General features: G+C 62.3%; 49 protein-coding genes and 1 tRNA gene. 32 read left to right on the forward strand and 18 right to left on the reverse strand.

Translation table 11 applies throughout. The features are described from left to right. Positions 1-3,471, forward strand: a 3,471-nt coding sequence (locus BLX42_RS04435) for an Ig-like domain-containing protein (protein ID WP_161871235.1), incomplete at its 5' end; no start/stop codon positions are given. 82 nt (positions 3,472-3,553) lie between these two features. Here BLX42_RS04435 and BLX42_RS04440 read toward each other — a convergent pair. Both BLX42_RS04440 and BLX42_RS04445 read right to left on the reverse strand, forming a co-directional pair. Next, positions 3,554-3,955, reverse strand: coding sequence for a YbaN family protein (locus BLX42_RS04440; protein WP_218176412.1), 402 nt, complete (start codon positions 3,953-3,955; stop codon positions 3,554-3,556). Further along, positions 3,927-4,514, reverse strand: coding sequence for a YecA family protein (locus BLX42_RS04445; RefSeq protein WP_039602166.1), 588 nt, complete (start codon positions 4,512-4,514; stop codon positions 3,927-3,929). The genes BLX42_RS04440 and BLX42_RS04445 overlap by 29 nt, the downstream gene beginning before the upstream one ends. A 245-nt stretch (positions 4,515-4,759) precedes the next feature. On the opposite strand from BLX42_RS04445, the gene recQ reads away from it, so the two are divergent. After that, a complete protein-coding gene (gene recQ / locus BLX42_RS04450; RefSeq protein ID WP_046785417.1) occupies positions 4,760-6,904 on the forward strand; it encodes a DNA helicase RecQ in 2,145 nt (714 codons plus the stop codon). A 141-nt stretch (positions 6,905-7,045) separates the two neighbouring features. Then, entirely contained in the window at positions 7,046-7,483 is a 438-nt protein-coding gene (locus BLX42_RS04455; protein WP_046785416.1) for a MarR family transcriptional regulator, read from the forward strand. A gap of 21 nt (positions 7,484-7,504) precedes the next feature. Here BLX42_RS04455 and BLX42_RS04460 read toward each other — a convergent pair whose 3' ends face one another. Continuing rightward, complete coding sequence (locus BLX42_RS04460; RefSeq protein WP_161871236.1) at positions 7,505-9,688, reverse strand: patatin-like phospholipase family protein; 2,184 nt, start codon at positions 9,686-9,688, stop codon at positions 7,505-7,507. Positions 9,689-9,754: 66 nt separating this feature from the next. On the opposite strand from BLX42_RS04460, the gene BLX42_RS04465 reads away from it, so the two are divergent. Then, the gene (locus BLX42_RS04465; RefSeq protein WP_125924520.1) at positions 9,755-10,036 is read left to right on the forward strand and encodes a SelT/SelW/SelH family protein; all 282 of its coding nucleotides are present in this window, start codon (positions 9,755-9,757) and stop codon (positions 10,034-10,036) included. Here the strand turns inward: BLX42_RS04465 and BLX42_RS04470 are convergent, their stop codons facing one another. Both BLX42_RS04470 and BLX42_RS04475 read right to left on the reverse strand, forming a co-directional pair. Beyond that, positions 10,037-10,927: a DMT family transporter gene (locus tag BLX42_RS04470; protein ID WP_115274145.1), complete on the reverse strand. Its 891-nt coding sequence runs from the start codon at positions 10,925-10,927 to the stop codon at positions 10,037-10,039. 110 nt (positions 10,928-11,037) lie between these two features. Continuing rightward, on the reverse strand, positions 11,038-11,811 hold the full coding sequence (locus tag BLX42_RS04475) for an AraC family transcriptional regulator (RefSeq protein ID WP_046785413.1): 774 nt from the start codon (positions 11,809-11,811) through the stop codon (positions 11,038-11,040). A 126-nt stretch (positions 11,812-11,937) separates the two neighbouring features. Between BLX42_RS04475 and BLX42_RS04480 the strand changes: the two genes are divergently transcribed. Beyond that, complete coding sequence (locus tag BLX42_RS04480; protein WP_161871237.1) at positions 11,938-12,750, forward strand: UDP-2,3-diacylglucosamine diphosphatase; 813 nt, start codon at positions 11,938-11,940, stop codon at positions 12,748-12,750. Positions 12,751-12,765: 15 nt separating this feature from the next. Here BLX42_RS04480 and BLX42_RS04485 read toward each other — a convergent pair whose 3' ends face one another. Beyond that, the gene (locus BLX42_RS04485; RefSeq protein WP_008091834.1) at positions 12,766-13,077 is read right to left on the reverse strand and encodes a DUF962 domain-containing protein; all 312 of its coding nucleotides are present in this window, start codon (positions 13,075-13,077) and stop codon (positions 12,766-12,768) included. Positions 13,078-13,232: 155 nt separating this feature from the next. Here BLX42_RS04485 and BLX42_RS04490 point away from each other — a divergent pair, with 155 nt between their 5' ends. Continuing rightward, a complete protein-coding gene (locus tag BLX42_RS04490; RefSeq protein WP_161871238.1) occupies positions 13,233-14,294 on the forward strand; it encodes an AraC family transcriptional regulator in 1,062 nt (353 codons plus the stop codon). Here BLX42_RS04490 and BLX42_RS04495 read toward each other — a convergent pair. After that, positions 14,251-15,705, reverse strand: a complete 1,455-nt coding sequence (locus BLX42_RS04495) for a TrkH family potassium uptake protein (RefSeq protein ID WP_115274146.1) — start codon at positions 15,703-15,705, stop codon at positions 14,251-14,253. The genes BLX42_RS04490 and BLX42_RS04495 overlap by 44 nt on opposite strands. Before the next feature lie 181 nt (positions 15,706-15,886). On the opposite strand from BLX42_RS04495, the gene BLX42_RS04500 reads away from it, so the two are divergent. Further along, positions 15,887-16,444: an NAD(P)H nitroreductase gene (locus BLX42_RS04500; protein WP_046785411.1), complete on the forward strand. Its 558-nt coding sequence runs from the start codon at positions 15,887-15,889 to the stop codon at positions 16,442-16,444. Between the two features lie 130 nt (positions 16,445-16,574). On the opposite strand, the gene BLX42_RS04505 is transcribed toward BLX42_RS04500, so the two are convergent. The 5 genes from BLX42_RS04505 to BLX42_RS04525 form a co-directional block, all read right to left on the reverse strand. Beyond that, positions 16,575-17,915, reverse strand: a complete 1,341-nt coding sequence (locus BLX42_RS04505) for a HAMP domain-containing sensor histidine kinase (protein WP_046785410.1) — start codon at positions 17,913-17,915, stop codon at positions 16,575-16,577. A 58-nt stretch (positions 17,916-17,973) separates the two neighbouring features. Beyond that, positions 17,974-18,390 carry a Spy/CpxP family protein refolding chaperone gene (locus BLX42_RS04510; RefSeq protein WP_161871239.1) on the reverse strand — a complete coding sequence of 139 codons (417 nt, stop codon included), beginning with the start codon at positions 18,388-18,390 and terminating at the stop codon, positions 17,974-17,976. Positions 18,391-18,531: 141 nt separating this feature from the next. Further along, entirely contained in the window at positions 18,532-19,209 is a 678-nt protein-coding gene (locus tag BLX42_RS04515; RefSeq protein ID WP_046785408.1) for a response regulator transcription factor, read from the reverse strand. Between the two features lie 78 nt (positions 19,210-19,287). Further along, positions 19,288-19,587, reverse strand: coding sequence for a YciI family protein (locus BLX42_RS04520; RefSeq protein WP_039604111.1), 300 nt, complete (start codon positions 19,585-19,587; stop codon positions 19,288-19,290). Between the two features lies 1 nt (position 19,588). Continuing rightward, on the reverse strand, positions 19,589-20,182 hold the full coding sequence (locus BLX42_RS04525) for a septation protein A (protein WP_161871240.1): 594 nt from the start codon (positions 20,180-20,182) through the stop codon (positions 19,589-19,591). 67 nt (positions 20,183-20,249) lie between these two features. Between BLX42_RS04525 and BLX42_RS04530 the strand changes: the two genes are divergently transcribed. The 6 genes from BLX42_RS04530 to BLX42_RS04555 all read left to right on the forward strand — a co-directional run bounded on the left by BLX42_RS04530 (position 20,250) and on the right by BLX42_RS04555 (position 26,718). Continuing rightward, positions 20,250-21,110, forward strand: coding sequence for a PHP domain-containing protein (locus tag BLX42_RS04530; protein ID WP_046785406.1), 861 nt, complete (start codon positions 20,250-20,252; stop codon positions 21,108-21,110). 13 nt (positions 21,111-21,123) lie between these two features. Beyond that, a complete protein-coding gene (locus tag BLX42_RS04535) occupies positions 21,124-21,753 on the forward strand; it encodes an L-threonylcarbamoyladenylate synthase (RefSeq protein ID WP_039604644.1) in 630 nt (209 codons plus the stop codon). A gap of 125 nt (positions 21,754-21,878) precedes the next feature. After that, entirely contained in the window at positions 21,879-22,604 is a 726-nt protein-coding gene (locus tag BLX42_RS04540) for a ScpA family protein (protein WP_161871245.1), read from the forward strand. Beyond that, complete coding sequence (gene scpB / locus BLX42_RS04545) at positions 22,591-23,370, forward strand: SMC-Scp complex subunit ScpB (RefSeq protein WP_119687585.1); 780 nt, start codon at positions 22,591-22,593, stop codon at positions 23,368-23,370. The genes BLX42_RS04540 and scpB overlap by 14 nt, the downstream gene beginning before the upstream one ends. 227 nt (positions 23,371-23,597) lie before the next feature. Further along, the gene (gene rluB, locus BLX42_RS04550) at positions 23,598-24,662 is read left to right on the forward strand and encodes a 23S rRNA pseudouridine(2605) synthase RluB (protein WP_046785403.1); all 1,065 of its coding nucleotides are present in this window, start codon (positions 23,598-23,600) and stop codon (positions 24,660-24,662) included. Positions 24,663-25,296: 634 nt separating this feature from the next. After that, complete coding sequence (locus BLX42_RS04555; protein ID WP_161871241.1) at positions 25,297-26,718, forward strand: amino acid permease; 1,422 nt, start codon at positions 25,297-25,299, stop codon at positions 26,716-26,718. Between the two features lie 100 nt (positions 26,719-26,818). Here the strand turns inward: BLX42_RS04555 and BLX42_RS04560 are convergent, their stop codons facing one another. After that, positions 26,819-27,703 carry a LysR substrate-binding domain-containing protein gene (locus tag BLX42_RS04560; RefSeq protein ID WP_046785402.1) on the reverse strand — a complete coding sequence of 295 codons (885 nt, stop codon included), beginning with the start codon at positions 27,701-27,703 and terminating at the stop codon, positions 26,819-26,821. 152 nt (positions 27,704-27,855) lie between these two features. Between BLX42_RS04560 and BLX42_RS04565 the strand changes: the two genes are divergently transcribed. After that, positions 27,856-30,873, forward strand: a complete 3,018-nt coding sequence (locus BLX42_RS04565) for an FAD-binding and (Fe-S)-binding domain-containing protein (RefSeq protein ID WP_119687583.1) — start codon at positions 27,856-27,858, stop codon at positions 30,871-30,873. An 86-nt stretch (positions 30,874-30,959) separates the two neighbouring features. Here BLX42_RS04565 and BLX42_RS04570 read toward each other — a convergent pair whose 3' ends face one another. The 4 genes from BLX42_RS04570 to phhA all read right to left on the reverse strand — a co-directional run bounded on the left by BLX42_RS04570 (position 30,960) and on the right by phhA (position 33,764). After that, a complete protein-coding gene (locus tag BLX42_RS04570; protein ID WP_046785400.1) occupies positions 30,960-32,147 on the reverse strand; it encodes an MFS transporter in 1,188 nt (395 codons plus the stop codon). Positions 32,148-32,242: 95 nt separating this feature from the next. Continuing rightward, the gene (locus tag BLX42_RS26795) at positions 32,243-32,368 is read right to left on the reverse strand and encodes a hypothetical protein (RefSeq protein WP_256345817.1); all 126 of its coding nucleotides are present in this window, start codon (positions 32,366-32,368) and stop codon (positions 32,243-32,245) included. 211 nt (positions 32,369-32,579) lie between these two features. Next, entirely contained in the window at positions 32,580-32,936 is a 357-nt protein-coding gene (locus BLX42_RS04575; RefSeq protein WP_039604830.1) for a 4a-hydroxytetrahydrobiopterin dehydratase, read from the reverse strand. Positions 32,937-32,975: 39 nt separating this feature from the next. Next, on the reverse strand, positions 32,976-33,764 hold the full coding sequence (gene phhA, locus BLX42_RS04580) for a phenylalanine 4-monooxygenase (RefSeq protein ID WP_046785399.1): 789 nt from the start codon (positions 33,762-33,764) through the stop codon (positions 32,976-32,978). Positions 33,765-34,020: 256 nt separating this feature from the next. Between phhA and BLX42_RS04585 the strand changes: the two genes are divergently transcribed. After that, entirely contained in the window at positions 34,021-35,580 is a 1,560-nt protein-coding gene (locus BLX42_RS04585) for a sigma-54-dependent phenylalanine hydroxylase transcriptional regulator PhhR (RefSeq protein WP_046785398.1), read from the forward strand. 81 nt (positions 35,581-35,661) lie between these two features. Here the strand turns inward: BLX42_RS04585 and BLX42_RS04590 are convergent, their stop codons facing one another. Beyond that, entirely contained in the window at positions 35,662-35,916 is a 255-nt protein-coding gene (locus tag BLX42_RS04590; protein ID WP_012315605.1) for a DUF2790 domain-containing protein, read from the reverse strand. A gap of 427 nt (positions 35,917-36,343) precedes the next feature. Between BLX42_RS04590 and acs the strand changes: the two genes are divergently transcribed. From acs to BLX42_RS04675, 17 genes are all read left to right on the forward strand, one after another. Beyond that, positions 36,344-38,305 carry an acetate--CoA ligase gene (gene acs / locus BLX42_RS04595; RefSeq protein ID WP_161871242.1) on the forward strand — a complete coding sequence of 654 codons (1,962 nt, stop codon included), beginning with the start codon at positions 36,344-36,346 and terminating at the stop codon, positions 38,303-38,305. Between the two features lie 506 nt (positions 38,306-38,811). Beyond that, positions 38,812-39,597, forward strand: coding sequence for an ABC transporter substrate-binding protein (locus BLX42_RS04600; RefSeq protein ID WP_115274155.1), 786 nt, complete (start codon positions 38,812-38,814; stop codon positions 39,595-39,597). Between the two features lie 88 nt (positions 39,598-39,685). Next, entirely contained in the window at positions 39,686-40,375 is a 690-nt protein-coding gene (locus BLX42_RS04605; protein WP_012315602.1) for an ABC transporter permease, read from the forward strand. After that, positions 40,372-41,070, forward strand: a complete 699-nt coding sequence (locus BLX42_RS04610) for an ABC transporter permease (RefSeq protein WP_046785396.1) — start codon at positions 40,372-40,374, stop codon at positions 41,068-41,070. The genes BLX42_RS04605 and BLX42_RS04610 overlap by 4 nt, the downstream gene beginning before the upstream one ends. A 22-nt stretch (positions 41,071-41,092) precedes the next feature. Continuing rightward, a complete protein-coding gene (locus BLX42_RS04615; protein WP_046785395.1) occupies positions 41,093-41,857 on the forward strand; it encodes an ABC transporter ATP-binding protein in 765 nt (254 codons plus the stop codon). A 100-nt stretch (positions 41,858-41,957) separates the two neighbouring features. Continuing rightward, positions 41,958-42,938 (forward strand): transcriptional regulator ArgR, encoded by a 981-nt coding sequence (gene argR / locus BLX42_RS04620; RefSeq protein ID WP_046785394.1) that lies wholly within the window; start codon positions 41,958-41,960, stop codon positions 42,936-42,938. 294 nt (positions 42,939-43,232) lie between these two features. After that, positions 43,233-44,453 (forward strand): aspartate aminotransferase family protein, encoded by a 1,221-nt coding sequence (locus BLX42_RS04625; RefSeq protein ID WP_119687581.1) that lies wholly within the window; start codon positions 43,233-43,235, stop codon positions 44,451-44,453. Between the two features lie 140 nt (positions 44,454-44,593). Beyond that, positions 44,594-45,613, forward strand: coding sequence for an arginine/ornithine succinyltransferase subunit alpha (gene aruF / locus BLX42_RS04630; protein ID WP_046785392.1), 1,020 nt, complete (start codon positions 44,594-44,596; stop codon positions 45,611-45,613). A 54-nt stretch (positions 45,614-45,667) separates the two neighbouring features. Next, the gene (astA, locus tag BLX42_RS04635) at positions 45,668-46,696 is read left to right on the forward strand and encodes an arginine N-succinyltransferase (protein ID WP_012315596.1); all 1,029 of its coding nucleotides are present in this window, start codon (positions 45,668-45,670) and stop codon (positions 46,694-46,696) included. After that, the gene (gene astD, locus BLX42_RS04640; protein ID WP_161871243.1) at positions 46,697-48,160 is read left to right on the forward strand and encodes a succinylglutamate-semialdehyde dehydrogenase; all 1,464 of its coding nucleotides are present in this window, start codon (positions 46,697-46,699) and stop codon (positions 48,158-48,160) included. A gap of 23 nt (positions 48,161-48,183) precedes the next feature. Beyond that, positions 48,184-49,533, forward strand: coding sequence for an N-succinylarginine dihydrolase (gene astB, locus BLX42_RS04645; RefSeq protein WP_119687579.1), 1,350 nt, complete (start codon positions 48,184-48,186; stop codon positions 49,531-49,533). A 14-nt stretch (positions 49,534-49,547) separates the two neighbouring features. Then, entirely contained in the window at positions 49,548-49,838 is a 291-nt protein-coding gene (locus tag BLX42_RS04650; RefSeq protein ID WP_161871244.1) for a topoisomerase II, read from the forward strand. Between the two features lie 10 nt (positions 49,839-49,848). Further along, entirely contained in the window at positions 49,849-50,856 is a 1,008-nt protein-coding gene (gene astE / locus BLX42_RS04655; RefSeq protein WP_046785389.1) for a succinylglutamate desuccinylase, read from the forward strand. A gap of 337 nt (positions 50,857-51,193) precedes the next feature. Next, a complete protein-coding gene (alaS, locus tag BLX42_RS04660; protein ID WP_147405221.1) occupies positions 51,194-53,818 on the forward strand; it encodes an alanine--tRNA ligase in 2,625 nt (874 codons plus the stop codon). 85 nt (positions 53,819-53,903) lie between these two features. Then, the gene (locus BLX42_RS04665; RefSeq protein WP_039603358.1) at positions 53,904-55,139 is read left to right on the forward strand and encodes an aspartate kinase; all 1,236 of its coding nucleotides are present in this window, start codon (positions 53,904-53,906) and stop codon (positions 55,137-55,139) included. A gap of 167 nt (positions 55,140-55,306) precedes the next feature. Beyond that, a complete protein-coding gene (gene csrA / locus BLX42_RS04670; protein ID WP_003254503.1) occupies positions 55,307-55,495 on the forward strand; it encodes a carbon storage regulator CsrA in 189 nt (62 codons plus the stop codon). A gap of 72 nt (positions 55,496-55,567) precedes the next feature. Then, positions 55,568-55,658: transfer RNA gene (locus BLX42_RS04675), tRNA-Ser, on the forward strand. Positions 55,659-55,823 lie beyond the last annotated feature (165 nt).

The following is a 55,823-nucleotide window of genomic DNA, read 5'->3' on the forward strand; positions in this document are numbered from 1 at the left end:
CAGGTCAACGGCCAGTACGGCTACCTGACCATCGATGCCCAGGGCAACGCCGAGTATCACTCCAACCCGAACGTCACCTCACCACGGGATGCCGTGGACACCTTCGTCTATACCATTCGCGACGCCGATGGCGACGAAAGCACCACGACCATAACGATCAATGTGCATAGTGCGCTGATGACCTGTGCGGACCACGACGTCACGGTCTACGAGAAAGCGCTGGACCTGCATAAGGACGGTGGCGACCTGGCCGCCGGCACCGTGATTGGCAGCGACCCAGCATCGCACCAGGAAACGGCCTCTGGCACCCTGGCCGGCTCGACCAGTGGCGGGGTCGGCGCACTGACCTACACCTTGGTCGGCAATGCTGTCGGCCAGTACGGTCAGATCCTGCTGAACGCTGATGGCTCTTACACCTACACCCTGACCTCACCGGCGAATTCGCCGACCCATGCCAACGACGGCGCCAATACCGTGACTGAAACCTTCACCTACCAGGTGCAGGATTCTCAGGGTAATTCGACCACCAGCACGATCGTCATCAGCATCGTCGACGATGTACCGACGGCTAACGCCGATTTCGTCAGTGTCGCCAAAGGTGATGTGGTCAGCGGCAATGTCATGTACAACGATGTGGTCGGTGCCGACACCCTGAGCGATGGCAAGTACGTGGTAGGCGTGCGCGCTGGCAACGATACCTCTAGCTCTGCGCTCGGCCAGCTCGACAGTCAGGTGCATGGCCAGTACGGCTATCTGATCATCGATGCCCAGGGCAATGCCGAGTACCACTCCAACCCCGATGCCGTCGCGCCGCGTGATGCGCTGGATACTTTCGTCTACACCGTTCGTGATGCCGACGGCGACGAAAGCACCACGACCATCACCATCAATGTGCACAACCCTTCACTGCAGCCATGTGGTGACGGGGGCGTCACGGTGTTCGAAAACGCGCTGGACCTGCACCGCGATGGTCACGACCTGGCTGTTGGAACCGCCACCGGCAGCGACCCAGAGTCGACCCGCGAGACCGCTTCCGGCAGCCTGGTCGGCCAGGTTGCAGGAGGCGTGGGGGCGTTGACCTACACCTTGGTCGGCGATGCCTTTGGCCAATACGGCCAGTTGCTCCTCAATGCTGACGGTTCATACACCTACACCCTGACCTCGCCGGCGAACTCGCCGACCCATGCCAACGACGGCGCCAATACCGTCACCGAATCCTTCACCTACCGGGTGCAGGACACGGTGGGCAACTGGACCACCAGCAGCGTCAGCATCACCATCGTCGATGACGTCCCGCAAGCCCATTGCGATTTCGTCAGCGTGGGCAAGGGCGACATCGTGCGCGGCAACGTGATGTACAACGATGTGGTGGGTGCCGATACCTCGAATGACGGCGCCTATGTGATTGGCGTGCGCGCCGGGCATGACACCTCCACCGCTGCCAACGGTCAGCTCGACAGCCATGTGTATGGGCAGTACGGCTACCTGACCCTTGATGCCCAGGGCAACGCCGAGTATCACTCCAACCCCAATGCCGTAGCGCCGCGGGATGCGCTCGACACCTTTGTTTACACCATTCGCGATGCCGACGGCGACGAAAGTACCGCTACCGTGACCATCAACGTGCATGACCAGTCGCTTCAGCCCTGTGGCGACGGTGGGGTCACGGTTTACGAAAAAGCGCTTGACCTGACCAAGGATGGCCAGGACCTGGCGGCCGGAAATGTCAACGGCAGTGAGCCTTGCTCGACTGCCGAAACGGCTGCAGGCAGCCTGGTCGGACAAGTCGGTGGCGGCGTCGGTGCATTGACCTACAGCCTGATAGGCAATGGCATAGGCGAGTACGGTCAGATCCACCTGAACGCAGACGGCTCCTACACCTACACCCTGACTTCACCAGCGAATTCGCCGACCCATGCCAACGATGGTGCCAATACCGTCGGGGAATCATTCACTTACAGGGTGGAGGATACGCAAGGTAACTGGACCACCAGCAGCGTCACCATCACCATCGTGGATGACGTGCCGCAGGCCCATTGCGATTTTGTAAGTGTCAGCAAAGGCGAGGAGGTGCGTGGCAATGTCCTGTCCAACGATGTGATCGGCGCTGACGTGCCGGGCGATTGCGGCTACGTGGTGGGCGTGCGCGCTGGCGATGACACCTGCACCTCGGCTATCGGTCAGCTCGGCAGCCAGGTGGCAGGCCAGTATGGCTATCTCATACTGGACGCCAGGGGGAATGCGATTTACCACTCCGACCCGAGCGTCGTGGCACCGCGGGATGCTACCGACACCTTCGTCTACACCATTCGTGATGCTGACGGTGACGAAAGCACCGCGACCATCACGATCAACGTGCACGACAATTCGATAGCCGAATGTGGCGCCGGGTACGCCAGGGGGCAGGAGCAACGGGTTGTCGATCGCAGCGCGTTCACGCTCGATGCCAGCAGCATGACCGCGGCGCTGGTGGTGCTCGGCTATCTGGGCGCGTCCGGCATGGTCAACGCCCAAGGCAATGCCGAAGAAGTGATCAATGTCACCCTGCGCAAAGGTGAAGCCTTGCAGCTGAATCACACGCCCGATGGCGGCGACCTGGCAATGCAGTGGAAGGATGCCGGTGGCAGCTATCAGTCCATCGCCTCGGGAGACAGCTTCACGGCCAGCCATGACGGGGTGTACAGCATTCACCTCAGCGACCCGTTGGGTGCAGGCAAAGGCGGCGAGAGCTACAAACTGAACATGGTCCTCGACTACGCCAATGCGCAGGACGCGGCCCCGCTCACGGGCGCAGGCAGTGAGCACTTCACTGCTGGAGTCATCGACATTGCTTCGCTTGAAGCCAATGCCGCCGCTGCCCAGGGGGCGAGCGCTACGGCTGACTATGCTCAAGCCGAGGGCGCGGTCACCGTCGACCTAAGCCTTGAAGGGGCGCAGGACACTGGAGGTGCGGGCGTTGAAACCTTGAGTGGCATTTACAACCTGGTCGGCTCGGACTATGACGATACCTTGATCGGCAACAGTGCCAACAACGTGCTCAACGGCGGTGCAGGCAATGATGTGCTCAAAGGGGGCGGCGGCAATGACATTTTGATCGGTGGCAATGGCAGCGACACTTTCGTCTGGCAGAAGAACGACAGCGGCCATGACACGCTCAACGATTTCACCCCAGGCAGCGACAAGCTCGACCTGTCGCAGCTGCTGACGGGTGAACACGCCACGGCGGCGTCCCTGGATGAATACCTGCACTTCAAGGTCAGTGGCGCCGGGGCGACAGTGGCATCGACCATTGAAGTCAGCAGCGTGGCGGGGGCGGCGCCGACGCAGACGATCGACCTGGCCGGCGTTGACCTTGCGCAGCACTACGGCGTGACGGCGGGGGCGGGCGGGGTGATATCGGCGGGGCCGGATACGGCGACCATCATCAACGGGATGATCGATGATCATTCGTTGAAGGTGGACACGGTGTGAGCTGCGCGGCCTGCAAGTTTGCTTGAAGCTTGTGGCGCTATCTCCGGATTGCCGGCGGTAGCGCCAGAGCTGGCTGCGCTGTTCAGCCTGGCCGGTGCAATGTCTTCTGTTTGAGAATGTACAGGCTCACAAGCACCGCACTGGTCAGCATGAAGGCCCGTGCCCAGAACAGGGGCACCAGGTAGCAGGACAGGCCGATGCTCGCCCACATCAGGCCGATGGCGTATACCTTGCCCTTCAAGGGGATACCTTCACCGCTCAGGTAGTCGCGGATCCACGGCCCTAGCGTGGGGTGGTTGACCAGCCAGTGATGAAAGCGTGGCGAGCTGCGGGCGAAGCAGGCCGCCGCCAGCAGCAGGAAAGGGGTGGTGGGCAACACCGGCAGGAAGATCCCCAGCACCCCCAGCGCGACGCTGAGCCAGCCGATGGCCAGCAGCAGGTAGCGCACAGCCGACTCAGTGGTGGCGCGGTTTGAGCAGCGCAGGCTTCTCGTCAGGTGCGTGCAGCAGCAGGAACAACGCGCTCAGCGCCTCTGGGATCTGCACGATCATGTCGTCCTGCAGGTTGGCGTTGCTGGCGATGTCGGCGAATTCCGGTTGTTCGTCGAACAGGCCCGAACCGACCATGATCGGCAGCAGCATCTCGCTGACTTCTTCTTCGGCGTTCTCGAACCAGGCCTCTTCACGCAGGAAAACGCCTTCCATGAAGCCGATGCACCAGCCGCGCAGGTCGGAGTCGTCCGGCTCGTCGGTCAGGTCCAGCTCGCACGGCAGATCGAATTCTTCGTCGCTGGCCAGCTGACGGGCGATATGGCCCTTCAGTGCCACCAAGGTAGCTTCGATCTCGGTGCGCTGGGCATCGCTGGCGTAATGGGGCTCTTCGGCGAACAGCGCGTCGATCCATTCACGTTCGGGGACGTCTTCCGAGCAGATCGACAGCGCGGTCAGGTAGCCGTGGGCGGCGACGTAGTCCAGCGCTTCTTCGTGCAGCTCATCGGCGTCGAGGAAGGCTTGCAGGCGGGTCAGTTGCTCGGCGAAGGACATTACAGGGCTACCTTGGGGAATAAACGATAGTGAATTCTAGCACCTTGCGGCGATGGCGGGGCAAAGGGAACGTCTGTCACCGGGCATCCTGCACAGCCTGGCACTGGGGTATACTTCGCGGTTTTTCACCCAAGGGGCGGGTTTCCCCGGCCTCTGGCAAAAGCCGCTTACGCATTTGGCGTGTGCGGAGCGGGTTTTTCGTCCAGCCTGTGTCCAGGATGGTACGGCGATTTGTGGAGTTGCACATGCTCGAACAGGCTCAGCGCGTTCTCAAGGATATCTTCGGCTACGACAGTTTCCGTGGGCGCCAGGCAGCAATCATCGAATGCGTGGCCAATGGCGGCGATGCCCTGGTGCTGATGCCCACCGGTGGCGGCAAGTCGCTGTGTTTCCAGGTACCTGGGCTGTTGCGCCCGGGCCTGACCGTGGTGGTGTCGCCGCTGATCGCGCTGATGGACGACCAGGTCGCCACCCTCGATGAACTCGGGGTCGCGGCGGCTGCCCTGAACTCCACCCTCAGTGCGGAACAGCAGCGTGACCTCGCCGGGCGCCTGCGTCGCGGTGAAGTGAAGATGCTTTACCTGGCGCCTGAGCGCCTGGTACAGCCGCGGATGCTGGATTTCCTTCGCGGCCTGGACGTTTCCCTGTTCGCCATCGACGAGGCCCACTGCGTTTCGCAATGGGGTCACGATTTCCGCCCGGAATACTTGCAACTGGGCCAGCTGGCCGAGCTGTTCCCGCACGTGCCGCGCATCGCCCTGACCGCTACCGCCGACATGCGCACCCGCGAGGAAATCGTCCAGCGCCTGCACCTGCAGGGCGCCGAACGCTTCCTGTCGAGCTTCGACCGGCCAAATATCTTCTACCGCATCGTGCCCAAGGAGTCGCCGCGCAAGCAGTTGATGGCCTTCCTCGGCGAGCGCCGCGGCAACGCCGGTATTGTCTACTGCCTGTCACGCAAGAAGGTCGATGAGACCGCTGCCTACCTGTGCGACCAAGGCTTCCCGGCGTTGCCGTACCACGCCGGCCTGGCTGCTGAAACCCGTTCGGCCAACCAGCACCGCTTCCTCAACGAGGAAGGGCTGATCATGGTCGCCACCATCGCCTTCGGCATGGGCATCGACAAGCCCAACGTACGCTTCGTCGCCCACCTCGACCTGCCCAAGTCGCTCGAGGCCTATTACCAGGAGACGGGGCGTGCCGGCCGGGATGGCCTGCCGTCCGATGCCTGGATGGCCTACGGCCTGCAGGACATGGTGATGCTCAAGCAGATGCTGCAGAACTCCGACGGGGACGAGCGCCACAAGCGCGTCGAGCAACACAAGCTCGACGCCATGCTGGCGCTGTGCGAGGAAACCCGTTGTCGCCGCCAGGCGTTGCTGGCCTATTTCGATGAAGTACTCGAACAGCCCTGCGGGCATTGCGACAACTGCGTCGACCAGGTCCAGACCTGGGATGCCACCGAGCCTGCGCGCCAGGCGCTGTCGGCGGTGTTCCGTACCGGCCAGCGTTATGGTGTCGGCCACCTGATCGATGTGCTGCTGGGCAAGGATACCGAGAAAGTGCGCAATTTCGGCCACGAAAAACTCTCGGTGTTCGGTGTTGGCAAGGCGATGGCCGAGGTTGAATGGCGTTCGCTGTTCCGCCAGTTGGTGGCCCGCGGGCTGGTCGACATCGACCTGGAAGGCTACGGCGGCCTGCGCCTGTCCGACAGCTGCAGGCCGCTGCTGCGCGGCGAAGTGACCTTGCAGTTGCGTCGCGACCTCAAGCCGCAGACAGTGGCGAAAACCTCTTCCGGCGGCGGCAGCCCGGCCAGCCAGCTGGTGCGCGCCGAAGAGCGCGAGCTGTGGGAAGCGCTGCGCACGTTGCGCCGCAAACTGGCCGAAGAGCACAGCGTGCCGCCTTATGTCATCTTCCCGGACTCCACGCTGCTGGAGATGCTGCGCAGCCAGCCGGCCAGCCTCAGCGACATGGCCCAGGTCAGCGGCGTGGGTGCGCGCAAGCTGGAGCGCTATGGCCAGGCTTTCCTCGAAGTGCTCAATGACGCCGGTGGCACCACCGAGGCGCCCAAGGTGGTACTCGACCTGCGCCACGAACTAGTCAGCCTTGCCCGTGCCGGCATGACCCCGGCACAGATCGCCGGCCAGCTCAATTGCAGCGAAAAGAACGTCTACAGCTTGCTGGCCGAGGCCATTGGGCGCCAGGAACTGAGCCTGGACCAGGCGCTGGACCTGCCTGAAGACTTGCTGATGGAGGTGCAGGATGCCTTCCTCGATGGCGAAGGCGAGCTGCCACCGGTCTCGGCCATTGCTCCGCTGTTCGGCGCACGCATACCCGAGGGTGTGCTGTACTGCGTGCGTGCTGCGCTGGCGGCGGAATTCGAGCTCTGACGATGGAAGACATTTCGGACATCCGCTGATCAATGTCATCCTTTTTGACGATTTTCAGGGCTTTGCGGGTAGGGCAGCCTTGCCTGATGGGCCGGGGCATGGTTAGCTGACTAATAATTAGTTCTAGTCAATGAGTTGTTTATGCCCCTGACCGACAACCAACACCGTTTCGGCATGCAGCTGGCCCAGATGTCCCGTGGCTGGCGTGCCGAACTGGATCGCCGCCTGGCCGGGCTCAACCTGTCCCAGGCGCGCTGGCTGGTGTTGCTGCACCTGGCTCGTTTCGAAGAAGCGCCGACCCAGCGCGAGCTGGCGCAAAGTGTAGGCGTGGAAGGCCCGACCCTGGCGCGTCTGCTAGACAGCCTGGAAAACCAGGGCCTGGTTCGACGCCAGGCGGTGCTCGAGGACCGGCGGGCGAAGAAGATCCAGTTGTGTCCACCGGCCAAGCCCCTGATCGAGCAGATCGAAACCATCGCCAATGCCCTGCGCCTGGAATTGTTCACCGGGGTGGATGAGGCTGACCTGGATGTGTGCATGCGGGTGCATGCGAAGATTCTGGCCAACCTGGAAAAATCCTGAGGCCCGGTTCGGGCTTCAGGCTCAGAACGTATTGCCCAGGTTCAAGTAGATTGCCTGCTCATCCGCGCTGTTGGCCCCATAGCTGAGGCTCAACGGCCCCAGTGGCGTGTCCAGCCCCAGGAAGATACTTGCGGCATTGATGTAGCCACTGTCGAACTCATTGTCGTTGTTCCACGCCCGTCCGCGCTCGAGTGACCCGCCTATGTACAGCGGGAAGTCCAGCGGCAGATAGGAACGCGGCGTGAGGCGGCGGTAATAGACCATGCGCAGCAGGCTCACGTTCTGCCCGGATACCGAGTCCTGGCGGAACCCGGACAGTTGCCGCGCCCCGCCAAGCACAAAGCTCGACGTCACGACTTCGGTGTCGTCGAGCGTGCGTCCATACCCACCACCGAGCACCAGCGTGTTCGGCCCGCTGCTCAAAGCCTTGTCCAGATTGAACATCCACTGGCGATAGTCCGCGTCCGAGTCCAGCGATTTGTCGTATTTGCGCAGGGTTAGGCCTATGTTCTCGCCACTGTGCGGGAAGTACACATTGTCGAGCGTGTCGAACGAGTATTTCAGCTCGTAGAAACCTTCGTTGAAACTGACCTTGGGCAGGTCCTGTTCACCAATGCGAACCTCGGCCTCGCCCCAGGCCTTGCCCGCACCCAGGCGCACTTCGCCATAGGTGCCGATCTGGCGGCCGACGTTGAGACCGAAACCGTAGCGCTCGAGGCGGTATTCGGCTACTGGGTCGCTGTCCAGGGTGGCTTCGATGTTCTGCGAGCCGAAGTCCAGATAGGGGGCGATGAAGTAGCGTGAGCCCACGTCAAGCGGCTGGTAGAACTCGCTGTAGAGCTCCTGCTTGTCACCGATCTGCGCGCGCGTCAGCCACTCGGCGCCCAACTGGTTGATACCATTGACCCGATAGCTGGCGCCCAGGTTGAAGGCGCTGTCGCCGCGCAGGTCGTCCGACAGGTTCAGGCCCAGGCGCAGGTAATCGGTGCCGCCGCGCTTGCCACGAGCGTTGATCACCAGGGTGTTGTCGTCGCCTTTATGGACCACGCGGTATTGCACGCGGTCGAAGTAGTCCAGGCCATACAGGGTGCCCATGTCGGTTTGCAGGCGGTCGAGCTCCAGCGGTTCGCCGATCGGCTGGCGGATGTAATAGCGGATCACGTCATCGCTGACCTTGGAATCGTTCTCCACCTTGATGGCGGTGATCACCGGGGTGCGCTGGCGCGGTGAGCGTGCCATGGCCAGTTCGGCATCGCCTTCAGGCTGGCGCAGGGTGGCCAGGCGAGGGTCGAGCAGGCGGGTTGCACGGTAGCCGGCGTCGATCATGTCGCGCGCGCGGCCGAAGTCGGTGACGCCGAACGCGGCCAGCTGTGGCTGGATGAGGATGTCATCCCTATGCAAACTGGCCAGTTGTTCTTCGGAATTGCGCCGTGTCATCAGGGTGATCGACTGGTTGAGTACATCCACCACCGTGGCCAGTTGCTTGCGGTCACGCAGCGGGGTGCCGATATCGACGACGATGGCCAGATCAACGCCCATGTCCCGGGCCACATCCACGGGTATGTTGTCGACCATGCCGCCGTCCACCAGCAGGCGCCCATCAAGCTCGACCGGGGCGAACACCGCCGGGATCGACATGCTGGCGCGGATCACCTGGGGCAGGTGGCCGCGGCGGAATACCACCTTCTCGCCGCTGGCGATGTCGGTTGCCACGGCGCGGAACGGTATTGGCAACTTGTCGAAATCGCGGGTATCGGCGGTGTGGGCCAGCTTGCTTTCCAGCAGCAGTGCGAGGTTCTGGCCCTGAATCACCCCAAGTGGCAGGCCAAGGCTGCCGTCGTCTCGAAAACTGAGCTTCTGCTTGACCAGAAAGTCGCGGTCATCCTGCTTGCGCCGGAAGGGCACGTCCTTGCGCGGTGGGGCATCGGACAACGCCTGCTGCCAGTCGAGCGTAGTGGCGAGTTTTTCCAGCTCCTCGACGCTGTAGCCGGACGCATACAGGCCGCCAACCACCGCGCCCATGCTGGTGCCGGCGATGGCGTCGATGCGCACGCCCTGTTCCTCCAGGGCCTTGAGCACGCCGATGTGGGCCAGGCCACGGGCGGCGCCCCCGGAGAGTACCAGGCCGACCTTGGGGCGTGCCGCTTCGGCGAGCACGGTGAAAGAGCTGAGCGTCAGCAAAAGGCAGAACAGCAGGCGGCGCATCGTGAGTCTCAAACAGGGGGTTAAAGACCGCTAGTATAAGCGGCCCCTACCTGGAGAAAGCGCACCATGGCCGACAACAAGCCGGAAATCGTCATCACATATTGCACGCAGTGCCAATGGCTGCTGCGCGCCGCCTGGCTGGCCCAGGAACTGCTCAGCACCTTCGCCGACGACCTGGCCCGGGTGGCGCTGGAGCCCGCTACCGGCGGCACCTTCCGCATCACCTGCAATGGCGTGCAGATCTGGGAACGCAAGGCTGACGGTGGTTTCCCAGAGGCCAAGGTGCTCAAGCAGCGCGTGCGTGACCAGATCGACCCGCAGCGCGACCTTGGGCACAACGATCGCTGATCAGGCGCCCTCGGCCACGGTGCGTGGCTTGGGCGGCTGCTCGGCGCCAAGGCGGCTGGAAAGCACAATGGCGAAGATGATCAGTGCACCGCCCAGCAGCATGCGCAGGGTTGGTGTTTCGGCGAACACCATCCAGGCAACAGCGATGCCGTAGACCGGTTCCATGCCGAAAACCACCGCGGCAGTGCGTGCCTTGATCACTGCCAGGCTGGCGACGAACAGGCTGTGGGCGACGCCCGTGCAGAAAACCCCTAGCAGGGCGATCCACAGCCAGTCCATCGGCTTCACCGCGCCCAGGCCATGCACGGCGAACGGCAACAGGCACAGGCCGACCACGAGGTTTTGCCACAGCGCTGCCTGTACGGCGGGCAAGCGCCCCGAGCCTGCCCGGTTGGTCAGCGACAGCAGCGAGAACAGCAAGCCGGAAAGCAGCGCCCACAGCAGTCCGCCCGTGGCTTCGCTGGCCAGGTCGAAAGACGGCGTCACCAGAACCAGGCCGATGCTCACCAGCAATACCAGCAGTGCTTCGTTGCGGCGGATGCGTTCACGGAACAGCACCCCTTCGAGCATCACGGTAAACGCCGGGAAACTGGCGAAGCCGAGGGTGGCGATAGCCACGCCACCGACTTTGACGGCGATGAAGAAGCTGACCCAGTGGCCGGCCAGCAGCACACCACCCAGCAAGAGGCGCTGTACGTCCTGGCTGCGCAGGCGCTGCCAGCCTGGGCCGGCGAGGCTGGCGAACAGCGCAAGGGCGAGCACGGCGAAGGCGGCACGGCCGAAGACGATTATGGCCGGGCTGGCGCTGGCGGCCAGTTTGCCAAACACGCCGGTCAGGCCGAAGAACAGTGCGCCGATGTGCAGGGCGCCCAGGGCTGTACGGTGGTTCATGGTGGTCCTTTGAAATGCGTTTGTTCAGTCGCGGACTTTTTGTGCGTTTACCCGAAGAGGCCGGGACAGGCACAGTGTAAAGCTCCCCACAAACGCGGTCTGTCGCCACCCTAGCGTTCTTTGTCGCCAGACGCTCGTCGCAACGCCCCGGGTGTGCAACCAAAGGCCCGCAGTATCGCCGCCGAAAACGCACTCTGCGAGCTGTACCCCACTCGCGCGGCGATCTCGCCCATCGGTAGCAATGTGCGGGTAACCAGCTCGCGCGCTTTGAGCAGGCGCCGCTGGCGAATGTAGTCCATCGGTGTCATGCCGCACTCGGCAGTAAATCGTGCATGCAACCGCGCAGTGGACAACCCGGCGATTCGCGCCAGGTCGGCCACCTGCAGCGGGTGGGCTGCGTGCTGCTCGATGTGACCGTCGAAGGCAGCATAAGGCAGGCGATGGCTGGGTGTGATGTTGGCTGCCGGCGCCGGGTTGAGGCAGGCCAGCAGCAACGCTGCCCCTTGGCGGGCGATCAGCGGATCGTCCACCGGGCTTGCCGCCAGCCAGTCCACCAGTTGCTGCTGGCGAGGGTCCAGGCCCAGCGCGGCAGAGCGGTCCAGCAGGCGCCGGCTGGCGTTGGCATGCTCGCCGAGTTGCTCGTCCAGCCAATCATCGCTCGGTACATCGAGGACCAGGCAGTGGCTGCCGGCATCGCTGCCACAGGTGTGATGGGCGCCGGCCGGCACAACGATCAGGCCTTGACGGTCGATCCGTGCCCCATGCCCTTGCACCTCGAAGTCCAGCCGGCCACGCAGGCCGAACACCAACTGTGGGTGGTCGTGGCTGTGGGCGATCACGTCGTCGCGGTAGTGGCGAAGGGAAAGAATCGGGCCGGCGGTCATGGTGGGTCCTCGCAGGGCAGAGCGCCATTGTGCCGTATTCCTGGCTGGCCAGCACCGATCACATCGCTGCCACCAGCCTGTCATGTGCGGATGCCAGTCTCCAGCAAACAGCGCCGGAGCCCGCCCATGACCCATGCCGAACTCTCTCGCCCGTCACGCAAGCAGCGCGTACGCACCTTGTGGATATATGACGTGCATCTGGGCACCCGCGACTGTCAGGCCGAACACCTGTCGCGCTTTCTCAAGGGCTACCAGGCCGACCGTATCTATCTGGTCGGCGACATCATCGATGGCTGGAAGCTGCGCGGCGGTATCTACTGGCCGCAGGCCCACACCAACGTGATCCGCCGTTTGTTGACCATGAGCAAACGTGGCACCGAGGTGATCTACGTGACGGGCAACCATGATGAGTTCCTGCGGCGCTACTCCAGGCTGGTTCTGGGCAACATCCAGTTGGTGGACGAGGCCGAGCATCTCACCGCTGATGGTCGTCGGCTGCTAGTGATCCATGGTGACCAGTTCGATGTGATTACCCGTTATCACCGCTGGCTGGCTTTTCTCGGTGACCGTGCCTACGAATTCACGCTGGTCCTCAACCGCTGGCTCAACCACTGGCGGGCCCGCTACGGTTATGGTTATTGGTCGCTTTCGGCCTACCTCAAGCACAAGGTCAAAGGCGCGGTGAACTTCATCAGCGATTTCGAGGATGCCATTGCCCATGAGTGCACCCGTCGCGGCTTTCACGGGGTGGTGTGCGGGCATATCCACCATGCCGAAATCCGCAAGGTCGGGGATGTGGATTACCTCAACTGTGGCGATTGGGTGGAATCCTGCACTGCGCTGATCGAGCATTGGGATGGCAGTATCGAGCTGTACCGGCTGGCCGACGCACAGCTACGGCAGGCAGAGGGCGTTGCGGGGTTGCGCGAACCTGCGTGACAGGCGCCCGAGAAACTAGAGGCTGATCCTGCCCAGCAGAATGTCGCGGAACATGGCGAAATCGCCAATCAGGCTGTACAGCGGATGCTTGAAGGTTGCCGGCCGGTTTTTCTCGAAAAAGAAGTGCCCGACCCAGGCAAACCCATAGCCGAACAGCGGCACTGCCAGTAGCAGCAGCCATTTGCCGCTGCCGATCGTGTACGCCAGCAGGGCGATCACCAGGCTGGTACCGACAAAGTGCAGGCGCCGGCAGGTGGGGTTGCTGTGCTCCCCCAGGTAATAGGGGTAGAACTCGGCAAAACTGCGAAACTGCGCTGTGCTGTTCATGAGCAGTGCTCCAGGATTGACACTTTTTGACAGGATACACGGCGTGGAGCCTGAATCGAGTCTAGAGTCATTGGCGGAGCCTACCAGTGACAATAGGCGCCAAATGAGTATCCTTGAGGTTAACCGCATGAAGCGGTCAGGATAAGAAGCCTGTCATGAGTGAGAGAACCACGTCAGCCAGCTGGGCATCAGGGATTGTGAAGGCGCTCGAGCTGGAAGGGCTCGACTGCCCGGCCATGTTCGAGCAACTCGGCCTGGATTTCGCTGCCCTCGACGACCCCGATGCGCGGTTCCCTCAGGATTCCATGACCCGCCTTTGGCAACTGGCTGTAGAACTGTCGGGCAATGAAGCGATCGGCCTGAACATGGCGCGGGTGGTCAGGCCGGCTTCGTTCCATGTGGTGGGCTACGCCTTGATGTCCAGCCGCACCCTGGCTGAAGGTTTCGAGCGCCTGGTGCGCTACCAGCGCATCATCGCCGAAAGCTCCGACCTGAGCTTCCGCCTGGGGCCTGAGGGGTATTCGCTGATTCTCACCGTGCACGGTGATCACCTGCCACCGACACGGCACAGTGCAGAGGCTTCGCTGGCCTGTGCGCTGGCGCTGTGCAAGTGGCTCAGCGGGCGGCCCATCCAGCCGCGGCGGGTGCTGATCCAGGGGCCTCAACCCAAGAACGTCGAGCCCTACAAGGTGGCTTTCCATTCCCCGCTGGTGTTCGGTGCGCCGTACGACGCGCTGGTGTTCGAGCGCGCCGACATGGAAGCTGCGCTACCGACCGCCAATGAGGCCATGGCCATTCTGCACGACCGGTTTGCCGGGGAATATCTGGCACGCTTCTCTGAAAGCCGGGTGACCCACCGGGTGCGCCAGGTGCTTTGCCGCATCCTGCCTCAGGGCGAACCCAAGCGGGAAACCCTGGCCCAGGCGCTGCACCTGTCCCAGCGCACCCTGCAGCGCCGCTTGCAGGAAGAGGGCACCAGCTTCCAGGCACTGTTGGACGATACCCGTCGCGAGCTGGCAGAGCAGTACCTCGCCCAGCCCGGCATGACCTTGCTGGAAACCGCCTACCTGTTGGGGTTCGCTGACCCGAGCAACTTCTACCGGGCCTTCCGCCGCTGGTTCGACGTCACCCCCAGCGAGTATCGCGCCCGTCTGGGCGCGGACCCCGAAGTGGTCAGTGACGCCAGAACGCCGGCATGCACAGCACCAGCACCGTGATGATCTCCAGGCGGCCGAGCAGCATGCCGCCGGCAAGAATCCACTTGGCAGCGTCTGGCAGCATGGCGTAGTTGCCTGCCGGGCCGATCACATCACCCAGGCCCGGGCCAACGCCCGAAACGGTTGCGGCGGCGCCGGTCAGTGCGGTCATCCAGTCCACGCCCAGCAGCGACAGTAGCAACGCCATGACGCAGATGGTGATCGCGAAGAAGAACGAGAAGGTCAGGATCGAGCGCACGATCTCTTCGTCCAGGCGATGGCCGTTGTATTTCTGTTTGATCACGGCGCGTGGGTGAATCAACTGGTTGAGGCTGGCCTTGAGCAGGATGTAGGCCACCTGGAAGCGGAAGATCTTGATACCGCCGGCGGTCGAACCAGAGCAGCCACCGACGAAGCCCAGATAGAAGAACAGCATCAGCGAAAAATTGCCCCACAGGCTGTAGTCGCCCAGGGCGAAACCGGTGGTGGTGATCACCGAGGTCACGTTGAACGCCACGTGGCGCAAGGCATCGAGCCAGTGCAGGTTGGTAGTGGCCCAGTACCAGGTACCCAGCACCAGCCAGGTGACCACCAGCAAGCCAAGCAGCCCCTGGACCTGCTGGTCGCGAATCAGCGCCTTGCGGTTGCCGCGCAGGGTGGCCACGTACAAGGCGAAGGGCAGGCTGCCAAGGATCATCACTACCACCGCGACCCAGTGCACGGCAGGGATGTCCCATTTGGCGAGGGACTGGTCGGAGGTCGAGAACCCCCCGGTGGAAATGGCCGACATGGCATGGTTGATGGCGTCGAACGGCTTCATGCCGGCCCACCAGAAGGCCAGGGCGCCCAGCACCGAGAAGCAGACGTACACCCCGACGATCGACTTGGCGACCATGTGCGAGCGCGGCATGACCTTCTCCGAGCGGTCGGACGATTCGGTCTGGAACAGGCGCATGCCACCGATGCGCAGCAGCGGCAGGATCGCCACCGCCATGGCGATGAAGCCGATACCGCCGAGCCAGTGCAGCATCGAGCGCCACATCAGGATGCCCGGCGACATGGTGTCCAGCCCGCTGAGCACGGTGGCACCAGTGGCAGTGATGCCGGACATGCTTTCGAAGAAGGCGTCGGTGTAGCTGATGTGCTGGGTCAGCAGGAAGGGCAGGGCGGCGAACACGCCTACCACCAGCCAACTGCTGACAGTCAACAGGTACATGTCGCGCGGGCGCAGGTGCACATGCTCCGGGCGGCCCTGGATGATCAGGAGCAAGCCTGCCACGAAGGTGATCAGGCTTGACCAGAGGAACGACGGCATGTCGCCGGTACGTTCGAAGACCACCAGCGTCGCCATGGGTACGACCATGCTGACCGCCAGGGTGATCAGGAAGATGCCGATGATGAAACCAATGATCCTTAAGGTCGGCAACGCCATGTGATCTGCTCTGACTCTGAACGGAAGGGCGCCATTCTACCTATGGGTCTGGCAGCTGCAAGCTGCGAGCTAGAAGCTGGAAGAAATGGCCGTGTGCACCGGGCGGCTTCTGCTTGGCGCTTGCAGCTTGCAGCTTGCAGCTTGAGAATGGCCGCACATTCAACTGCCAGGAGGGTAGCCGATGGAGGCTCTCGACGCATTGCTCAACCGTGTATCCGTGCCACGCCTCACTGAACCTGCGCCAAATGCCGCCCAGCGCGAGGCGCTGTTCCAGGCTGCGCTGCGCGCGCCCGATCACGGCCAGCTGCGGCCATGGCGCTTTCTGACCATCGAAGGCCAGGGCCGCGAGAAGCTCGGCGAGCTGTTTGCCGAAGCGGTGCAGAACAAGGGCGATGCTACCCAGGCTGCGCTGGACAAGGCCCGCGCCATGCCGTTGCGTGCGCCGCTGCTGATCGTGGTGATCGCCAGGCTGCAGGACCACTACAAGGTGCCGATGTCGGAGCAGCGCCTGGCGGCAGGCTGTGCGGCGCATGGCATCCTGATAGCCGCACATGCCCAAGGTATCGGTGCAGTGTGGCGTACCGGCGACATGGCCTTCGATGCCCATGTGCACAAGGGCTTGGGGCTGGGCGAGAACGAAGAGTTGATCGGTTACCTGTATGTCGGTACGCCGATGGCCGAGCCGCGTACTGCACCGGTTCTGCAAACCGCCGAGTTCGTCAGCGCCTGGGGCGAATGACGCCAGGGGCCACTGTGCGGCCCAATCGCCGGCAAGCCGGCCCACTGGGTTTGCGCTGAGCTGGAGAGCAGCGAGGTACCTGTGGGAGCCGGCTTGCCGGCGATTGGGCTGCAGCGCAGCCCTCTCGGATTCAACTGCCAATCTCCACTTCCAGCGGCAATTCCAGCCGGGCGACAAAACCGCCCTGTGGGTGGTTCTCCAGTACCAGCCTCCCGCCATGGCGCTCCGCCGCCTTGCGCGCAATCGCCAGCCCCAGGCCATGCCCGGGTGCTTCCTGCCCGGGGGCACGGAAGAACGGCTCACCCAGCTGCGCCAGGTGCTCCGCCGACACCCCCGGCCCATGGTCACGCACACTCACGACGATGCGCCCCTGCTCGCGCCCGGCGCGCACCTCGATCGGCTGCCCCTGCGGATTGAAACGCAAGGCGTTGCGCAGCAAATTGTCCACGGCACGTTCGATCAGCGTCGGCCAGCCTTGCAAGGTCAAGCCCGGTTGCGCCTCCAGCCGAACGTCCTGCTCCGGTGCGCTGAGCTGTGCGTCCTTGCGCACGCTGCCCAGCAGGGCGTTGAGGTCGACCGTTTCGGCGTGAGACTGCTCAGCATCGACCCGGGCCAGCGTCAGAATTTCGCTGATCAGGTCTTCCAGCCGGTCACATTCGCGGGTCAGACGCGGCCACAAGGCTTGGCGCTGCTCGGCTTCAGCCCGTTCGGCAAGCGCCAGGGCGATGCGCAGACGCGCCAGCGGTGAGCGCAGTTCGTGGGAAACGTCGCGCAGCAACTGGCGCTGGCTGCCGATCAGGCTCTGCAAGCGGGCACCCATCTTGTTGAAGTCCTTGGCCAGCACGCCGAACTCATCACGCCGTGCAGCCAGGCGCGCCAAGCTGTTTTGCTGGTAGCTGGCCTGGCCAAGGTCGTGCACCGCACTGCGCAGGCGGCTCAGCGGGCGGGTGATGGACAGGGTCACCAGCAGGCTGAACAGGGTCAGCACCACCAGGGCTATGCCCAGGGCGCTCAGGGGCCAGAGCAGGCTCTCGCGGTGCCAGGCGTCCAGTTCCGGGTGCGGAATACGGTAGATCAGCAGGTACGTCTCACCGCTTTCGGGGCTGGTGTATTCCTCGGTCAGGCGACGCCAGGGCAGGCGGCGCTCGTCATTGTGCTGGCGTGCCTCGAAGGCTGCGGCGCGGCGCGGGAAGGTACCGGGTACCACGGCCTCGCCACTGTCGTCGAGCACCTGTACATCGATCTTGAAGCGCTGCTTGCGTCGTTCGAGAAAATGCTGAGCCGACGCCAGGCCTTCGTGTTCATAGTGCTTGACCCAACGGCTGGCGAGCGTACTGAGACCGGGGTGGCGGCTGAGTATCCAGGCATCCTGGTTGAGCATATGGCCCAGCAGGATCGACAGGCCTGCGACCAGGGTGATAGCCAGCCAGAAACTGGCCAGGATGCGCCAGAACAGAGAACGCAAGAGCACCTCCTAAACGGGAAAAGCCCGGCGCGCTTGTGGGCGGGCCGGGCATTGGTGGGACAGCTTACTGGGCCTTGCCGGCTTTTTCAGCTTTCCAGGCCTGGAATTCCTTCCATTCAGCCTTGCGTGCTTCACGCGCTTTTTGCAGTTCGTCGAACTTCTTCTGCTGCTCTGGCTTGAGCAGGGCACGGACCTGGCTATCGGTCTTGTCGCGGCTGGCTTTCAGTTCGTCCTTCATGGCCTTCTGGTCCGCTGCCGGCAGTTTGGCCAGGTAGCGTTCGGTGATGTCGCGGCGGTTTTTCATCTGGTCGCCCATCAGCTTGCCAATCTGCTGGCGCTGGTCGCGGCTCAGGTCCAGCTGGGCGTAAGGCGCGTCACCGCGATGATGCGGGCCGTCGTGACGCGGGCCGCCTTCAGGCATGGCCATGGCCACGGTCGGCAGGGCAGCGGCGAACATCAGGGCGATCAAGGTCTTGCGCATGGTGTCTCTCCTGTCATGGGCCGGTGGTTACCGGATGAGCTCAGTCTAGGGAGATCAAGGTCAAGCGCAGTCAGCGAACGGTAAAGGCTGGGTAAAGAAAGCGCTGCGAGCTGCGAGCTGCGAGCTTGCAGCAGCCCCTGCCTACAGGCTGTAGTAGTAGCCGCGGCTACGCAGTGCGACGATGCGCGGGCGGCCGTCGGCGTGCGGGCCGACCTTCTTGCGCAGGTTGCTGACGTGCATGTCCAGGCTGCGATCGTAAAGGGTCAGCTTGCGGCCCAGGCCGATCTGCGCAAGCTCCTGCTTGTCCAGCGGCTCGCCTGGCTGGCGCAGCAGAGCTTCGAGGATACGGCTTTCAGACAGGGTAAGGGTCATCTCGCGGCCATCGATGCTGACCACGCCGCGCACGGGGCTGAAGGCCAGGTCGCCGATCTCCACCTGTGTAGTGGTAGCGGTCGGGTGGCTGCGGCGCAGCACTGCGCGCAAGCGGGCGGTCAGCTCACGCGGGTCGCAGGGCTTGGCCAGGTAATCGTCAGCGCCCAGTTCCAGGCCGAGAATGCGGTCCAGCGGCTCGCCGCGGGCCGACAACATCAGCACCGGCAGCTCTGCATGGTCGCTGCGCAGCTGTTTGAGCAGCTCAAGGCCGCTACCGTCAGGCAGCATCACGTCGAGCACTACCGCTGCCGGTGCATGTTCGGCCAACGCTCGGCGCGCGCTCTGGCCATCATGGCAGGCGCGGACGGCAAAACCTTCCTGGGTCAGCCAGCTGCCGAGCAGCTCGCAGAGTTCCTGGTCATCATCAATCAGTAACAGCTCGCTCATGACTCACTCAATTCAAATCGACGGCGTCTGACGCGCTCGCCAGTGGCAAAGATACCGCAGACGCCGACAATTTATCGATCAGGGCAAGACTTGCTTGAAAGGTTTGACGATGACCTGGTCGTAAACGCCCGCTGCAATGTACGGGTCGGCATCGGCCCAGGCCTGGGCAGCGCTGAGGGAATCGAACTCGGCGACGATCAGGCTGCCGCTGAAACCGGCTTCACCCGGGTCGTTGCTGTCGATGGCCGGGTGCGGGCCGGCCAGTACCACGCGGCCTTCGCTTTGCAGCTGCTTGAGGCGTTCGATGTGCGCCGGGCGTGCGGCCAGGCGTTTTTCCAGGGAATTTGCGACGTCGCTGGCAATGATGGCGTAAAGCATGTCAATCCTTGGTTTTGGAGGTAGACGGAGTGTCGTGCAGGTGGCGCGACAGGTACACGCCCTGCGCCACCAGGAATATCACGGTCATGCCCAGGCTGCCGAAGACTTTGAAGTCGACCCAGAACTCCTGGAAGGTGAAGGCGACGAACAGGTTGGCCGCGCCACAGAACAGGAAAAATGCGATCCAGGCCAGGTTGAGTCGGGTCCAGATGGCATCGGGCAGGGTCAGGGCGTGGCCCATGATGCGCTTGATCAGCACCCGGTCCCCGATGAAGTGGCTGCCGGCAAAGCCCAGGGCGAACAGCCAGTTGACCACCGGCGCCTTCCACTTGAGGAAGGTCTCGCTATGGAAGGTCAGGGTCAGGCCGCCGAATACCAGGCAGGCGACCAGCGTCAGCCATTGGCCTTTCTCCAGCCTGCGCTGGCGCAGGAACAGCGCGCCATACACCACCAGCGAGCTGATGATCAGCATCGCCGTGGCGCTATAGATACCGCCGAATTCGAAGCTGTGCCCTGCCACTTCCATGGGGCGGGGGTCGAGCTTGTAGACGATGAAGAACAGTAGCAGCGGGATGAAATCGATGAATTGTTTCACAATGGCAGCCAGAATCGGGATGTGGCGGCATAATAACAAACATCGAATCCAGCGGTAGCGCTCCTCTATGAATGTTGATCTGCACTGTCACAGCACGGCCTCCGACGGCGCCCTGGCGCCCGCGGTCCTGGTCGCCCGGGCCCAGGAGCACGGGGTGCAGACGTTGGCACTGACCGACCATGACACCCTTGAGGGCCTGCCCGAGGCCCGCCAGGCCTGCGTCGAACGGGGCATGCGCTGGGTCAGCGGGGTGGAGCTTTCGTGCACGTGGGGGGGCGCGACCATCCATGTACTGGGGTATGACTTCCCGCTTGAAGCCCCGCCGCTGCTCGAAGCGATCGAATCCCTGCACCGTGGCCGCTGGCTGCGCGCCGAGGAAATCGACAAACGGCTGGCGGCCAAGGGCATGCCAGGTACCCTCGAGGGTGCCCGCGCCGTGCAGCAGGAGTTGGGCGACAGCGGTAACGCACCGGCACGGCCGCATTTTGCCGAGCACCTGGTGCGCGCAGGCCACGTCAAAGACCGTGGTGAAGCGTTTCGCAAGTGGTTGGGGGCCGGCAAGCTGGGTGACGTCAAGCTGCATTGGCCGACGCTCGAGGAAACCGTTGCCACATTGCGCCAGTCCAACGCCTGGGTGAGCCTGGCCCATCCAATGCACTACGATCTGACCCGCAGCAAGCGCAGGCGCCTGATTGCCGACTATATTCAGGCAGGTGGGCAGGCGCTTGAAGTGGTCAATGGGATGATGCCTGCCGAGCAGGTGGGCACGATGTCCATCCTCACTCGTGAGTTCGGCCTGCTGGCAAGCGCTGGCAGCGATTTCCACGGCCCCGGCACCTGGGGCGAGATCGGTGCCTACCGGCCATTGCCTGAGGATCTGCCACCTCTGTGGCGCCGATTCAGCCATGAACAACCTATGGCGATATGAACAGGAAGACTTCGTGAGCCAATTTTTCCAGATTCATCCGGAGAACCCCCAGCCGCGGCTGATTCGCCAGGCGGTGGAAATCATCCGCAAGGGCGGTGTGGTCGTCTATCCGACCGACTCGGCCTACGCACTGGGGTGCCAGATCGGTGACAAGGCAGCGATCGAGAGGGTTCGGCGTCTGCGCGGTTTGGACAAGACCCACAATTTCACCCTGATGTGCTGCGACATGTCGCAGTTGGGCCTGTACGCGAAGGTCGACACCGGCACTTTCCGTCTTCTCAAGGCGCATGTGCCCGGCCCCTACACGTTCATCCTCAATGGCACCCGCGAGGTACCGCGGCTGTTGCTGCACGAGAAGCGTCGCACCATCGGCCTGCGGGTTCCGGACCACGGCATCACTCTGGCACTGCTGGCAGAGTTGGGTGAGCCGCTGATGAGCGTGAGCCTGATCCTGCCCGGTGATACCGAGCCGATGACCGACCCCTATGAAATTCGCGAGCGCCTGGAGCATCACGTGGACCTGGTCATCGACGGCGGTTTCGGCGATCTGAAGGCCTCGACCATCATCGACCTGTCTGGCGACGAGCCCGAACTGATCCGCGAAGGTTGCGGCGACCCCACGCCATTTCTGGTCAACGCGTGAGCCAGATGGAGATACCCGAGGCTGCGGCCATCGAAGCCGAACTGCCTCAACAATTGCAGTTGGCCCTGGTTTACGGCGAAGCCCTGACCGAGATGCCGGTGGACCTTTACATTCCACCGGACGCGCTGGAGGTCATCCTCGAGGCCTTCGAAGGCCCGCTCGACCTGCTGCTTTATCTGATCCGCAAGCAGAACATCGACATTCTTGACATTCCCGTGGCGGAGATTACCCGCCAGTACATGGGGTACGTCGAGTTGATGAAAAGCGTGCGCCTGGAGTTGGCCGCCGAATACCTGGTGATGGCTGCCATGCTCGCCGAGATAAAGTCGCGCATGTTGCTGCCACGTTCCGCCGAGGTCGAGGAGGAGGAAGGCGACCCGCGTGCCGAGCTTATCCGCCGCCTGCAGGAGTACGAGCGTTTCAAGGCTGCGGCCGAAGGCATCGACGAACTGCCGCGGGTTGGCCGTGACGTCGTGGTGCCGCGCCTTGAGGCGCCCCAGGCCAAGGTGCGCAAGCTGTTGCCCCAGGTCAGCCTGGAAGAGTTGCTGGTTTCGATGGCCGAGGTCATGCGCCGCAACGACCTGTTCGAAAGCCACCAGATCACCCGTGAGACGCTGTCTACCCGCGAGCGCATGAGCGAAGTGCTCGAACGGCTGAAGGGGGGCGGCTTCGTGCCTTTCGTGGAGCTGTTCACGGCTGAGGAAGGCAAGCTGGGTGTGGTGGTCACCTTCATGGCAATTCTCGAGCTGGTGAAGGAATCACTGATCGAACTGGTGCAGAATGAGCCTTTCGCCGCGATCCATGTCCGGGTGCGTGCCGAGTCTGTCGAAGAACCTGATGAATCTGAATGAACCCCGCGACCTGGCGTCGCTGATCGAGGCGTTTCTGCTTGCCTCAGGCAAACCGCAATCTCTTGAACGGCTGTACGAGCTGTTCGAGGAGGCCGAGCGCCCTGAGCCGAAGGTATTCAAGAAAGCCTTGGACGTGCTCGGCAAATCCTGCAGTGGTCGGGCCTTCGAGCTCAAGGAAGTGGCCAGCGGCTATCGCCTGCAGATTCGCGACAATTTCGCGCCGTGGGTGGGCCGCCTGTGGGAAGAGCGCCCGCAGCGCTATTCCCGTGCGCTGCTCGAAACCATGGCCTTGATCGCTTACCGCCAGCCCATCACCCGCGGCGAGATCGAGGACGTGCGGGGTGTTGCGGTCAACAGCAACATCATCAAGACCCTGATGGAGCGTGAGTGGATCCGGGTAGTTGGCCACCGCGAGGTCCCTGGGCGGCCGGCGATGTTCGCCACCACCAAGGCGTTTCTCGATCATTTCAACCTCAAGAGCCTGGACGAGTTGCCGGCCTTGGCCGAGCTGCGCGAAATGGAGCCGGAGCCGTTGCTGGACCCGGATGATGCACCGGTGCCAGCGCATTTGCAGGCGTTGGCCGATGCCAGCCTGGCCGACGAGGAGGCGGTCGCCGAACCTAAGGAGGAGACGAGCTTCCGTAGCCTGCTGGTGGAACTGGATGCGATGGAGGAGGGGCTCAAGACCGATTTCGATGATTTGCCAGAGGAAGATGCGCCAGAGCCTGAGGTCGCGGTTGAGGATCAAAACAAGGTGCAGCCCTGAGACTTGGGCGCCGGGATTACAGGTGCTGCGCGGCCTTGTGGGCGCCGGCTTGGCAGCGATGAGGCAGGCCCTTTCATTACAAAACCACTGGGCAGAAAACCACTCCACCCCCTGAAAACCCTCTAAGCTCCAGTGCGTTCCCCTTTGGAACCGCGTATGATGCGCGACCTTTTGGCGCGTTCGTCGCCAGAACCTCTGTTTTCATTCCTACACCGGGAGGTGCCCAGATGAGTGAGCAAGACCTGCAAAATACCGAAATCACCCCGCCAGCCGGCGAAAAGCTGCAGAAAGTGCTGGCGCGCATCGGCGTGGGTTCGCGCCGTGACGTCGAAGCCTGGATCAGCCAGGGCCGCATCAAGGTCAATGGCGTCGCGGCCACCCTCGGCCAGCGCGTCGACCTTCACGATGCCATCGCTGTCGACGGCAAGCTGATCAAGCGCGAAGAGGCCGCCGAGGCCACGCGCCGGGTGATCATGTACAACAAGCCCGATGGCGAGATCTGCACCCGTGACGACCCGGAAGGCCGCCCGACCGTGTTCGACCGCCTGCCGCGGCCGAAGGAAGGCCGCTGGATCAACATTGGCCGACTCGACATCAACACCACCGGTCTGCTGCTGTTCACCACCGACGGTGAACTGGCCAACCGCCTGATGCACCCGTCCTACGAGATGGACCGCGAATACGCGGTGCGTGTGCGTGGCGAGGTCGACGACGAGATGATCGAACGCCTGAAGGCGGGCGTGATGCTTGAAGACGGCCCGGCCAAGTTCACCGACATCCAGAAGGCCCCGGGTGGTGAAGGTTTCAACCACTGGTACCACTGCGTGGTGATGGAAGGCCGCAACCGTGAGGTGCGCCGCCTGTGGGAATCCCAGGGCATGGTGGTCAGCCGCCTCAAGCGCGTGCGTTTTGGCCCGGTGTTCCTCAACTCCGATCTGCCGATGGGCCGCTGGCGTGAAATGACCCAGGGCGAAATCGACATCCTGGCCGCTGAAGTGGGCCTGCAGCCGGTGGCGCTGCCTGCCATGAACCTCAAGGCCAAAGACAAGATGGAGCGCCTGCAGCGCAAGTCGACCCGGCCCATGGGGCGTAGCGAGCGTGTGCGCAGCCTGCGCCCGGCGCAGGAAGCCGCAGCTGCCGAGCGTCCGGCTCGCCAGCCGCGTGAAGAAGCGCCACGCAAAGGCAGCCGCGGCAGTGCGGTGGCTGAGCGTCCAAGCGAGATGCGCAAGCGCCCGGCCAAGCCCGACGGTGACAAGCCGGCAGGGCGTGGTCGCGGCAAACCGCGTGGCTGATCGGCTCAGGCCGTGATCAAAACGCCAGCCTTCGGGCTGGCTTTTTTTCTTGTGCAGTTTTGTGTGGGCCTCACCGCGCGCCAAGATGTTGAAGAAAAAGAATTTTTCGGACGACTGGCAAGTTTTCAAACCGCCCTGTAAAGAAAACTGTACGAATTGCCCCGGTTTCTCTTGCTGGGCACCTTCTCTGTAAACAGATCTTGCCGCTCCCGCAGGTCAAGAGCCCCGCCTGCGCCGCCAGCCCTATTGCTCAACCCCCCGTCCCACGCTGATATAGCGACCATTGCCGTGTGCAAAAGCCCGTCCGAAGAGCCGGGCCTATAGAACAACAAATGGAGGCGCCATGTACGCCGATCACTCCGCCTTTCAGGGCTTCCTACCACAGGATCGCTGCGTTTTTTCCGAGGAAACGACGCAACGCGTTGACGCCTGCGCGCTTGCAGGGGTATACAGTGCGCCGCGTTTTACCTGTGACCCTCTTGCGTACCGCGCACTCTTGCTCACACCTGGCTGATCCGCTGCGGCGGCGACTGTGTTCAAGAAACCAAGGTAACCACCTTGCCCATTCCGCTGCGCCACGAGCGCGGTGGGTCCGATTCCGTCACAGATAAAAACAATGCAGGTGACTTCGTTCATGAGTGAACACAACATGCATTCAGGCGAGCTCAAGCGGGGCCTGAAGAACCGCCACATCCAGTTGATCGCCCTTGGCGGCGCGATTGGTACCGGCCTGTTCCTTGGCTCGGCAGGCGTGATGAAATCCGCCGGCCCGTCGATGATCCTGGGCTACGCCATCTGCGGCTTCATCGCCTTCATGATCATGCGCCAGCTTGGTGAGATGATCGTCGAAGAGCCGGTGGCCGGTTCGTTCAGCCACTTTGCCCATAAGTACTGGGGCGGTTTCGCCGGTTTCATGTCGGGCTGGAACTGCTGGGTGCTGTACATCCTGGTGGGCATGTCGGAGCTGACGGCGGTCGGCAAGTACATTCACTACTGGTGGCCGGAGATCCCGACGTGGGTCACGGCAGCGGGCTTCTTCCTGCTGATCAACGTCATCAACCTCATGAACGTGAAGGTGTTCGGCGAAGCCGAGTTCTGGTTCGCCATCATCAAGGTCGCGGCCATCGTCGGCATGATCGGCCTGGGCGCCTACCTACTGACCAGCGGCAGCGGCGGCCCCGAGGCTTCGGTGACCAACCTGTGGGCGCATGGGGGCTTCTTCCCGCATGGTGTCAGCGGCCTGGTCATGGCGCTGGCGTTCATCATGTTCTCCTTCGGGGGGCTGGAAATGCTCGGCTTCACTGCAGCCGAAGCAGACAAGCCGAGAACCGTGATCCCCAAGGCCATCAACCAGGTCATCTACCGCATCCTGATCTTCTACATCGGTGCGCTGGTCGTTCTGCTGTCGCTGACCCCGTGGGACAGCCTGGTCGCCAGCATCGATGCTTCTGGCGGCAGCTACGGTAGCAGCCCGTTCGTTCAGGTGTTCTCGCTGCTGGGCAGCGATGTGGCCGCCCACCTGTTGAACTTCGTGGTCCTGACGGCGGCACTGTCGGTGTACAACAGTGGTACCTACTGCAATGCCCGCATGCTGCTGGGCATGGCCGAGCAAGGTGATGCCCCCGCAGCCCTGGCCAAGGTCGACAAGCGCGGCGTGCCGGTGCGTTCGATCCTGGTGTCGGCAGCCGTTACCCTGATTGCCGTGCTGCTCAACTACTTCATGCCGCATGATGCGCTGGAGCTGCTGATGTCGCTGGTCGTGGCGACCCTGGTGATCAACTGGGCCATGATCAGTTACTCGCACCTGAAGTTCCGCCAGCACTTGGACCGCACCGGCCAGAAGCCGCTGTTCAAGGCCCTGTGGTACCCCTATGGCAACTACATCTGCCTGGCATTCGTGGTACTGATCCTGGGCATCATGCTGCAAATCCCGGGCATTCAGGTTTCGGTGTATGCCATTCCGGTGTGGGTGCTGGTGATGTTCGTCTTCTACATCATCAAGTCCAAGCGTCGTGAGCTGGGCAATGGCGCAGCAGCCGGCACCGCTACCAAGTAAGCGCAGCGGGCGGTGAACGAAACCCGATGTCATATGGCTGGCATCGGGTTTTTTATGCGCCGCCTCGCCGGCGACAGGGTCTGTGAACGCAGGAAAGCACTCAGATCTGCTCGAGCAACCAGCCACGAAACGCCCGCAGCGAGGGCAACGCTTCGTTCCTTGGCGGATAGATCAGGTAATAGCTGCGCTGGCTGGCGAACGCCGTACCAGGGCTGAACAGCTCGCCCTTGGCCAGCTCCTCGTCCACCAGTATCCGCGGCACCAAGCCGATGCCGATCCCTGCACGTACCGCCTGGATCAGGTGTGACGTCAGCTCGAAACTCGGCCCCAGGCGCATCGCCCGGTGCGGCAGACCATGGTGTGAAAACCACTCGCCCCAGGCATGTGGATTGTTGGCAACGTTGAGCAGCACCTCGGCGCTGATACGTGCCGGGTCCCAACCCTGGCCGTCGATGTTGGCTTGCGGTGGCAGGATCACCACCAGTTCCTCGGCATGCAGCCGATGGCAGATCAGCCCCGGCAGGTCATGGCTGGCCACGCCGATGGCGGCATCGATCTCGCTGGTGTCGAAGTTGATCGCTTCGATCCGCGAATGAATATGCACCAGCATGCCCGGGTGGGCGCTGTAGAAGGCATGCAGGCGCGGCAGCAGCCACTTGGAGCCGAAGGTGGGCAAGGTGGCCAGGCGCAGCGTGCCGACCCCGGACTGGTAAGCCAGGGCCTGCAAGGTGGCGCTGCGGATGCGGCCCAAGGCTTCGCTGAGCTCGCGCTGGTACAGCCGGCCCACGTCGGTGAGCTGTACCTGGCGGCCTTCGCGGCGGAACAGGGTCAGCCCGAGTTGCTGTTCCAGCGCCTGCACCTGGCGGCTGACCGCGCTCTGGGTCAGGGACAGTTCGGCAGCTGCGCGGGTGTAGCTTTCATGCCGGGCGGCAGCCTCGAAAGCCAGCAGCAATGACATGGAGGGTGTGAGGTGGCGGTAATTCATTCATAAAAGTCATTGATAGCGGCAGGATTATCCGTTTGCCCCTGGGGCGAAACTACAGGAACATTGGCCTATTCGTCATCCTGGCATGGCTCAACCCATGCCAGGGCGACAGGATTCCCGTGAATTAGCCCATATCAAGAGGCCATCCTTCGATGATCGCCCAGCTGCCGACCACTGCGCCGACCGCCGCCTACCCAGAATTCCTCGAAGCCCTGCGCAGCAGCGGCTTCCGTGGCCAGATCAGCGCCGATTACGGTACCCGTACCGTGCTGGCTACCGACAACTCCATCTACCAGCGCCTGCCCCAGGCGGCGGTGTTCCCGCTGGACGCCGACGATGTGGCGCGGGTGGCCGCGCTGATGGGCGAAGAACGCTTCCAGCAGGTCAAACTGACCCCGCGCGGTGGCGGCACCGGCACCAATGGCCAATCGCTGACCGACGGTATCGTGGTCGACCTGTCGCGGCACATGAACACCATCCTCGAAATCAATGTCCAGGAGCGTTGGGTGAGGGTGCAGGCTGGCGTGGTCAAGGACCAGCTCAATGCCGCGCTCAAGCCGCACGGGCTGTTCTTTGCGCCTGAACTGTCCACCTCCAACCGCGCTACCGTTGGCGGCATGATCAACACCGACGCCAGCGGCCAGGGCAGTTGCACCTACGGCAAGACCCGCGATCACGTGCTGGAACTGCACAGCGTGCTGCTCGGTGGCGAGCGCCTGCACAGCCTGCCGATCGACGACGCTGCACTGGAGCAGGCTTGTGCTGCGCCCGGTCGGGTGGGTGAGGTCTATCGGACTGCCCGCGAAATTCAGGAAACCCAGGCCGAGCTGATCGAAACCACCTTCCCCAAGCTCAACCGGTGCCTGACCGGCTACGACCTGGCGCACCTGCGCGACGAACAGGGCCGCTTCAACCTCAACAGTGTGCTATGCGGCGCCGAGGGTTCGTTGGGTTATGTGGTCGAAGCCAAGCTCAACGTGCTGCCGATTCCCAAGTATGCCGTGCTGGTCAACGTCCGCTACACCAGCTTCATGGACGCGCTGCGCGATGCCAATGCGCTGATGGCGCACAAGCCGCTGTCGATCGAGACGGTGGACTCCAAGGTGCTGATGCTGGCGATGAAAGACATCGTCTGGCACAGCGTTGCCGAGTACTTCCCGGCCGACCCTGAGCGCCCCACGCTGGGTATCAACCTGGTGGAGTTCTGTGGCGATGAGCCGGCCGAGGTCAATGCTCGGGTTGAAGCCTTCATCGACCATCTGCAGCGCGACACCAGTGTCGAGCGCCTGGGCCATACCCTGGCCGAAGGGGCCGAGGCCGTGACTCGGGTCTACACCATGCGCAAGCGTTCGGTGGGCCTGTTGGGCAACGTCGAGGGCGAGGTGCGCCCGCAACCTTTCGTTGAAGATACCGCAGTGCCGCCGGAGCAACTGGCCGACTACATTGCCGATTTCCGCGCGCTGCTGGACGGCTATGGCCTGGCCTACGGCATGTTTGGCCACGTCGACGCCGGCGTGCTGCACGTACGCCCGGCACTGGACATGAAAGACCCCGCCCAGGCGGCACTGGTCAAGCCGATTTCCGACGCCGTGGCGGCGTTGACCAAACGCTACGGCGGGCTGCTGTGGGGCGAGCATGGCAAAGGGCTGCGTTCGGAATATGTGCCGGAGTACTTCGGTGAGCTGTATCCGGCGTTGCAGCGGCTCAAAGGTGCCTTCGACCCGCGCAACCAGCTCAACCCCGGCAAGATCTGCACCCCGCCAGGCAGCGCCGAAGGGTTGACCAGGGTCGATGGCGTAACCTTGCGTGGCGACCTCGACCGTACCATCGACGAGCGTGTATGGCAGGACTTCGGCAGTGCCGTGCACTGCAACGGCAATGGTGCTTGCTACAACTATGACCCCAATGACGCCATGTGCCCCTCGTGGAAGGCTACCCGTGAGCGCCAGCATTCGCCCAAGGGGCGCGCCTCGTTGATGCGCGAATGGCTGCGCCTGCAGGGTGAGGCGAACATCGATGTGCTGGCTGCGGCGCGCAACAAGGTGTCCTGGCTCAAGGGGCTGCCGGCACGGCTGCGCAACAACCGTGCACGCAATCAGGGCCAGGAAGACTTTTCCCATGAGGTCTACGACGCCATGGCCGGCTGCCTGGCGTGCAAGTCATGTGCAGGCCAGTGCCCGATCAAGGTCAATGTGCCGGACTTCCGCTCGCGTTTCCTCGAGCTGTACCACGGTCGCTACCAGCGCCCGCTGCGTGATTACCTGATCGGTTCGCTGGAATTCAGCATCCCCTACCTGGCCCATGCACCGGGGCTGTACAACGCGGTGATGGGGTCGAAGTGGGTCAGCAGTTTGTTGGCGGACAAGGTCGGCATGGTCGACAGCCCGCTGATCAGCCGCTTCAACTTCCAGTCCACCCTCACGCGCTGCCGGGTTGGCGTGGCCAGTGTGCCGGCGCTGCGTGAACTGACCCCGGCCCAGCGCGAGCGCAGCATCGTGCTGGTGCAGGATGCCTTCACCCGTTACTTCGAGACACCACTGCTGGCCGCCTTCATCGAGCTGGCCCATCGCCTGGGCCACCGCGTGTTCCTGGCGCCTTACAGTGCCAATGGCAAGCCGCTGCACGTGCAGGGCTTTTTGGGGGCTTTTGCCAAGGCGGCAATCCGTAATGCCACCCAGCTCAAGGCCCTGGCCGACTGTGGTGTACCGCTGGTGGGCCTGGACCCTGCCATGACCCTGGTCTACCGCCAGGAGTACCAGAAGGTGCCGGGCCTGGAGGGCTGCCCGAAGGTGTTGCTGCCCCAGGAATGGCTGATGGATGTGCTGCCCGAACAGGCGCACGCCGCGCCCGGCAACTTCCGCCTGATGGCGCACTGCACCGAGAAGACCAACGTGCCGGCCAGTACCCGCCAATGGGAGCAGGTGTTCGCGCGCCTGGGCCTGAAGTTGGTGACCGAGGCCACGGGGTGCTGCGGCATGTCCGGTACCTACGGGCATGAGGCGCGTAACCAGGAGACGTCGCGGACCATCTTCGAACAGTCCTGGGCGACCAAGCTGGACAAGGAGGGCGAGGCCCTGGCAACCGGTTATTCGTGCCGTAGCCAGGTCAAGCGCATGACCGAGCGGCAGATGCGTCATCCGCTGGAAGTGGTGTTGCAGTACGCCCGCTGAAACAAGACCGCTCCTGCAGAGGTACGCGGTTACCCGTAGGAGCGGCCTCGTGTCGCGAAAGGGGTGCGTAGCGCCCCCCCATGCGCTCAAATATGCCTGAAACGCCGCGCCTGACGGTACAGGTACAGGCTCAACACCAGCCCGCAGCACGCCGCCGCTGCCGCAAACAGAAACATCGAAGCAAACCCGAACCCCGACGCCACCGCGCCCACCAGTGGCCCGGTAATGCCCAGCGACAGGTCGATGAACAGCGAGTATGCCCCCACCGCCGCCCCGCGGTTGGCTGCCGAAACCTGATTCACCGCTTCCACGCCCAGCGCCGGGAACACCAGTGAGAAGCCGAAGCCACTGAGCGCCGCTCCGGCCAAGGCGAGTTCTGCGCTGGGTGCCAGCCACAGCATCAGCAGGCCCAGTGTCTCGACCGACAAGCACACGATCGCCACCCTGAACCCGCCAATCCTGTTGATGAGATTGCCGAACAGCAGCCGCGCACAGATGAAGCTGGCACCGAACAGGCTCAGGGTCAGTGCTGCATTCGCCCAGCCACGGCTGGCGTAGTACAGGGTAATGAAGGTGGCGATGGTGCCAAAGCCGATCGAGCCCAAAGCCAGCCCCGAACCATGCGGGAACACTTTGCCCAGCACCCGCAGAAACGGCATACGCACGCCGCTGACAATCGGCGCAGCGCGTTTTGGCCATGCCAGCAGCAGGCCTATCGCGCATAGCAGGATGATGCTCACCCCCATGCTCCACAGCCCCAGGTGCTTTACCATCAGCACGCCCAGTGGGGCACCGATGGCCAGCGCACCATAGCTGGCGATCCCGTTCCAGGAGATGACTTTAGCGGTGTTTTCAGCGCCGACCCGGCCAATCCCCCAGCCTATCGAACCCGAGCCCACCAGGCTTTCTGCACTGCCCAGTACCAGGCGGCCGACCAACAGGCAGGCCAGGCTCAGCCAAGGCAGGTGGGTGAGGAAGGCGCAGGCGAGCATGAAAACACCACTCAGGCCGCAACCGGCGAGGCCATACATGACGGCTTTCTTGCTGCCCAGGTTGTCGATGATGCGGCTGGCTGTGGGGCGGCTGAGCAGGGTGGCGAGGTATTGCACACTGATCACCAAGCCGGCGACGACGGTGCTGAAGCCCAGGTCGTTGTGCACGTAGCCAGGCAGCACGGCGAGGGGGATGCCGATGTTCAGGTAGCCGATGAAGGTGAACAGGACGATGGAGACGACTTGCAGGGTGACCGCAAGGGGGCGCGGTGAGTCGGGCATGGGGGCCTACGTGGCAGAAGTTCTGGACGGTGTGAAAACGTGATGACAGCGGTAGTCCGAAAGTCAGCCGTTTTCACACAGTCGGGGATGCGCGGTTATTCCTGGTCAGCGCTGGATTGATCGTCGCCATCCTCGACGGCAGGCGCCGGTTCGGAGTGAGCGGCAACGGTTTGCTCTTCGGGGTTCAGGCTTGGGAAGGGAAGATTCGGGATTTCGTGCATCTCGTCGTTCCTCGCAAGTGTGAGTCAAAAGGCTGCGCCAGGCGCGTTTGGAGCTTCGCAAAGCTGAGGCAGGATACACAAGTCTGGATGACAGTTTGTAATTTTTCCCGGTCGCTTGTCGGTTTTGCGGGCGGATACCGGACATTTTCCTGACACAACAAGGCCGCTGCGCGCCCCGCGAACAGGGCGCGCAGCGGCCTTTTGCAACGTGTTACTTGCGCCCTTCAGCGGTATCGGCAACCTTGTCGGTCCGCGCGCACATGATGAAGTCGTTGCGGTGCAGGCCCTTGATGGAGTGGCTCCACCAAGTCACGGTGACCTTGCCCCATTCGGTCAGCAGGCCTGGGTGATGGCCTTCGGCTTCAGCGATTTCGCCAACTGCGTTGGTGAATGCCAGGGCATGCTTGAAGTTCTTGAACAGGAACACGCGCTCCAGCTCCATATGGCCGTCACGTACTTCGATGTTCCAGTCCGGTATCTCGCGGATGAGTTCGGCCAGTTCCTCGTCGGTGACTTTCGGCGCATCGGCGCGGCAGGCTTCGCAGTGGGCTTGGTTCAAGGCATTCATGAGGTGTTTTCCGATTCGAGTTGTTGTCGGCAAGGTCGCTCAGGCGGCGACCTTGGGTGGAAACTTCGGCGCATGCAGCCCCAGCTGCATGGCTTGCTGGACCATGCCCATGATGTCTTCGTGGGCCAGGTCGAACAGGCGCTTGAGGTTCGGTAGCACGAAATACAGGGGCTGCAGGATGTCGATACGGTAGGGGGTGCGCATGGCCTCGATCGGGTCGAAGGCCTGGTGCTCCGGCTCACCGGACAGACTGTAGACGGTTTCTTTTGGCGAAGAGAGGATGCCGCCGCCATAGATCTTGCAGCCTTGTGCGGTCTCCATCAGGCCGAACTCAATGGTCATCCAGTACAGGCGCGCCAGGTACACGCGCTGTTCCTTGGTCGCGGCCAGGCCCAGCTTGCCATAGGTGTGGGTGAACTCGGCGAACCAGGGGTTGGTCAGCAGCGGGCAGTGGCCGAAGATCTCGTGGAAGATGTCCGGTTCCTGCAGGTAATCCAGCTCTTGTGGGGTGCGGATGAACGTGGCGACCGGGAAGCGTTTGCTGGCCAGCAGCTCGAAGAAGGTCTGGAAGGGGATCAGTGCCGGCACACGGGCAACCTGCCAACCGGTGGTGGTGCCCAGCACTTTGTTGATCTCGCCCAGTTGCGGAATGCGGTCATGGGGCAGCTTGAGCTGATCGATGCCATCCAGGTACTCCTGGCATGCCCGGCCTTCGATGACTTTCAGCTGGCGGGTGATCAGCGTGTTCCATACCGCATGCTCTTGCTGCGGGTAGTCGATGAAGCCTTGCGCATCGGGCTCGCGCGCCACGTATTGCGTCTGTTTCATGTGGCTCTCCTGGTGAGGGCTTTTATTGTTATGTCCACGACATACCTAAGAAATATCCCTTCATCTGCCCGATTGCACGCGGTGTCAGAACGCCTGAACTGCAGTTTCAAGGTGTTTTTCGTAACGATAATTTTACAAACATGGCAGCATCGCGGAAAATTCGGTGTGTCGAGCTGGCCCTTGCTGTGTTTTTGTCAGCTTTTCTTTACGAATATTATGCGGCCGGTTTAAAAACCTCGCCGCTTCGAGAGCTTTCATGCGTATCAAAGTGCATTGCCAGAACCGCATCGGCATCCTTCGCGACATCCTCAACCTGTTGGTGGAGTACGGTATCAACGTGCTCCGTGGTGAGGTCGGTGGCGACCATGGCAATGCCATCTACCTGCATTGCCCGAACCTGATAAATCTGCAGTTCCAGGCTCTACGCCCGAAATTCGAGTCCATCGCCGGGGTCTTCGGGGTCAAGCGCGTCGGCCTGATGCCCAGTGAGCGACGGCACATGGAGCTCAACGCGCTGCTGGGGGCGCTGGATTTCCCGGTGCTGTCGGTCGACATGGGCGGCAGCATCGTCGCCGCCAACCGCACCGCCGCGCAGTTGCTGGGCGTGAGGGTCGACGAGGTGCCGGGCATCCCATTGGCGCGCTATGTCGAGGACTTCGACCTGCCGGAACTGGTGCGGGCCAACAAATCGCGAATCAATGGCCTGCGGGTCAAGGTCAAAGGTGACATTTTTCTGGCCGACATCGCACCTTTGCAGTCCGAGCATGACGACAGCGAGGCATTGGCTGGCGCGGTGTTGACCCTGCACCGTGCCGACCGCATCGGCGAGCGCATCTATAACGTGCGCAAGCAGGAGCTGCGCGGTTTCGACAGCATCTTCCAAAGCTCGCGTGTGATGGCGGCGGTGGTGCGTGAGGCGCGGCGCATGGCGCCGCTGGATGCGCCGTTGCTGATCGAAGGCGAGACAGGTACCGGCAAGGAGCTGCTGGCGCGTGCCTGCCACCTGGCCAGCCCGCGGGGGCAGGCGCCTTTGATGGCCCTCAATTGTGCCGGCCTGCCAGAGTCCATGGCGGAAACCGAGCTGTTCGGTTATGGCCCCGGTGCGTTCGAGGGCGCGCGCGCCGAAGGCAAACTGGGCCTGCTGGAGTTGACCGCTGGTGGGACACTGTTCCTCGATGGGGTGGGGGAGATGAGCCCTCGCCTGCAGGTGAAGCTGCTGCGCTTTCTGCAGGACGGCTGCTTCCGTCGTGTAGGCAGTGATGAGGAGGTGTACCTGGATGTACGGGTGATCTGCGCAACCCAGGTGGACCTTTCCGAATTGTGCGCTCGGGGCGAATTCCGCCAGGACCTGTACCATCGCCTCAATGTGTTGTCGTTGCACATACCGCCGTTGCGCGAGTGCATGGACGGCCTGGAGGGGTTGGTGCAGCACTTTCTCGATCAGGCCAGCCGGCAGATTGGTTGTGCCCTGCCGCGCCTGGCGCCTGCGGCGATGGACAAACTGGCGCACTACCATTGGCCGGGCAATGTCCGGCAACTGGAAAACGTATTGTTCCAGGCGGTATCGCTGTGCGAAGGCGGAATAGTGAAAGGCGAGCATATCCGCCTGCCGGATTACGGCGTGCGGCAACCCTTGGGTGAATTTACCCTTGAAGGTGATCTTTCGCAGATTGTCGGGCGCTTTGAAAAGGCTGTACTGGAAAGTCTGATCGGAGAATATCCAAGTAGCCGGGCGCTGGGCAAGCGATTGGGTGTTTCACATACAACCATTGCCAACAAGTTGCGGGATTATTCGTTGGGCAAGTCGAATGAATGACGGAGTGGCGGGTGGATTAAACTCAACACTGTTCATCGTGGGATGGGTGACGAATGGGCCCCGCAGGGCCCAAATCATTCATCAGCCGTTGGAGCAGCCGTTACCCATGACGCGGTATTCGAGAATGTGCTTCTGACCCTTGGAATCCTCGTAGGTCATGCGGGCCGGCACGACTTCGCACACGTTTGGCACTTCGCTCATGGAGATGACGCGGGCGATATCCAGGTGCTGCGAATAACTGTACTGTTCAACCGGAATCTGCTCGGCATCCTTTGCTTCATCGGCCATTGCCGCACTGCAAAGACTACCAAGTACCAATACCAGTAACGCTTTCATTTTCTATTTACCTGTCTAAGGTCGTGAGGGGGCGCGCGGCGCTTGTGGCACCGCGAATACAGCCAAGTTTTCAACTATCGGATTAGCGCGCGATTAACGAGTTGCCTTCGTGGGGGCTGTGACTGTTACCAGTTGTTAATCGCCTTTGCCGTTGCTGGCGTAGTGAATCTTATGCTTCGGTAATTAAGGGAAACAGTGGGCGTTTTGATAAAGTTTTTTCGCCTTTTGACAGAAACTGTAACAATCCCCCGGGAAAATCTTTTGCTTTCCCCTCTAGCCGGGTTGCCAGCTGCGGCCTAGAGCCTTTCCGGCCGTCCACAAGGTGCGCAACCTGTCGCGTTACTACCATCGTCGTATGGCTTTTGCCGCTCTGGTACAGTTACAAACGGTTCCATACAAAAACAACTATTACACCGAGGTAACACAGATGAGTGCGGCTCCACTGTATCCCGTTCGTCCCGAGGTTGCGGCCACTACCCTGACCGACGAGGCCACCTACAAGGCCATGTACCAGCAATCGGTGATCAACCCGGACGGCTTCTGGCGTGAGCAGGCCCAGCGCATTGACTGGATCAAGCCTTTCACCAAGGTCAAGCAGACTTCCTTCGACGATCACCATGTCGATATCAAGTGGTTTGCCGACGGCACTCTCAACGTCTCCTCCAACTGCCTGGACCGCCACCTCGAAGAGCGCGGCGACCAACTGGCAATCATCTGGGAAGGTGACGACCCTTCCGAACACCGCAACATTACCTATCGCGAACTGCACGAGCAGGTCTGCAAATTCGCCAACGCCCTGCGCGGGCAGGACGTGCACCGTGGGGATGTAGTGACCATCTACATGCCGATGATCCCTGAGGCCGTGGTTGCCATGCTGGCCTGTGCCCGCATCGGTGCGATTCACTCGGTGGTGTTTGGCGGCTTCTCGCCCGAAGCGCTGGCCGGGCGCATCATCGATTGCAAGTCCAAGGTGGTGATTACCGCCGACGAAGGTTTGCGCGGTGGCCGCCGTACTCCGCTCAAGGCCAACGTGGACCTGGCGCTGACCAACCCTGAAACCAGCAGCGTGCAAAAAATCATCGTGTGCAAGCGCACCGGTGGTGACATCGCCTGGCACCAGCACCGAGACATCTGGTACGAAGACCTGATGAAGGTGGCCTCCAGCCATTGCGCGCCAAAGGAAATGGGTGCCGAGGAGGCGCTGTTCATTCTTTATACCTCCGGCTCCACCGGCAAGCCCAAGGGCGTGCTGCACACCACCGGTGGTTACCTGGTGTACGCCGCGCTGACCCACGAACGCGTATTCGACTACCGCCCCGGCGAGGTCTACTGGTGCACCGCTGACGTCGGTTGGGTCACCGGCCACAGCTACATCGTCTACGGGCCGCTGGCCAACGGTGCGACCACGCTACTGTTCGAGGGCGTACCTAACTACCCGGACATTACCCGGGTGTCGAAGATCGTCGACAAGCACAAGGTCAACATCCTCTACACCGCACCTACAGCGATTCGCGCCATGATGGCCGAAGGGCAGGCGGCCGTTGAGGGTGCCGACGGCTCGAGCCTGCGCCTGCTGGGTTCGGTCGGTGAGCCGATCAACCCTGAGGCCTGGAACTGGTACTACAAGACCGTCGGCAAGGAGCGTTGCCCGATCGTCGACACCTGGTGGCAGACCGAGACCGGCGGCATCCTGATCAGCCCGCTGCCGGGCGCCACGGGCCTCAAGCCGGGTTCTGCGACCCGTCCGTTCTTTGGTGTGGTGCCGGCGCTGGTGGACAACCTGGGCAACCTGATCGATGGTGCCGCCGAGGGCAACCTGGTGATCCTCGATTCCTGGCCGGGCCAGTCTCGCTCGCTGTATGGCGATCATGACCGCTTCGTCGATACCTACTTCAAGACGTTCCGCGGCATGTACTTCACCGGTGACGGCGCGCGCCGTGACGAGGATGGCTACTACTGGATCACGGGCCGGGTGGATGACGTGCTCAACGTTTCCGGCCACCGTATGGGTACCGCAGAGATCGAAAGCGCCATGGTCGCCCATGCCAAAGTGGCCGAGGCTGCGGTGGTGGGGGTGCCGCACGATATCAAAGGGCAGGGCATCTATGTGTACGTGACCCTCAATGCCGGCGTGGAGCCCAGCGAGCAGTTGCGCATGGAACTGAAGAACTGGGTGCGCAAGGAGATCGGCCCGATTGCCTCGCCGGATGTTATCCAGTGGGCACCTGGGCTGCCGAAGACGCGCTCGGGCAAGATCATGCGACGTATCCTTCGCAAGATCGCCACGGCGGAATACGGCTCGCTAGGTGATATCTCCACCCTGGCCGACCCGGGCGTGGTGCAGCATTTGATTGATACCCACAAGGCAATGAACCTGGCGTCGGCCTGATGAAATGAGCGGGACTGCGGGGCAGTCCTGCTTCAAACGAAAACCCCGCACGGGCAACCGGCGGGGTTTTTGCTTTACTGTTACCCGACATTCATCGGTAACTCTTCTGTCACCGATTACGCACAGCTGCGGGGCGAGCGGGAACACTCATGACCCGTTTCGGTGCGTTTATGGCGCCATTTTTTGCCGTGCAGCAAGCTACACTTGCCGTCGTACAAGGCTTTGCCAATAATAGGCCCAGTAATTGCTAGTTCTAAAGGTTATTTTCCTTGCGCTCTTGCATATCTTGCAAAGGCTGTCAACCTCGCCCGCTGCCGTTTCAAGCGCTTCTGTAAGTAGTTGTCGCTTTGAAGAAATATCGACTACCGGGCTGTCGTTAAAATGCCACTCACTCGCTCGTGGTCTGCGACCTTGGTCGAACCCTGCGCGGCTCGCGTTGTACCCATTCGCATATCGGGCAGTTGTTACTCCTGCCTTGTAATGCCCCGTACCGATGGAGTTACCTGATGAAGAAGCTCGCACTGCTTGGCGCCCTGGCGCTTTCCGTGTTTTCCCTGGTGTCGCAGGCTGATGAAAAACCGTTGAAAATCGGTATCGAAGCGGCCTACCCACCCTTCGCCTTCAAGCAGCCCGACGGCAGCATCGCCGGTTTCGACTACGACATCGGCAACGCCCTGTGTGAAGAGATGAAAGCCAAGTGCACCTGGGTCGAGCAGGAGTTCGACGGCCTGATCCCGGCGCTGAAGGTGCGCAAGATCGACGCCATCCTGTCGTCCATGTCGATTACCGATGACCGCAAGAAATCGGTCGATTTCACCAAGCGCTACTACCTGACCCCAGCGCGCCTGGTGATGAAGGACGGCGCTACCGTCAGCGACAGCCTGGATGAACTCAAAGGCAAGAAGATCGGCGTGCAGCGCGGCTCGATCCACGACCGCTTCGCCAAGGAAGTGCTGGGCGCCAAAGGTGCCACCGTGGTTCCGTACGGCACCCAGAACGAAATCTACCTCGACGTGGCCGCTGGCCGCCTCGACGGCACCGTGGCTGATGCCACCCTGCTGGAAGACGGTTTCCTGAAAACCGACGCCGGCAAGGGCTTTGCCTTCGTTGGCCCTTCGTTCACCGACGCGAAATACTTCGGTGACGGCATCGGCATCGCCGTGCGCAAAGGTGACGATGCCAACCGCGAGCGTATCAACAAGGCCATCGACGCGATCCGTGCAAACGGCAAGTACAAGCAGATCCAGGACAAGTACTTCAACTTTGACATCTACGGTCCAGACTCGAAGTAAGACGTCGAGTTTCACCTGTGCAATGGTGCAAACAGCAGAGGCTCTGAGGTTTGCACCATTTTTCATTCTTTAGGTCGAGGACCTCATCATGTTGAAAGGCTACGGGGCAGTCATCCTCGACGGGGCGTGGCTGACGCTGCAGCTCGCCCTGTCGTCGATGGCCCTGGCCATTGTGCTCGGCCTGATTGGCGTGGCGCTGCGCTTGTCGCCGGTGCGCTGGCTGGCCTGGTTGGGCGATATGTATTCCACGGTGATCCGGGGTATTCCGGACCTGGTGCTGATCCTGCTGATCTTCTACGGCGGGCAGGACATCATCAACCGTTTGGGGCCGCTGGTGGGCTATGACGACTACATCGACCTGAACCCGCTGGTCGCAGGCATCGGTACCCTGGGCTTCATCTTTGGCGCCTACCTGTCAGAAACCTTCCGAGGTGCGTTCCTGGGTATTCCCAAGGGCCAAGCCGAAGCCGGCGCGGCCTATGGCATGAGCAACCGGCAGGTATTCTTCCGCATTCAGGTGCCGCAGATGATCCGCCTGGCGATCCCGGGCTTCACCAACAACTGGTTGGTACTGACCAAGGCGACGGCACTGATTTCGGTGGTCGGCCTGCAGGACATGATGTTCAAGGCCAAGCAGGCGGCAGACGCCACCCGCGAACCCTTCACCTTCTTCCTGGCGGTGGCGGCGTTGTACCTGGTGCTGACCAGTGTCTCGCTGCTGGCACTGAAGTATCTCGAGAAGCGCTACTCGGTGGGCGTCAAGGTGGCTGAGCTATGATTTTCGATTACAACGTCATCTGGGAGGCCATGCCGCTGTACCTTGGCGGCCTGCTGACCACCCTCAAGCTGCTGGCGATATCGCTGGTCTTCGGCCTGCTGGCGGCTGTACCGCTGGGCTTGATGCGGGTGTCCAAGCAGCCGGTGGTCAACCTCACGGCCTGGCTCTACACCTATGTGATCCGCGGCACGCCGATGCTGGTGCAGCTGTTCCTGATCTACTACGGCCTGGCTCAGTTCGAGGCGGTGCGCGAAAGTATCTTCTGGCCATTGCTATCGAGCGCCACGTTTTGTGCGTGCCTGGCATTTGCCGTCAACACCAGTGCCTACACCGCCGAAATCATCGCCGGCAGCCTCAAGGCTACCCCGCACGGCGAGATCGAGGCGGCCAAGGCCATGGGTATGTCCCGCATGAAGATGTACCGTCGCATCCTGCTGCCGTCGGCCCTGCGCCGGGCGTTGCCGCAGTACAGCAACGAAGTGATCATGATGCTGCAGACCACCAGCCTGGCGTCGATCGTGACCCTGATCGACATCACCGGTGCCGCACGTACGGTCAATGCCCAGTACTACCTGCCTTTCGAGGCCTACATCACGGCGGGCGTGTTCTATCTGTGCCTGACCTTCATCCTGGTGCGCCTGTTCAAGATGGCCGAACGCCGCTGGCTCGGCTACCTGGCGCCGCGCAAGCACTGAACGCTCTGTGAGAACCGACAGCATGTACAAACTAGAAGTCCAAGACCTGCACAAGCGCTACGGCAGCCATGAAGTGCTCAAGGGTGTGTCCCTGGCGGCCAAGGCAGGCGATGTGATCAGCATTATCGGCTCCAGCGGTTCGGGCAAGTCGACCTTCCTGCGCTGCATCAACCTGCTCGAGCAGCCGCACGCCGGCAAGATACTGCTCAACAACGAAGAGCTGAAGCTGGTCGCCGGCAAGGACGGCGCGCTCAAGGCTGCCGACCCGCGCCAGTTGCAGCGCATGCGCTCGCGGCTGTCGATGGTGTTCCAGCACTTCAACCTGTGGTCGCACATGACCGCGCTGGAAAACGTCATCGAGGCGCCGGTGCACGTGCTTGGCGTGAACAGGAAAGAAGCCCTGGAAAAAGCCGAGCACTACCTGGCCAAGGTGGGCGTCGCCCATCGCAAGGATGCTTTCCCGGGGCATATGTCCGGCGGTGAGCAGCAGCGTGTGGCGATTGCCCGAGCGTTGGCGATGGAGCCTGAAGTGATGCTGTTCGACGAGCCGACTTCGGCGCTCGACCCCGAACTGGTCGGCGATGTGCTAAAGGTCATGCAGGCCCTGGCCCAGGAAGGCCGGACCATGGTGGTGGTGACCCACGAGATGGGCTTTGCTCGCGAGGTGTCCAACCAGTTGGTGTTCCTGCACAAAGGCCTGGTCGAAGAGACCGGCTGCCCGCGCGAAGTGCTGGCTAACCCGCAATCGGAGCGGCTCAAGCAGTTTCTCTCTGGCAGCCTGAAGTAAAGGCTGCACCTTCGCACCAGAATAGGGCATGCTGCGCAGCAGTGCGCAGTCTGCCCTGGCGCCACAGACTCGAACGACTTCAGGTTTCGGACCTTACCCTATGACCACCCAGCGAATCGGTTTTCTCATCTGGCCAAGCACCAAGCCCTTGACGTTGGCGCTGGCGGAGGAAGTATTGCTGGTGGCCCAGCGGGTACATCCTGACGTGGTCTACGAGCTGGCCTTTCTGCAGGCCGAGCCTGCGCAGGAAGGTGCCTGGCGCCTGCCGGGCGAGCCCTGGAACGGGCGCCTGGAGGGTTGTCACAAACTGTTCCTGCTCGCTGACGAGTTGCCCCAGGCGCTGGGGCCGGCGCTGTCCTCGGCACTCAAGCAATTGGCCCGTAGCGGCTGCATCATTGGCGGGCTGTCTGCGGGGGTGTATCCGTTGGCCATGCTCGGCCTGCTCGATGGTTACCGCGCAGCGGTGCATTGGCGCTGGCAAGACGATTTTGCCGAGCGCTTCCCCAAGGTCATCGCCACCAGCCATCTGTTCGATTGGGATCGTGATCGCCTGACCGCTTGCGGCGGTATGGCGGTGACCGACTTGCTGCTGGCATTGCTGGCGCGTGATCACGGGGCTGAGCTGGCTGGTGCGGTTTCCGAGGAGCTGGTGGTCGAGCGCATCCGTGAGGGTGGGGAGCGCCAGCGCATTCCGCTGCAGAACCGCCTCGGCTCCAGCCATCCGAAGCTGACCCAGGCGGTGCTGTTGATGGAAGCCAACATCGAAGAGCCGCTGACCACCGACGAAATCGCTCAGCATGTATGCGTATCGCGCAGGCAACTGGAGCGCATCTTCAAGCAGTACCTCAATCGGGTGCCCAGCCAGTATTACCTGGAGTTGCGGCTGAACAAGGCGCGGCAGATGCTGATGCAGACCAGCAAATCGATCATCCAGATCGGCCTTTCCTGTGGTTTCTCCTCCGGCCCGCATTTCTCCAGCGCCTACCGCAATTTCTTTGGCGCCACGCCACGGGAAGACCGCAACCAGCGGCGTAACAGCAGCCCCTTCGAATTGAGTTCGGCGCCTGCCGAAAAGGGCTGAAAGCTTCCCTGCGCAATGCGCTTCCATCGCCGGCAGGCCGGCTCTCATACTGATCGGGTTGCCGCCGGTACAGCCGGCATGTCTTCTTATGTGAACACCCGTTCACCCAGTCTCGCTCTGCCGTTACACTGCGCGATTGCGACAGTGTTTGTCGCATTGCCGAAAGCCTGGGTAAAACTGGGTTTTGCGCTGTAACAAGTTGTCGCTTGGCCGCAAGGACAGGCGCAGATCAGTCCTTACAATCCCCCCATCGCTCGCCACTTCCAGGCCAGCGTTCCTCTTCAGGAGACTCAGATGTCCGTTGAGCAAGCCCCGGTGCAACGTGCCGATTTCGACCAGGTCATGGTCCCCAACTATTCTCCGGCGGCCTTCATTCCTGTGCGAGGCGAGGGTTCCCGCGTATGGGACCAGTCGGGTCGCGAGCTCATCGACTTTGCCGGTGGCATTGCGGTAAACGCCCTGGGCCACTGCCACCCGGCACTGGTCAAGGCCCTGACCGACCAGGCCAATACCCTCTGGCACGTTTCCAACGTCTTCACCAACGAACCGGCACTGCGCCTGGCACATAAACTGGTCGATGCCACCTTTGCCGACCGTGCTTTTTTCTGCAACTCCGGCGCTGAGTCCAACGAGGCCGCCTTCAAGCTGGCCCGTCGTGTGGCCCATGACCGCTTCGGTCCCGACAAGCACGAAATCATCTCCGCCGTGAACAGCTTCCACGGTCGCACCCTGTTCACCGTCAGTGTCGGCGGCCAGCCGAAGTACTCGGACGGTTTCGGCCCGAAGATCACCGGCATCAGCCATGTGCCCTACAACGACCTGGAAGCGCTGAAGGCACAGATTTCCGACAAGACCTGCGCCGTGGTGATCGAGCCGATCCAGGGCGAGAGCGGTGTGGTCCCGGCCGACAAGGCGTACCTGGAGGGCGCCCGCAAGCTGTGTGACGAACACAACGCCCTGCTGATCTTCGATGAAGTGCAGACCGGTGTGGGCCGTACCGGCTCGCTGTACGCCTATCAGCACTACGGCGTGACGCCGGACATCCTGACCAGCGCCAAGAGCCTGGGTGGTGGTTTCCCGATCGGCGCCATGCTCACCACCAGTGAGCTTGCCAAGCATCTGGCGGTCGGCACCCACGGCACTACCTATGGCGGTAACCCGTTGGGTTGTGCCGTTGCCTGCGCGGTGCTGGATGTGATCAACACCCCAGAAACCCTGGCCGGTATCAAAGCCAAGCACGAGCGCTTCAAGGTGCGTCTGGAGAAGATCGGCCAGCAGGCCGGCCTGTTCTCTCAGGTGCGTGGTGTCGGCCTGTTGATCGGCTGCGTGCTGACCGAAGCCTGGCAGGGCAAGGCCAAGGACATCCTCAATGCCGCCGAGAAGGAAGGCGTGATGGTACTGCAGGCCGGCCCGGACGTGGTGCGCTTCGCGCCGAGCCTGGTGATCGAAGATGCCGATATCGATGAAGGCCTGGACCGCTTCGAGCGGGCTGTGGCCAAACTGACCCAGGCCTGATTCGCCGGCGGTCCTTTCGCCGGCCCCGAGCGGGCCGGTGATAGCAGAATTCCAGTGCGGGCGCGTGCTTGCAGACTCAACACGCGCCCGCCGTTTTTCCGTGCCGCGAAAGCGGCCAGTTTTTCCAAAGGAGTGACACCATGCTGGTGATGCGCCCCGCGCAAATGGCTGATCTGAACGAAGTGCAGCGCATGGCTGCCGACAGCCCCGTTGGTGTCACTTCGCTGCCGGACGACGCTGCCCGTCTGGGCGACAAGATCGCCGCCTCGGAAACGTCGTTCGCTGCCGAAGTCAGTTTCAATGGCGAAGAAAGCTACTTCTTCGTGCTCGAGGACAGTGTCACCGGCAAGCTGGCCGGTTGCTCGGCAATCGTCGCCTCGGCGGGCTACTCCGAGCCGTTCTACAGCTTTCGCAACGAAACCTTCGTGCATGCCTCCCGCGAACTGAAGATCCACAACAAGATCCACGTCTTGTCGCTGTGCCATGACCTCACTGGCAACAGCCTGCTGACCAGCTTCTATGTCCTGCCTGAACTGGTGAACAGTGGCTGGGCCGAGCTGAATTCGCGTGGCCGCTTGCTGTTCATGGCCTCGCACCCGGAGCGCTTTGCCGACTCGGTGGTCACCGAAATCGTCGGTTACAGCGACGAGCAAGGCGAGTCGCCGTTCTGGGATGCCATCGGGCGCAACTTCTTCGACCTCAACTATGCCCACGCCGAGCGTCTGTGCGGCCTGAAAAGCCGTACCTTCCTCGCCGAACTGATGCCGCACTACCCGATCTATGTGCCCCTGCTGCCGGACGCTGCCCAGGAAGCCATGGGCCAGGTGCATCCGCGCGCGCAGATCACTTTCGACATCCTCATGCGTGAGGGCTTCGAGACCGAGCACTATATCGACATCTTCGATGGCGGCCCGACCTTGCATGCGCGTGCCTCGGGCATCCGCTCGATCGCCCAGAGCAGGGTGGTGCCGGTCAAGCTCGAGGAAGGGCCGGTCAAGGGCGGGCGCCCGTACCTGGTGTGCAACGGCCAACTGCAGGATTACCGCGCGGTGCTGGTCGAACTGGACTGGGTGCCGGGCAAGCCGGTCAGCCTCAGTGCAGAGGCTGCCGAGGCGCTGGGTGTGGGCGAGGGCGCCAGCGTGCGCCTGGTCGCGGTCTGAGGTCTGGGAACAGAGAGTTTTGCGGTAGCTACAGTTGCCGCACAAGGAGATAGCATGATCGTTCGTCCTGTACGCAGCAGCGATTTACCTGCGCTGATCGAATTGGCACGCAGCACCGGTACCACCGGGCTGACCACCTTGCCGGCCAACGAGGAGCGCCTCGGGCATCGTGTCGGCTGGGCCGAGAAGAGCTTCCGTGGTGAAGCCGAGCGCGGTGACACCGACTACCTGTTCGTGCTGGAGAACGACGAAGGTCTGGTGGTCGGCATCAGTGCCATCGCCGGGGCCGTCGGCCTGCGCGAGCCCTGGTACAACTACCGGGTGGGCCTGACCGTCAGCGCCTCGCAGGAGCTGAACATCTATCGCGAAATCCCCACCCTGTTCCTGGCCAACGACCTGACCGGCAACTCCGAACTGTGCTCGTTGTTCCTGCGTAGCGACCACCGCTCCGGGCTCAATGGCCGCTTGCTGTCGCGGGCGCGCATGCTGTTCATCGCCGAGTTCCCGGAGCTGTTCGGCAACAAGATCATCGCCGAAATGCGTGGCATGTCTGACGAGCAGGGCCGTTCGCCCTTCTGGGAGAGCCTTGGGCGGCACTTTTTCAAGATGGAGTTCAGCCAGGCCGACTACCTCACTGGTGTGGGCAACAAGTCGTTCATTGCCGAGCTGATGCCCAAGTTCCCGTTGTACACCTGCTTCCTGTCGGAGGCTGCGCGCAGCGTCATCGGCCGTGTGCACACCGATACCGAGCCTGCCCTGGCCATGCTCAAGCAGGAAGGCTTCAGCTACCAGGGGTATGTCGACATCTTCGACGCAGGCCCGGCCATCGAGTGCGAAACCTCGAAGATCCGTGCCGTACGCGAGAGCCAGACCCTGGTGCTGGCCGTCGGTACGCCTGGCGATGACGCAACCCCTTACATCATCCATAACCGCAAGCGCGATGACTGCCGTATCACTGCCGCGCCCGCACGTCTGGCTGCGGGCACCCTGGTGGTCGACCCGCAAACCGCCAAGCGCCTGCGCATGGGCGCTGGCGACAACGTTCGCGCCGTGCCGCTGTCGGCAAGCCGGGAGGCCCAGTAAATGACCACGCATTACATCGCCGGCAGCTGGCAGGCCGGCCAGGGTGAAGCCCTGCAGTCGCTCAACCCGGTCACGCAAGCCGTTGTCTGGCAAGGGCAGGGCGCCGATGCCGGCCAGGTCGACGCTGCCGTGCAGGCCGCGCGTCAGGCTTTTCCGGCCTGGGCGCAACTGAGCCTGGAGGCGCGCATCGACGTGCTGGAAAAGTTCGCCGAACAGCTCAAGCAGCATTCCGAGGCACTGGCCTACTGTATTGGCGAGGAAACCGGCAAGCCGCTGTGGGAGTCGGCTACCGAAGTCACCAGCATGGTCAACAAAGTCGCGATCTCGATACAGAGCTACCGCGAGCGCACGGGTGAGAAAAGCGGCCCGCTGGCCGATGCTACCGCCGTACTGCGGCACAAGCCCCACGGAGTGGTGGCGGTGTTCGGCCCCTACAATTTCCCCGGCCACTTGCCCAATGGCCACATTGTCCCGGCGCTGCTGGCCGGTAACTGTGTGGTGTTCAAGCCCAGCGAGCTGACCCCCAAGGTCGCCGAACTGACAGTCAATTGCTGGATCGCCGCGGGCCTGCCTGCCGGCGTGCTCAACCTGGTGCAGGGCGCACGTGAAACGGGCGTGGCGCTGGCTGCCAACCCAGGTATCGATGGCTTGTTCTTCACTGGCTCCAGCCGTACCGGCAACCTGCTTCACCAGCAGTTCGCCGGCCGTCCGGACAAGATCCTCGCCCTGGAAATGGGCGGCAACAACCCGTTGGTGGTGGATGAGGTCAAGGACTTCGACGCGGCGGTATACACGATCATCCAGTCGGCGTTCATCTCCGCTGGGCAGCGCTGCACCTGTGCTCGCCGCCTGCTGGTGCCGCAGGGCGCCTGGGGCGATGCGCTGGTCACGCGGTTGGTCGAGGTGTGCAAAGGCATCACGGTCGGCGCTTTTGATCAGCAGCCGGCACCCTTCATGGGTTCGGTGATTTCGCTGCAGGCTGCGCGGGCGCTGGTCGCGGCGCAGGCTGAGCTGCTCGCCAAGGGCGCTACCCAGTTGCTAGAGATGACCCAGCCCCAGGCCGATGCCGCACTGCTGACCCCGGGCATCATCGATGTCACCGCCGTGGCCGACCGGCCCGACGAAGAGTTTTTCGGCCCGCTGCTGCAGGTGATTCGTTACACCGACTTCGATGCCGCCATCGACGAGGCCAACAACACCCAGTACGGCCTGGCCGCCGGGCTGTTGTCAGACTCCCGTGCCCGCTACCAGTACTTCTGGCTGCGCAGCCGCGCCGGCATCGTCAACTGGAACAAGCAACTGACCGGTGCCGCCAGCAGCGCGCCGTTCGGGGGGGTAGGCGCCAGTGGCAACCATCGCGCCAGCGCCTATTACGCCGCCGATTACTGCGCTTACCCCGTGGCTTCGCTGGAGACTGCCAGCCTTGCCCTGCCGGCGACCCTGACGCCGGGCGTCACCCTATAACAACAGGTCACGGAGCCTAGCCGATGAAATCCTATGAAGTGAATTTTGATGGCCTGGTGGGGCCTACCCACAATTACGGCGGCCTGTCCTACGGTAACGTGGCCTCGCAGAGCAACAGCCAGCAGGCCTCGAACCCGCGTGAAGCGGCGCGCCAAGGCCTGGCAAAGATGAAAGCGCTGGCCGACATGGGCTTCAAGCAGGGTGTGCTGGCGCCGCAGGAGCGCCCCGACGTAGCGGCGTTACGTCGCCTGGGCTTCAGCGGCAGCGATGCCGAAGTCATCCAGCGCGCGGCCAAAGAGGCCATGCCGCTGCTGGTCGCCAGTTGTTCGGCATCGAGCATGTGGGTGGCCAACGCGGCCACCGTCAGCCCCAGCGCCGACACCGCTGATGGCCGCGTGCATTTCACCGCGGCCAACCTCAACTGCAAGTACCACCGCAGCATCGAGCATCCGACCACCAGCCGTGTGCTGGCCGCCATGTTCAGCAATGAGCAGCACTTTGCCCATCACCCGGCGCTGCCTGCCGTGGCGCAGTTCGGCGACGAGGGCGCGGCCAACCATACGCGCTTCTGCCGCAGCTACGGCGAGCCGGGCGTTGAGTTTTTCGTCTACGGTCGCAGCGCGTTCGACGGCCGCTATCCCGCGCCGCAGAAGTATCCGGCGCGCCAGACCCTGGAAGCTTCACAGGCCGTAGCACGGCTTCACGGTCTGAGCGATGACGGTGTGGTCTACGCTCAACAGAATCCGTCAGTGATCGATCAGGGTGTATTCCACAACGATGTGATTTCGGTGGGCAATGGCGAGGTGCTGTTCTACCACGAAGATGCTTTCCTTGAGACTGACGCGGTGCTTGGCCAGCTGCAGGCTAAACTGGCCAGCAAGGGTGGCAACTTCCAGGCCATCCGTGTGCCACGGGCAGCGGTGGCGGTAGAGGATGCGGTGCGTTCCTACCTGTTCAACAGCCAGCTGCTCAGCCGCGACGACGGCTCGATGCTGCTGGTGGTGCCAGAGGAGTGCCGCAACAATGAGCGCGTCTGGGCGTACCTGCAGCAACTGACCAGCCAGGGTGGCGCGGTGAAGGAGGTCAAGGTGTTCGACCTCAAGCAAAGCATGCAGAACGGCGGCGGCCCGGCATGCCTGCGCTTGCGCGTGGCTTTGAAGGAATCGGAACTGGCGGCGGTCAATCCAGGCGTTATCATGACCGCCCCGCTGTACGACACACTGTTGCAGTGGGTCGACAAGCACTACCGCGACCGCCTGGGCGAAGCGGACCTTGCCGACCCGCAGTTGCTGGTCGAATGCCGTACGGCGCTGGATGAGTTGACCCAGATTCTGAAGTTGGGCTCGGTCTATCCGTTCCAACGCCAACCTTGAAGAGAGATTTTGTAATGACCGACGCCCTGCGCCTGATCCTTGAAGATGTAGACGGCACCCAGCTGGAAACCTCCTGCACCCGCTTTGCCGTTGTCTGGCAGGGCAAGGAAGTGTGGATTCAGCAAGACGGCCGTGGCCAATTGCTGATCGGTGTCGACGTCGATGAGAACGACACCGAGTACGCCAACCTGCTGCTGCGCCCGATGGCTACCAACCTGGTCAGCCTGCAGCTGGAGATGGAACCGGCAGAAGTCGGTGAAGACGATGACCACGTCCATGGCCCCGGCTGCGGCCACGACCACTAAGGAAGCGCCTATGCTCGCCCTTGGCAAATTGCTTGAGCTGACCCTGACCGATCATGAGCCGGCCGAGAAGACCCAAGTCACACCCAAGGGCGTGCGTTTACGCTGGCTGGGGGAGGGCGCCCTTGAGGTGCGTCCGCCCGAGGGCGACGATTGCGGGTTGGACCTGCTGCTGTCGGCCGGTATCCATGGCAATGAAACGGCGCCGATCGAATTGCTCGAACGGCTGCTGCATGGCGTGGCCAATGGCAAGATCAAGCCGCGTTCGCGTGTGATGTTCCTGTTCGGCAACCCTGCGGCCATCCGCAAGGGCGAGCGCTTCATCGAGCAGGACATCAACCGCCTGTTCAATGGTCGTCACGAGCTTTCCAGTGGTTTCGAGGCATTGCGTGCCGCGGAACTTGAGCAGTTCGCCCGGGTGTTCTTCAGCAAGCCCGAGCGTACCCGCCTGCATTACGACCTGCATACCGCCATTCGTGGCTCCAAGATCGAGCAGTTTGCCCTTTACCCCTACAAAGAGGGGCGCAAGCATTCTCGTCGCGAGCTGGCTCGCCTGGCTGCTGCCGGCATGGAGGCGGTGCTGCTGCAGAGCAAGTCATCGATCACCTTCAGTGCTTTCACCTATGAGCAGCTCGATGCAGAGGCATTCACCCTGGAGCTTGGCAAGGCACGGCCGTTCGGGCAGAACGAGCAGGTCAACCTCGACAAGCTGGAGGAGCGCCTGATCCAGATCATCGAAGGCAATGAGCCTGAGGCTGAAGATTCGCTTGATGGTCTTAAACTGTTCAGTGTTGCACGCGAGATCATCAAGCACAGTGAGGGCTTCCGCCTGCACCTGCCGGTGGATATCGAGAACTTCTCCGAGCTGAGCAAAGGTTATCTGCTGGCCGAGGACCTGGCCGAAATGCGCTGGGTGGTGGAGGAGGAGGGGGCGCGGATCATCTTTCCCAATCCCAAGGTCAAGAACGGGCTGCGCGCCGGCATTCTCATCGTCCCGGACTCGGGGCAGCGCCTGGGCTGAGATTGCGCATTGCCTTGCAGGAGCGGCCTATTGTCGCGCAAGGGCGCTTCTACAACGGCCAGTCGTCGCTGAATGCTGCCCATGAAAACCATTTAATTCACCGCCTGTTCCATTTTCCCTTCCCTTGAGCGGTAATTGGCTTGCCAGCGGCAAAAGCCTGCATTTAGCATCCGGTCATGTCATTTTCGTTTGCATGAGCCTTAAAAGCCGTCCAATCGACGCTTTGCATCGCATAAACACACTGCACCGAGATTGCAGGACCGATATAATGCGGCCCTTTGCCGTCGTTTCGTCGACGCGTTTGCCCACCAGGGCCGCCGTTTCCGTGGAAGAACCTATGAAAAGCGCAGAAATCCGTGAAGCCTTCCTTCGCTTCTTCGAAGAGCAGGGCCATACCCGAGTCGCCTCCAGTTCGCTGATCCCGAACAACGACCCGACCCTGCTGTTCACCAACGCAGGCATGAACCAGTTCAAGGACTGCTTCCTCGGTGCCGAGAAGCGCGCCTACACCCGTGCGGTCAGCAGCCAGAAGTGCGTGCGCGCCGGCGGCAAGCATAACGACCTGGAAAACGTCGGTTACACCGCGCGTCACCATACCTTCTTCGAGATGCTGGGCAACTTCAGCTTCGGCGACTATTTCAAGCGCGATGCGATCACTTTCGCCTGGACCTTCCTGACTTCCGACAAGTGGCTGAACCTGCCCAAGGAAAAGCTCTGGGTCACCGTCTACGCCAGCGACGACGAAGCCTACGACATCTGGACCAAGGAAGTCGGCGTGCCGGCCGAGCGCATGGTGCGTATCGGTGACAACAAAGGCGCCCCTTACGCCTCCGACAACTTCTGGACCATGGGCGATACCGGCCCGTGCGGGCCTTGCACCGAGATCTTCTACGACCACGGTGCCGATATCTGGGGCGGCCCACCCGGTTCCCCTGAAGAAGACGGCGACCGCTACATCGAGATCTGGAACAACGTCTTCATGCAGTTCAACCGCACTGCCGATGGCGTGCTGCACCCGCTGCCAGCGCCGTCGGTGGATACCGGCATGGGCCTGGAGCGCATCAGTGCGGTCATGCAGCACGTGCACTCGAACTACGAGATCGACCTGTTCCAGAACCTGCTGAGCGCTGCGGCCAAGGCCATCGGCTGCAGCAACGACGGTCAGGCTTCGCTGAAAGTCGTGGCAGACCACATCCGCTCTTGCGGCTTCCTGATCGCAGACGGCGTGCTGCCGTCCAACGAAGGCCGTGGCTACGTGCTGCGCCGCATCATTCGTCGTGCCTGCCGTCACGGTAACAAGCTGGGCGCCAAGGGCAGCTTCTTCTACCAGATCGTCGCCGCCCTGGCTGCCGAGATGGGCGAGGCGTTCCCGGAGCTCAAGAGCCAGCAAGCGCACATCGAGCGCGTGCTCAAGGCCGAAGAAGAACAGTTCGCCAAGACCCTCGAGCAGGGCCTGCGCATCCTCGAGCAGGACCTGGCCCAGCTCAAGGGCGACGTAGTGCCGGGTGACGTGGTGTTCAAGCTGTACGACACCTACGGCTTCCCGATGGACCTGACCGCCGACATCGCCCGAGAGCGCGAGCTGACCATCGATGAAGCGGGCTTCGAGCGTGAAATGGATGCCCAGCGTGAGCGCGCCCGTTCCGCCAGCGCCTTCGGCATGGATTACAACAGTCTGGTCAAGGTCGACACCGCTACCGATTTCGTCGGCTACAACGCCACCGAAGGTCAGGGCAAGGTCATTGCGCTGTACAAGGACGGCCAGTCGGTCGACCAGTTGGGCGAGGGCGAGCAGGGCGTCGTGGTGCTGGACCGCACCCCGTTCTATGCCGAGTCCGGTGGCCAGGTTGGTGACACCGGCTACCTGCAGTCGGGCGCCGTACGCTTTGACGTGCAAGACACCACCAAGACCGGCGGCGCTTTCCTGCACCATGGCGTGGTCGCCAGCGGCGCGCTGGTGATCGGTTCTCCGGTCCAAGCCAAGGTCGATGCCGAAGTGCAGCACGCCACCTCGCTGAACCACTCGGCCACTCACCTGCTGCACGAAGCGCTGCGTCAGGTGTTGGGCGAGCACGTGCAGCAGAAGGGCTCGCTGGTCGACAGCCAGCGTCTGCGTTTCGACTTCAGCCACTTCGAGGCGGTGACGCCTGCGCAGATCAAGGCTCTGGAAGACATCGTCAACCGTGAAGTGCGCAAGAACACCCCGGTGGAAACTGAAGTCACTGATATCGAAACCGCCAAGCGCAAAGGCGCGATGGCCCTGTTTGGCGAGAAATACGGCGATACCGTGCGCGTGCTGAGCATGGGTGGCGATTTCTCCGTCGAGCTGTGCGGCGGGATCCACGCCAAGCGCACCGGCGATATCAGCCTGTTCAAGATCATCAGCGAAGGTGGCGTGGCCTCTGGCGTGCGCCGTATCGAAGCGGTTACCGGCGCTGCCGCGCTGGCTTACCTGAACGCTGCCGAAGAGCAGGTCAAGGAAGCCGCGCAGTTGGTCAAGGGCAACCGTGACAACCTGATCGACAAGCTGTCGGCTGTGCTCGAGCGCAACCGTCAGCTGGAGAAGCAGCTCGAACAGCTGCAGGCCAAGGCCGCCAGCGCCGCAGGGGATGATCTCTCCAGTGCGGCTGTTGAGGTCAAGGGTGCCAAGGTCCTCGCCGCCCGCCTGGATGGGCAGGATGGCAAGGCCCTGCTGGCCCTGGTCGATCAGCTGAAGAACAAGCTCGGCCACGCAGTGATCCTGCTGGGCAGCGAGCATGAGGGCAAGGTCGTGCTGGTGGCCGGCGTGACCAAAGACCTCTCCAGCCAACTCAAGGCTGGTGACCTGATGAAACAAGCCGCTGCGGCAGTGGGTGGCAAGGGCGGTGGCCGTCCGGACATGGCTCAGGGCGGTGGCGTCGACGTCGCTGCGCTGGACCAGGCCCTGGCGCTGGCCGTGCCGTTCGCAGAGCAGGGACTTTGAGATGGAGGGGCCGGTGGTCTAGTCACCGGCCCCTCCATGTTGGATGGTTTTTTTGAGGCCCTGTATGGGCTGAGGCACCATTGAAATGGCGTTGATCGTACAGAAATTTGGCGGCACCTCTGTCGGTTCCATCGAGCGGATCGAGCAGGTTGCCGACAAGGTCAAGAAACACCGTGAAGCGGGCGACGACCTGGTTGTTGTGCTGTCGGCCATGAGTGGCGAAACCAATCGCCTGATCGACCTGGCCAAGCAGATCACCGATCAGCCGGTTCCGCGTGAGCTGGACGTGATCGTGTCCACCGGCGAGCAGGTCACCATTGCCCTGCTGGCCATGGCCTTGATCAAGCGTGGCGTGCCGGCGGTGTCCTACACCGGCAACCAGGTGCGCATCCTCACCGACAGCGCGCACAACAAAGCACGCATCCTGCAGATCGACGACCAGAAGATTCGCGCCGACCTCAAGGAAGGGCGTGTGGTGGTTGTAGCCGGTTTCCAGGGGGTCGACGAGCACGGCAGCATCACTACCCTGGGCCGCGGCGGCTCCGATACCACTGGCGTGGCCCTGGCGGCCGCGCTCAAGGCTGACGAGTGCCAGATCTACACCGACGTCGATGGCGTCTACACCACTGACCCGCGCGTCGTGCCGCAGGCGCGCCGCCTGGAGAAGATCACCTTCGAAGAGATGCTGGAAATGGCCAGCCTCGGGTCCAAGGTGCTGCAGATCCGCTCGGTGGAGTTCGCCGGCAAGTACAACGTTCCGCTGCGCGTGCTGCACAGCTTCAAGGAGGGTCCAGGTACCCTCATTACCATTGATGAAGAGGAATCCATGGAACAGCCGATCATTTCCGGTATCGCCTTCAACCGTGATGAAGCCAAGCTGACCATTCGCGGCGTGCCGGACACTCCGGGCGTCGCTTTCAAGATCCTCGGCCCGATCAGCGCCTCGAACATCGAAGTGGACATGATCGTGCAGAACGTCTCGCACGATAACACCACCGACTTCACCTTCACCGTGCACCGCAACGAGTACGAGAAGGCTCACAGCGTGCTGGAGAACACCGCACGTGAAATCGGTGCCCGCGAAGTGATCGGCGATACCAAGATCGCCAAGGTATCGATCGTCGGTGTTGGCATGCGCTCCCACGCAGGTGTTGCCAGCCGCATGTTCGAATCCTTGGCCAAGGAGAGCATCAACATCCAGATGATCTCCACTTCCGAGATCAAGGTGTCGGTAGTCATCGAAGAGAAGTACCTGGAGCTGGCCGTTCGCGCGCTGCATACCGCGTTCGAGCTTGACGCTCCGGCCCGACAGGGCGAGTAAGGCGTTGCCTTGAGGGGCGCGGCTTGCCGCGCCCTTCGCGTTTCTGCTCGTCACGCAGGCCCTGTCCTGCCAGCGTGACGCGCTATGGGCCCCTGTGTCGTCGTCCACGACCAGGCCCGGTTTTTCCCAGACTGTTATCCCTGAATGTCTTGCGTAAGGAGAAAGCTATGTTGATTCTGACTCGTCGGTGCGCCGAGAGCCTGATCATTGGAGATGGCGAGATCACCGTGACGGTGCTCGGCGTCAAAGGAAACCAGGTGCGTATCGGCGTTAGCGCCCCCAAGGAAGTGGCTGTTCACCGCGAGGAAATCTACCTGCGGATCAAGAAAGAGAAGGATGAGGAGCCAAGCCTTTAATTTTTTTGAAGTTTTTTTCAAAAAAAGGGTTGCAAACGAGGAAGAGCCTGTTTAATATTCGCCTCGTGTTGCGGTGAGGTGGCCGAGTGGCCGAAGGCGCTCCCCTGCTAAGGGAGTATACCTCATAAGGGTATCGGGGGTTCGAATCCCCCCTTCACCGCCATTATTCGCTTAGGGCGCTGTAATCGGTAAGAACGCTAAGTCGTTGAAGTTAAACGAAAAAGTTCTTGCAAAAATGTTTCAGCGACCTATAATGCGCGGCAAGACACGGACTCATAGCTCAGCTGGATAGAGTACTCGGCTACGAACCGAGCGGTCGGAGGTTCGA

Source organism: Pseudomonas sp. SG-MS2 (genome assembly GCF_009933855.1).
GTDB classification, from domain to species: domain Bacteria; phylum Pseudomonadota; class Gammaproteobacteria; order Pseudomonadales; family Pseudomonadaceae; genus Aquipseudomonas; species Aquipseudomonas putida_E.

Excerpts from the sequence above, each read along its gene's own strand:
- BLX42_RS04515 (WP_046785408.1), bottom strand. The coding sequence starts at position 19,209 with ATGAGCGAGCTGTTACTGATTGATGATGACCAGGAACTCTGCGAGCTG.
- BLX42_RS04665 (WP_039603358.1), top strand. The coding sequence starts at position 53,904 with ATGGCGTTGATCGTACAGAAATTTGGCGGCACCTCTGTCGGTTCCATC.
- BLX42_RS04520 (WP_039604111.1), bottom strand. The coding sequence starts at position 19,587 with ATGCTTTACGCCATCATTGCCAGCGACGTCGCAAATTCCCTGGAAAAA.
- BLX42_RS04605 (WP_012315602.1), top strand. The coding sequence starts at position 39,686 with ATGTTGAAAGGCTACGGGGCAGTCATCCTCGACGGGGCGTGGCTGACG.
- argR (WP_046785394.1), top strand. The coding sequence starts at position 41,958 with ATGACCACCCAGCGAATCGGTTTTCTCATCTGGCCAAGCACCAAGCCC.
- BLX42_RS04585 (WP_046785398.1), top strand. The coding sequence starts at position 34,021 with ATGCGTATCAAAGTGCATTGCCAGAACCGCATCGGCATCCTTCGCGAC.
- BLX42_RS04460 (WP_161871236.1), bottom strand. The coding sequence starts at position 9,688 with ATGCGCCGCCTGCTGTTCTGCCTTTTGCTGACGCTCAGCTCTTTCACC.
- BLX42_RS04510 (WP_161871239.1), bottom strand. The coding sequence starts at position 18,390 with ATGCGCAAGACCTTGATCGCCCTGATGTTCGCCGCTGCCCTGCCGACC.
- rluB (WP_046785403.1), top strand. The coding sequence starts at position 23,598 with ATGAGTGAGCAAGACCTGCAAAATACCGAAATCACCCCGCCAGCCGGC.
- BLX42_RS04615 (WP_046785395.1), top strand. The coding sequence starts at position 41,093 with ATGTACAAACTAGAAGTCCAAGACCTGCACAAGCGCTACGGCAGCCAT.
- recQ (WP_046785417.1), top strand. The coding sequence starts at position 4,760 with ATGCTCGAACAGGCTCAGCGCGTTCTCAAGGATATCTTCGGCTACGAC.
- BLX42_RS04555 (WP_161871241.1), top strand. The coding sequence starts at position 25,297 with ATGAGTGAACACAACATGCATTCAGGCGAGCTCAAGCGGGGCCTGAAG.
- BLX42_RS26795 (WP_256345817.1), bottom strand. The coding sequence starts at position 32,368 with ATGCACGAAATCCCGAATCTTCCCTTCCCAAGCCTGAACCCCGAAGAG.
- astA (WP_012315596.1), top strand. The coding sequence starts at position 45,668 with ATGATCGTTCGTCCTGTACGCAGCAGCGATTTACCTGCGCTGATCGAA.
- alaS (WP_147405221.1), top strand. The coding sequence starts at position 51,194 with ATGAAAAGCGCAGAAATCCGTGAAGCCTTCCTTCGCTTCTTCGAAGAG.
- BLX42_RS04500 (WP_046785411.1), top strand. The coding sequence starts at position 15,887 with ATGGAGGCTCTCGACGCATTGCTCAACCGTGTATCCGTGCCACGCCTC.
- BLX42_RS04475 (WP_046785413.1), bottom strand. The coding sequence starts at position 11,811 with ATGACCGCCGGCCCGATTCTTTCCCTTCGCCACTACCGCGACGACGTG.
- BLX42_RS04470 (WP_115274145.1), bottom strand. The coding sequence starts at position 10,927 with ATGAACCACCGTACAGCCCTGGGCGCCCTGCACATCGGCGCACTGTTC.
- aruF (WP_046785392.1), top strand. The coding sequence starts at position 44,594 with ATGCTGGTGATGCGCCCCGCGCAAATGGCTGATCTGAACGAAGTGCAG.
- BLX42_RS04530 (WP_046785406.1), top strand. The coding sequence starts at position 20,250 with ATGAATGTTGATCTGCACTGTCACAGCACGGCCTCCGACGGCGCCCTG.
- BLX42_RS04575 (WP_039604830.1), bottom strand. The coding sequence starts at position 32,936 with ATGAATGCCTTGAACCAAGCCCACTGCGAAGCCTGCCGCGCCGATGCG.
- BLX42_RS04490 (WP_161871238.1), top strand. The coding sequence starts at position 13,233 with ATGAGTGAGAGAACCACGTCAGCCAGCTGGGCATCAGGGATTGTGAAG.
- astB (WP_119687579.1), top strand. The coding sequence starts at position 48,184 with ATGAAATCCTATGAAGTGAATTTTGATGGCCTGGTGGGGCCTACCCAC.
- phhA (WP_046785399.1), bottom strand. The coding sequence starts at position 33,764 with ATGAAACAGACGCAATACGTGGCGCGCGAGCCCGATGCGCAAGGCTTC.
- BLX42_RS04455 (WP_046785416.1), top strand. The coding sequence starts at position 7,046 with ATGCCCCTGACCGACAACCAACACCGTTTCGGCATGCAGCTGGCCCAG.
- BLX42_RS04590 (WP_012315605.1), bottom strand. The coding sequence starts at position 35,916 with ATGAAAGCGTTACTGGTATTGGTACTTGGTAGTCTTTGCAGTGCGGCA.
- BLX42_RS04570 (WP_046785400.1), bottom strand. The coding sequence starts at position 32,147 with ATGCCCGACTCACCGCGCCCCCTTGCGGTCACCCTGCAAGTCGTCTCC.
- scpB (WP_119687585.1), top strand. The coding sequence starts at position 22,591 with ATGAATCTGAATGAACCCCGCGACCTGGCGTCGCTGATCGAGGCGTTT.
- BLX42_RS04610 (WP_046785396.1), top strand. The coding sequence starts at position 40,372 with ATGATTTTCGATTACAACGTCATCTGGGAGGCCATGCCGCTGTACCTT.
- acs (WP_161871242.1), top strand. The coding sequence starts at position 36,344 with ATGAGTGCGGCTCCACTGTATCCCGTTCGTCCCGAGGTTGCGGCCACT.
- BLX42_RS04465 (WP_125924520.1), top strand. The coding sequence starts at position 9,755 with ATGGCCGACAACAAGCCGGAAATCGTCATCACATATTGCACGCAGTGC.
- BLX42_RS04625 (WP_119687581.1), top strand. The coding sequence starts at position 43,233 with ATGTCCGTTGAGCAAGCCCCGGTGCAACGTGCCGATTTCGACCAGGTC.
- csrA (WP_003254503.1), top strand. The coding sequence starts at position 55,307 with ATGTTGATTCTGACTCGTCGGTGCGCCGAGAGCCTGATCATTGGAGAT.
- BLX42_RS04445 (WP_039602166.1), bottom strand. The coding sequence starts at position 4,514 with ATGTCCTTCGCCGAGCAACTGACCCGCCTGCAAGCCTTCCTCGACGCC.
- BLX42_RS04650 (WP_161871244.1), top strand. The coding sequence starts at position 49,548 with ATGACCGACGCCCTGCGCCTGATCCTTGAAGATGTAGACGGCACCCAG.
- BLX42_RS04560 (WP_046785402.1), bottom strand. The coding sequence starts at position 27,703 with ATGAATTACCGCCACCTCACACCCTCCATGTCATTGCTGCTGGCTTTC.
- BLX42_RS04485 (WP_008091834.1), bottom strand. The coding sequence starts at position 13,077 with ATGAACAGCACAGCGCAGTTTCGCAGTTTTGCCGAGTTCTACCCCTAT.
- astD (WP_161871243.1), top strand. The coding sequence starts at position 46,697 with ATGACCACGCATTACATCGCCGGCAGCTGGCAGGCCGGCCAGGGTGAA.
- BLX42_RS04565 (WP_119687583.1), top strand. The coding sequence starts at position 27,856 with ATGATCGCCCAGCTGCCGACCACTGCGCCGACCGCCGCCTACCCAGAA.
- BLX42_RS04495 (WP_115274146.1), bottom strand. The coding sequence starts at position 15,705 with ATGGCGTTGCCGACCTTAAGGATCATTGGTTTCATCATCGGCATCTTC.
- astE (WP_046785389.1), top strand. The coding sequence starts at position 49,849 with ATGCTCGCCCTTGGCAAATTGCTTGAGCTGACCCTGACCGATCATGAG.
- BLX42_RS04480 (WP_161871237.1), top strand. The coding sequence starts at position 11,938 with ATGACCCATGCCGAACTCTCTCGCCCGTCACGCAAGCAGCGCGTACGC.
- BLX42_RS04600 (WP_115274155.1), top strand. The coding sequence starts at position 38,812 with ATGAAGAAGCTCGCACTGCTTGGCGCCCTGGCGCTTTCCGTGTTTTCC.